The sequence below is a fragment of the Thiomonas sp. OC7 genome, assembly GCF_900634595.1.
GTDB classification, from domain to species: Bacteria; Pseudomonadota; Gammaproteobacteria; order Burkholderiales; family Burkholderiaceae_C; genus Thiomonas; species Thiomonas arsenitoxydans.
Map to the genome: position 1 here is coordinate 1180003 of NZ_LR131953.1, position 56690 is coordinate 1236692.

A 56690-nucleotide genomic window follows, 5' to 3' on the forward strand; every position below is an offset into this window, starting at 1 on the left:
ATGACCGCCTGCATCTGGTCGTGCCCACCGGGGCAGATGCTCGACTTTCCGCTGGCCACGCTGGTGCGCTTCTGCGACAACCACGGCCTGCTGCAGGTCAACAACCGGCCGCAATGGTTCACCGTGCGCGGCGGCGCGCGGCAGTATGTGCAGAAAATGCTCGCCCAACTGCCCGACGCGCGTCTGCGCACTCCCGTGCAGCGGGTGGTGCGGCATGACAACGGAGTTGAACTGCATACGGCGGGCGGCGCCATCTGGTTCGACGAAGTGATCTTCGCCTGCCACAGCGATCAGGCTCTTGCGCTGATCGATTCCCCCAGTCCGGCCGAGCGCGAAGTGCTCGGGGCCATCCGCTACCAACCCAACCGTGCGCTGCTGCACACCGACACCCGGCTGCTGCCAAAGGCGCGCCAGGCCTGGGCCGCGTGGAATTACGAAAGCACGGTGAACGCCCGCACCGAGCAGCCCACCGTCTGCCTGCACTACCTGCTCAACAAGCTGCAGCCCCTGCCCACGCAACGCCCCATCGTGGTGTCGCTCAACCCGCTGCGCGAGCCCGCCGAGCACACCGTGCTGCGCGAGATCAGCTACGCCCATCCGATCTTCGACCAAGCGGCGATCGACGCCCAACGGCGCGTGCCCGAACTGCAAGGCCAGCGGCACAGCTACTTCTGCGGGGCCTGGTGCGGCTACGGCTTTCATGAAGATGGCCTGAAGTCGGGCTACGCCGCGGCGCAAGCCCTGCTGACCCACGTGGACGCGCAGCCCGCCGACCGCGCCCTGGCCGCATGAAAGCCAGCGCCATGTCTACCGCTGCATCGCCCCACCCGCACCAGCCGCTCATCGGCAGCGGCCCGGTACGGCACCGCCGCCTGCGCCCGACAGTGCATGCGTTCAGCTACCGCGCGATGTTTTTGCTGCTGCCCATGCGCAGCTTGGCGCGCGACCCAGCGCTGCTGCCCATTGCCCGCAACCGCTTTGGCGCGATGAGCTTTTTCGATGCCGACCACGGCGACGGCGGCAGCGACAGCCTGGCCTGGTTGCAAAGCCTGCTCGCGGCGCAAGGCATTCTCGACGCCGATGGCGAAATCTGGCTGCAGACCTTTCCGCGCATCTGGGGTTATGTGTTCAAGCCGGTGAGCCTGTGGCTGTGCGAGCGCGCCGACGGCAGCCTGCGGTGCGCCGTGGCCGAGGTGAACAACACCTTCGGTGAACGGCACTGCTACATCCTCACCCCACCGGCGGGCGAGCGCAGCCTGCAATGGGGCGCCGAATATCGCGCCAGCAAGGTGTTCCACGTCTCGCCGTTCTGCACGGTGGAGGGTGGCTACCGCTTCCGATTCATGCGCAGCACGGGCGCGGGCACAGACCGCATGCTTCTGCGCATCGACCATGACGACGCCCAGGGCCCGCTGATCGAAACCAGCATCAGCGGCGTCCTGCAGCCGCTCACCGCTGCCCGCGCCCGCGTGGCCCTGCTGCGTCACCCCATGCACAGCTTCGGCGTCATTGCGCGCATCCACTGGCAAGCCTTCAAGCTCTGGCGCAAGCGCGTGCCGTTTCATTCCAAGCCCCTTCCTCCTGACCATTTCGCGAGCCGATCATGAACGCCAGCGACCGCAGCCTGTCACCGCTCTCTCTCGACCCGACCCTCGCCGCAGGCCAAACCCGCAAGCCGCGCAAACCCCCGCTGGCCGCGCGCGGCGTGCTGCGGCTGCTGGAACGCCTGCAGATCGGCCGCCTCGATTTTCACGGCCCGGATGGCATCTGGCGGCACTTCGGCCAAGACGACAACGGCCCGCATGCTGAGGTCGCGCTGCACGACTGGGCCGTCATGGGCGAAGTACTCAAGCGCGGCGACATCGCCTTTGCCGAAGCCTGGATGCGCCGCGCCTGGGACACACCCGATCTGCCCGCGCTGCTCAAGCTGCTGGTGGCCAACCGCGAGATCATCGCCCGCGCGCTGCATGGCAGCCTGTTGGGCCGGCTGCCCGACCGCATCCGCCATCTTCTGCGCCGCAACAGCCGCGCCGGAAGCCGCGACAACATCCACGCGCATTACGACATCGGCAACGCCTTCTACACGCTCTGGCTCGACCCGAGCATGACCTACTCCAGCGCCCTGTTCAACGGCAACCCCGCGCAGACGCTGGAACAGGCGCAGGCCGCCAAATACGCCCGCGTGCTCGACCAGCTGCAACTTCAGCCGGGCGCGCGGGTGCTGGAAATCGGCTGCGGCTGGGGCGGCTTGGCCGAAGTCGGTGCGCAGCGCGGGCTGCGCCTCGACGGCATCACCCTGTCCACCGAACAGATCGACTACGCCCGCAACCGGCTCGCGGGCCTTTCCCCCGAAGCCCGGCTCGAACTGTGCGACTACCGCGATCTCGACCGCATCGCCCCGCCAGACGGCTACGACGGCATCGCCTCCATCGAAATGTTCGAGGCCGTGGGCGAGGCCTACTGGCCTGGTTTTTTCCGCACCGTGGCGCGCCAACTCAAACCCGGCGCACGCGCCTGCATCCAGACCATCACCATCGCCGACGATCTGTTCGACGACTACCGGCGCGGTACCGACTTCATCCAGCGCTACATCTTCCCCGGAGGCATGCTGCCTTCGCGCCGCGCTTTCATCGCGCAAGCCAAGGCCGCAGGGCTGGAGGTCGTCGAAGAGCTGGCCTTCGGCGCCGACTACGCCCACACCCTGGCGCTATGGCGCGAACGCTTCACCGCCCAGCTCGAAGCGGTGAAGGCCCAGGGTTTCGACGACCGCTTCCTACGGCTGTGGACCTTCTATCTCGCCTACTGCGAGGCGGGTTTCAGCCAGGGCTCAACCGATGTGTGGCAGTTCACCCTGCGCCATGCCCGCGCGCACTGACACCAACTTGCACGGGTTGTCACGCCGTGCGGTGTTGCTGGCCTTGACCGCCTCGGCGCTGCCCCGGCGTGCGTGGGCACAAGCGTCTGCAGGCGTCCCAGGCGAAGTCAGCGCCGCGATTTCGCAGGCCCGGCGCGCGGGCAGCGGCGACTTTCGTTACTTCGGTTTTCTGGTCTATCACGCCACGCTCTGGGTCGGCCCGCAAGGCTTGGGCGCAGAACTGGGCGATACGCCCTTCGCCCTGCAATTGCGATACGCCCGCAGCCTCAAGGGCGCCGACATCGCGGCGCGCTCCGAGGAGGAGATGCGCAAACTCGGTGAAGGCACGCCGCAGCAACGCGCCGCCTGGCTGCAAGCCATGCAACGGCTTTTCCCCGACGTGACCGGCGGCGACACCCTGACCGGCGTGTTCACCCCCGCGGGCGCCCTGCTTGCGCAGACCCGCTTTTACTTCAACGGCGCGTTGCGCGGCGCTGAAAACGGCGTGGCCTTCGCCCGCGCGTTTTTCTCCATCTGGCTGTCGCCGCAAACCCCCGCCCCCGGGCTGCGCCGCGATCTGTTGGCCAATCTGGGCGAACAGTCCACTCGGCCATGAGCGCGCCGCCTGCCGTCTTACCCGCCGCAGCGGCTGCACTCACGCCCGCCGCCGCGCCGCTGCACGCCCTGGCGTTGTTGCGCTACGGCGCACCCAGTCTGGCGTTTGCCTTCGTCGCTCTGCCGCTTTACGTCTATCTGCCGGAGCATTACGTCACGCGTTATGCGGTGCCGCTGGGCTATCTTGGCGCCGTACTGCTGCTCACCCGTTTTACCGACGCGCTGTTCGACCCCTGGCTGGGGCGGCTGGCCGATCATCTGCTGCGGCGCGGATGGGCCAAACCTGCGCTGCTCGCGGCCTGCGCGCTGATGTTCGCGGGGTTTGCCGCATTGTTCGCGCTGCCCGCGCTGCTTCCCTTTGCTGCGGGCGAATGGCGCTTCACCCTGCTGTTCATCGCGGCGCTGCTGCTGACCTATCTGGGGTTCAGCGCCGCGTCCATCGTGCATCAGGCCTGGGGCGCCACCCTGGGCGCCGACGAGGCACAGCTCGCCCGCACCGTGGCCTGGCGCGAAGGGCTGGGCTTGGCCGGGGTACTGCTCGCGGCCGTCGTGCCGCAGCTCGGTGGCGCGACTGCGCTGGTCGCGGTCTTCGCCGTCGCCCTGATCCTCAGCCTGGCGCTGCTGCGGCGCGCGCCTGACCCCGCGCCCCACCATGCCGTCGCCCACGCCAAACTGCATTGGCGCAGCCTGCTGGCGCCGCTGCACAACCGGCGCTTCGTGGCCCTGCTCGCAGTGTTCGTCACCAGCGGCATCGCAGCCGCCATTCCGGCCACGCTGGTGCTGTTTTTCATCCGCGACCGGCTCGATGCGGCGGCGCTGTCAGGCGCGTATCTGTTCGCCTATTTCGCCGCGGCCGGGCTGCTGGTGCCGATCTGGCTGCGCGCGGTGCGGCGCTGGGGCGCGGCGCGCTGCTGGCTGCTGGGCATGGGGCTGGCTGTGGCGGCTTTCGTCTGGGCAGCGCTGCTGCAGCCGGGCGATCGCTGGGGCTATGCGCTGGTGGTGGTGCTGTCGGGCGCGGCGCTCGGGCCCGATCTGGTGATGCCGCCCGCGCTGCTCGCCGGGGTGATCCGCGCGGTCGGGCACGGCAACCGGCTCGAAGGGAGTTACTTCGGCGTGTGGAACTTTGCGACCAAGCTGAACCTCGCACTGGCTGCCGGGCTGGCTTTGCCGCTGCTGGCGCTGTTCGGCTACCGACCGGGCACGCTGGAAACCGGGGTGCTGCCCCCGCTGGTGGTGGCGTACTGCCTGTTGCCGTCTTTGCTCAAGCTCGTGTCTGCCGGGCTGCTTTGGCAATTTTTTGTTCGCGGTCGGTCAGGCCCGGCCGCGTTTGCTTCCTGAATGGAGAGTCTTCCCATGTCGTTCAAATCTGCTTTGCACTCCTGGATGTCGTTTCGTCGCGGCTGGCTGCTGGCCGCGGTGCTGGGCATCAGTCTGCTGTCGGGCTGCGCCAGCGTCACGCCGCTGGCTTATCGGGGTCAGACGCCCACGTTCGATCTCAAGCAGTATTTCAACGGACGGCTCACCGCGGTGGGCATCGTGTTCGACCGCTCGGGCAAGATGACGCGGCGCTTTCATGTGACCATCGACGCCTCCTGGAAGGGCGACGTGGGCACGCTGGACGAACACTTTGTCTACAACGACGGTGCCAAGCAGGAGCGCATCTGGACCATCCGCGAGCTGCCCGAAAAAGATGGCGAGAAGCGCTATATCGGCACCGCGGGCGATGTGATCGGCGAGGCCATCGGCCGCGCGGCGGGCAATGCGCTGAACTGGCACTACACCCTAGCGCTGCCGGTGGATGGCACGGTCTACAACGTGCAGTTCGACGACTGGATGTATCTGATGGACGATCATGTGCTGCTCAACCATTCGGTCATCACCAAGTTCGGCTTCAAGGTGGGCAGCGTGTTCCTGTCGTTCAACAAGCCCTGATGACCATGCCGCTCAACCCGCGCATCACTGGCTGGAAAGAACGGCGCGTCTGGGTGATCGGCGCGTCCACCGGCATCGGCCGCGCCACCGCCTTCGCGCTGCTGCAGCGCGGTGCGCGGGTGGCGGTGTCGGCGCGCAATGCGCAGGCGCTGCAGCAGATCGACGGCGCCCTGCCCCTGCCGCTGGACGTGACCGATGCGCAGGCCCTGCGCGCCGCGATGCAAAGTCTGCAGCACGACTGGGGCGGCCTCGATCTGCTGCTCTACTGCGCCGGCACCTACCGCCCTATGCGTGCCACCGAATTCGATCTGGCCAGCGCCTTGCAGCATGACGATGTGAACTACCGCGGTGCGCTGCACGCCCTCGATGCCGCGCTGCCGGTGTTCAACGCCCAACGCGCGGGCCATATCGCCCTGGTCAGCAGCGTGGCCGGCTTTGGCGGGCTGCCACAGGCGCTGGCCTATGGGCCGACCAAGGCCGCTTTGATCAATCTCGCCGAAACGCTTTACCTCGACCTGCGCCCGCTGGGCATCGGCGTGCATGTCATCAACCCCGGCTTTGTGGAAACGCCACTCACCGCGCAGAACACCTTCGCCATGCCCGCGCTCATCACCCCGGAACAGGCGGCCACCGCCATCCTCGCCGGACTGGAAGCGGGCCGCTTCGATATCCACTTTCCGCGCCGCTTCACCCTGTGGCTCAAGCTGCTGCGGCTGCTGCCGCGCGGGCTGTATTTCCGCATTGTCAGCCGCTTCACCGGGCTCTGAACGCAGCGGCGGGCGCGACCCGCCGCCATGCTCCCGTCTGTATGAAAACACGCATGACCTCAGGGTGAAGACACGTTAGATTCGTGTCTAAAAGCAACGGCCACGCCCCCCATCGCGCGATGGCCCAACCCGAGGAGAACTTGATGGATCGCACCTTGCATCGTCGCGAGTGGCTAACGCTGGCCGCCGCGAGCACCGCGGCTTTGATCGCGCGCCCGGCCTGGGCCGTGGTCGCGGCACAGGCCGAAACCCCGCTGCAAAGCTTCACCGGACCAGGCGCCAATCCGTTCTGGAACAGCGTGGGGCCGTATGTGACCTACCCGCAGAAATCGCCGCTGCTGCGCCTGACCGACCGCCCGATTCAGCTCGAAACCCCGCGCGCCTATTTCCGCAGCGCCATCACGCCCAACGAGGCGTTCTATGTGCGCTATCACTTGCCCGATATTCCCAACGCGATCGACCTCAAGACCTGGCGTCTGGAACTCACCGGCAACTTCAAGCGCCCGCTGCAGTTGAGCTTCGATCAGCTCTTGCGCGAGTTCCGCAGCGTGGATATCGCCGCGGTGAACCAATGCTCGGGCAATTCTCGTAGCTACTTTCAGCCGCGCGTGCCCGGCGGGCAGTGGGGCAACGGCGCGATGGGCAATGCCATGTGGACGGGCGTGCGCCTGCGCGACGTGCTGGCCCGCGCCGGTATCGAAAAGGGCACGGTGCAGATACAGTTCGAAGGTCTCGACCACGGACCGGGCCCCGAGGGCAAAGGATCGCACCGCTTTCTCAAGTCGTGGGACGTCCACGAGCCCATTCTCGACGAGGCCATCATCGCCTACGCCATGAACGGCGAGCCGCTGCCCATGCTCAACGGCTTTCCGGTGCGGCTGGTCATGCCGGGCAAGTTCGCCACTTACTGGACCAAGCACCTCACCCACATCCGCGCGCTCACCACGCCGGACACCAACTTCTGGATGTACCCGGCCTATCAGATTCCGGATACCCCCAACGGCAGCACCACGCCGGAAGCGCTCAAAGCGGGCAAGGTCAAGCTGGTGCCCATCGGTCATGTCAACATGCCCGTGCGCTCCTTCATCATCGACCCGGACGACAGCGCGCCCGTGGTGCACGGCCTGCCCACGGTGATCCGCGGCATCGCCTTCAGCGGCATGGGCGGCATCCGCAAGGTCGAAGTCTCCACCGACGGCGGCCAGACCTGGAAGGCGGCCAAGCTGGGGCGCGATCTCGGGCGCTATTCGTTCCGCGAGTTTGAACTGGCGTGGAAGCCCGAACTACCCGGCTTGCAGACGCTGGCGGTGCGCGCCACCGACACCGGCGGACATGTGCAGCCCGACACCGGGGTGTGGAACCCCGGCGGCTATCTGTGGAACAAGATCGAGCGCCAGCAGGTGCTCGTGCTCGGCGCCTGAACGGGAGAGAAGATCATGCAAAAAACCCTCAACCTGCTCACCCTCGCTGCCGCCGCTGGGCTGGCGCTGTTGACGCTGTCCCTGCCCGCGGCACTGGCCGAAACCCCACGCCCCGGGCTGTTGAGTGCCGGCGACTATGCCGCAGGCCCGCTGGGCTCGGAACTGCAGCCCGCGCGCGTGCAGCCGGGCAACGGTGCGGTGTATCGCGTCGGCAAGTGGCCCACCTACACCGCCGAGCTGGCCGCAGGGCCCGGGCGCGATGCCACGCTGGGCAACTGCAGCATGTGCCACAGCGTGACCTACATCACCCAGCAGCCCCCGCTGCCTGCGGCGACGTGGAAAGCCGAGGTGCACAAGATGATCAAGGCTTTCGGCGCACCCATCCAGGAAGCGACGGCCAAGGAAATCATCACCTACCTGCAGACGCACTACACGCCTGAGACCCGCAAGGAGTGAAAGTGCAGTTGGACTGCGCGTTAGCGCGCGTCGTCAACCGTTCTTGATGCGGCTGACGATGGCGTCGGTAAAGCGCTGGGTATTAGCCCGCCCGCCCAGATCGCCGGTGCGGATGTGGTCCACATTCAGCGTGTCGGAGATCGCCTGGCGCAGGCGGTTGGCCTTGTCGTGCATATCGACATGGTCGAGCATGAGGGCAGCGGCCAGCATCAATGCGATGGGGTTGGCGATGCCCTTGCCCGCGATGTCAGGCGCCGAGCCATGCACCGCCTCGAAAATGGCTGCATCTTCCCCGATGTTGGCGCCGGGCGCCATGCCCAGTCCACCCACCAGCCCTGCGGCCAGATCCGACAGAATGTCGCCGAACAGATTGGTGGTCACCAGGGTGTCGAACTGCCACGGGTTGATCACCAGCTTCATGCAGCAGGCATCGACGATCACGTCGTCGAGCGCGATCTGGTCGGCGTACTTCTCCTTGTGCAGCATATAGGCCGTTTCTAGAAAGATGCCGGTGAGCGCCTTCATGATGTTGGCCTTGTGCACCACCGTGACCTTCTTGCGCCCCAGCGCGATGGCGGTGCGGAAGGTGTAGTCGAGGATGTTGCGCGCGCCCTGCCGCGTGTTCACCCCGGTCGCGATGGCCACGGCGTGCGGGTCGCCGTCGATCGGGATGTAGTGCTCGTAGCCCATATACAGGCCTTCGACGTTCTCACGAAACACCAGCAGATCGATGTTGTCATAGCGCCCGCCGGGAATCAGCGTTTTGGTCGGGCGCATATTGGCGTAGAGCTTGAAGGCCTCACGCAGGCGAACATTGCTGGAGCGATAGCCGCCGCCCGAGGGCGTTTCCAGCGGCCCCTTGAGCGCCAGCCGCGTGGTGCGAATGCTGGCCAGCGTGGCCGCGGGCAGCGGGTCGCCCGCGGTCTTCACCCCGCCCAGGCCCGCCACCTGCGCGTCCCAGTCGAAGGGATCGCCCAGCGCGTCGAGCACGGCCAGGGTGGCCTCCATGATTTCGGGGCCGATGCCGTCTCCGGCGATCAGGGTGGCGGGAATGCTTGGGGTCATCGAAGTCTCCGTTGATGGGGCGCTGATTCAGCAAGCAAGGTGCGTGCCGCAACGCATGATGGCTAGAGCCTGTAAGACCCTAAACTGTAGCGAACGCATTCGACAACTAGGGAGCGAATATGAATTTCCGCAGCGGTCTGGTCATCCTGGTGATCGTGCTCATCGCCATCTTTTCCGCACTGAACTGGAGCGTGCTGATGGCGCCCACCGATCTGTCGCTGGGCTTCACCACGGCGAAGGCGCCGCTGGGGCTGATCATGCTCGGGCTCATCGTGGCGCTGGCGGCGGTGTTCCTGATTTACATCGTGGTGCTGCAGGCCGGGATGATGAGCGATTCACGCCGCGTCGCCAAAGAACTCAAGGCGCAGCGCGAACTGGCTGACAAGGCCGAAGCCTCGCGCTTCGACGAGTTGCGCCAGTTGCACAGCACCGACATGGACAAGCTGATCGCGCGCATCGACCAACTCGACCGCGAATTGCGCAGCGCCATCGAGGCCAATGCCAACGGCCTGAGCGCCGCTCTGGGCGAAATCGACGACCGTCTGCAACGCACGGGCACGCCGCGGTTGATGGGGTGAACACTCCCCCTCCCAACCTCCCCCACTGCGTGGAGGAGGAGTAAAAAGAGGCGCTTTACTCCCTTCTCACTCGTGGGGAGGGTTGAGGTGGGGAGGATGTCGATGCTCCGATCTGCATCACGCTAGGCGCCAGACAGGTTGTGGCGTTACAGGCCTGCACCCGCAGCGCCAGCGCGGCGCGCTGAGCGGGCGACAGGGCGGGTAGATTCAACGTCACCCGCCCTTCCCAGACCACAATGCCCTGAGGTGCGAAGGCCGGACGAAACAGCAGCGGCGGCGGATAGCGCACACCCGGCAACGGCTGGCCGCCGACCAGCACGGTGGCGGCGATCAGATTCGGTTCGGAAGCCGGGTTTGCATTGATGTGAAACCCCGGCGCGATGTGCAGTTGCATCCGATCGCTCGCCAACCATTTCACCTGCACACGGTCTGAGGAACACGCGCCTTGCGGCAGCCCAGCGCAATCTGCAGGCCGGATGTGGGTTGTCTGCGGCAGCGACGCAAACACCGCGCGCCCCGCAGCGCTACCCAGCGTCTGCAGCAGATCGGGCCAATCGAGCGGGCGCGCCTGCACTTGCAGCGCCAGAGGCCGCAGCGCGCGGCGTGCCGCATCAGCCCAATGCGCCTGCCCGGTGCGCTGCGCCAATTCAAGCAGCACGGCAATGGCCGCGCTCTGCCCCGAAGGCCGATGCACATCACCCTGCAAGGGCGTGGGGAAGGGCAAGGCATCGGATGTGGGCGCCGAGCGCAGGCTGCCATCTGGCGCGGCAAACCGCTGCAGCATGGCCGCGGCCAGATCGCTGGCGCGCTGGCTCCAGCGCGCATCGTGCTGCACGCTGGCGAGGGTGAGATAGGCGCGGGCAAGCTCGGCGTAATCGTCGAGAAAACCGGGATTGCCGACGTGCCCGCCCGCCCATTGATGCACCAGCAGACGCTGATACGGGTTCCAGGCGTGCTGCCACTCCCAATCGGCCACGCGCATGGCCGCCTCAGTCAGCGCGCGGTCGTCCAGCACCATGCCCGCCTGAGCCAGCGCGCGGATGGCCATCGCGTTGTCGGCGGTGACGATCTTGTCATCGCGCCGCGGCTGCGGGCGATGGTTGCGCGCGGCCAGCAGGGCGCGGCGCTGAGGCGCGAGTTGTTCCAGCCGCGCGACCCACTGCCCCTGCCGCAGCAGGTGCTCGGCCACGTCGCGCCGCTGGCGCAGCACGCCGGATTCGCTTCCCGGGTGCACGGGCGCCAGCGCATAGAGCGCAAACCACGCCTGCGCCTGCCGCGGGCCGAGCACGGCATCGATCTGGGCCGTCGTCCACAGATCGGTGGCGCCTTCCACCCCGCCGGTCTCGGCGGCGATGGCCGTGGCGAACACGCCTTGTGGCAGGCGCAGATCGCGCAGCAAAAAGCGCGCGGTGCGCTGCGCCGTCCAGCGCAGGTCGGGCAGCCGGGTCTGCGCGTAGGCCCGCGCATAGACCGAGAGCAGTTGGGCGTTGTCCGACAGCATCATCTCGAAATGCGGCACCGACCAGCCGGGATCGACGGCGTAGCGGCGAAAACCGCCGCCGAGCTGATCCATCAACCCGCCCTGCGCCATAGCCTGCAGCGTGAACACCACGGCATGCGTCGCTTTCGGCTCGCCCGTCCCGCCACGCGCCAACAGCCAGGCCAGCAGCGGCGGCTGCGGAAAACGCGCGGCAGAAGTGGCTGAGGCGAAGCCGCCGTCGAGGGCGTCGAAGCGGTGCAGCACCTCGGTCTGCGCGGTCTGCGTCCAGGCCGCAGGGTCGATCGGCGCCGAGGCATCGCCCGCAATGGCCGCAGCTTGCATGGCCTGCGCGATCTGCGCGGCGATGCGCTTGACCTCGGCCGGATGCTGCGTCCAGTTCTTGTGCAAGGTCGCGAGCAGGGTGGGAAAGCCCTCCTGCTGCGCCGTGGCCTTGGGCGGGAAGTAGCTGCCGATGTAGAACGGCTGCAGATCGGGGGTGAGGAAAACGTTGTTCGGCCAGCCGCTGTCGCGCGTCATGAGTTGCCGCGCCAGCATGTAGATGTGGTCGATGTCGGGCCGCTGTTCGCGGTCGACCAGCACGTTGACGAACCAGCGGTTCATCAACGCGGCGATCTGCGGGTTGCGGTAAAGCTCGCGCTGCGCCACATGGCACCAGTAGCAGGCGGAGTAACCGATGGACAGATAGATGGGCTTGTTCTCGCGCCTCGCCTTGTCCAGCGCCTGCGGCCCCCACGGGTACCAGTCCACCGGGTCATGGGCGTGTTCCAGCAGATAGGGATCGTGCGAATCCGCGAGATGATTGGTGCGCGGCGACGCCGCCTGCGCGGTCACGCCCCCGGCGAAAAGGAAGCAAAGCGCCGCGCCGCGCAACCACGCGATCCAGCCCATGCGGCCCGATGGATGATGCTGCGACACCATCGCGTTCAGCCTGCCATAAGGGGTGGCAGTCGCAGCGCTACAGCCTGCTCGCGTGCGGCCTGCACCGCCTGCGCAATCGCCGTGGCCTTGCCGCCGGATTGCGTCACTTGCTGCGCAATTGCCCCCGCGTCCACGCCCTGCGCCGCATCCAGTGCAGCCAGCAGGCGCGCGCGTTGCGGATACGGTTGCTGCGGAAAATCGCCGCCGCGTCCGCGATGATCGGCTTCGCAGGCCAGCAGCGCCTGCGCGAATCGCTCCGGTCGCCGCAAGGCGTCGCAGCGCTGCAGCAGACGCAGTGTGGCCTCGGCGCCAAAGCCCAGACAGCGGTGAATATTGCCGTGCTCGGCGGCCACCACGGCGGCCAGCTCGGCGCAGTCGGTCGGCACGCGCAGTCTTCGCGCCACTTCGGCCGCCAGCGCCACGCTGCGCTGCTCGTGTCCGATATGGCGCGGCAAGACATCGACAGGTGTCGTGCCCTTGCCCAGATCGTGCATCAGACAGGCCCAGCGCACTACCAGCGGGGCGTCGAGTGCGACCGCCGCCTGCAACACCAGCATGACGTGCACCCCGGTGTCGATCTCGGGGTGATAGTCAGCCCGCTGCGGCACGCCCCACAACCGGTCTAGCTCTGGCAGCAGCCGCGCCAGCGCGCCACATTCGCGCAGCACGGCGAACAGGCGCTGCGGCTGCGGCTCCATCAGGCCGCGCGCCAGTTCCTGCCACACCCGCTCGGGCACCAGCGCGTCCACCTCGCCCGCATGCACCATGTGGCGCATCAAGTCCATGGTTTCGGGGGCGACGGAAAAATCGTCGAAGCGCGCCGCGAACCGCGCCAGCCGCAGAATGCGCACCGGGTCTTCCGCAAACGCCGCCGAGACATGCCGCAACACCCGCGCCTGCAGATCGCGCCAGCCGCCGTAGGGGTCGATAAGCGTGCCATCCGCCGCGCGCGCCATGGCGTTGATGGTGAGGTCGCGGCGCAACAAATCTTCCTCCAGCGTGACCTCGGGCGCCGCCTGCACGACAAATCCCCGATAGCCCGGCGCCGTCTTGCGCTCGGTGCGCGCCAGGGCGTATTCCTCGTGGGTTTGCGGATGAAGAAACACCGGAAAGTCGCGCCCCACCGGCAGAAACCCAGCATCGATCATCTGCTGCGGCGTGGCCCCCACTACCACCCAGTCGCGGTCCCCATGCGGACGCCCGAGCAAGGCATCACGAACCGCACCGCCGACGACATAGGCCTGACCTGGGGGATGGGCAAGAGAAGAGGACATACGGTCAAATTGTCCAACTTTCATACAGCCACTTTTCCAGTACTCGAAAAAATAACGGTTACGCCAAATCCACCGCGGCGTCCCGCGGCGACGCTGCTTCGCTTAGACTTTACAAAGTCGCAAACAACGACAAACAGCGATATGAGCCCGGTCATCGAAATTCGTATTGAATAGTGACCGTTCCTCTTCATTTTTCTGCAGGAACATCACGGCATATGGGGCAAGAAACACAAGCGCGAGTTGCCGACTCCTGGTGCGAGGACATTGCACAGTGGGCGGAGCATTTGCCGCTGATGGCCGCTTGTTTCGATGCGCACAGCCACTTGTTGTATTGCAATACGGCGTATGCGAACTGGCTGGGCAAGACCCCGACGGAACTGCTGGGCAAGTCGCTGGATGCCTTGGTTCCGCATGAAACGCTGGTCACCATCACGCAACACATTGCCGCCGTGCTGCGCGGCGAGATCGCGCAATACGAACGCCAGGGGCATCACGCAGGACGCCAGGCGAAAAGATGGCTGCGGGTGCGGCTGGTGCCTTTTCCGCCCGATGAACAAGGCGCGGTACTCGGCTATTTCTGCTTCATGCAGGACACCACCCGACTGCATGCCAGCGACACCTCGCTCGACCTGCTGCGCACCAGTCCGGGACTGACGGTCTGGGAACTCGATCTGCAGACCGGGCAATTGCACGCCGAGCAGAACTGGCTCGACGAGGCGCACCGGCATGAGCCCAAGACCTTCACCATTCCGGAATGGATGGGCCATGTGGCGCCAGCCGATCTGCCCGCGCTGGAACAGGCGATTGCGCGCATCAGTGCCCCCGATGGTTTTGTGCAGACGGTCGAGACCCGCTTCATCCGCGTGGACGGCAGCACAGTGACCACCATGAACCACGGCATGGTGCGCGAGCGCGGGCCCGATGGCGTCGCCACGCGCATCTTCGGCCTGACCTGGGATATCACCGAGTTGCGGCAAACGCAGACCCGGCTGCAGCGCAGCGAGAGCCGCTTTCGCATGCTGGCGGAGTTGTCGAGCGAGTGGTTCTGGGAGTCCGACCCCAACGATGTCCTGATCTACATCACCCGCAGCTCGCGTCGCGCTAGCGAGTCTCCGCTGGCAACGCTCAATCTGGTGGGGCACAACCTCAATTCGCTCTATCCGGGGCAGGAGTTTTCGCCGGAATGGGCGCAACTGCGCTTTCTCATGGAAGAACATGAAGAGGTGCGCGATCTCATCGTGCCATTCCGCCTCGGGCCGGATCAGGCCTTGCTGTGGTGGCGTATCGACGCCTCGCCGATGATCGACCATCTCGGTCTGTTTCAGGGTTACCGCGGCGTGGTGCGCGACGTCACCAAGGCGCACCAAGCCGAAGAAAAACTCGAACTCGCCGCCTATCGCGATACGCTCACCGGCCTGGCCAACCGCACCCTGTTCGAAAAGCATGTGGAAGACGCTATTGCCGTCACCCCGCCGGGACAGAGCTTCGCGGTGCTCTTCATCGACCTCGACCGTTTCAAGCTGATCAACGACGCGCTGGGCCACGCCGTCGGCGACAAGGTCCTGGTGGAAACCGCGCAGCGCCTGGTGCAGCTCGCCCGGCCCAACAACACCGCCGCGCGCTTTGGCGGCGACGAATTCCTCATCCTGGCCCGCGACGCGCATGACGCCGCGCAGGCCCTGCGCATGGCCATGCTGGTGCAGCAGTCGCTCGGCGAGCCCATGCACCATGCCGAGCGCACCCTGCAGACCACCGCGAGCATCGGGGTAGCGGTGTTCCCGCAGCACGGCCGCACCACGGCCGAACTGCTGGGCCGCGCGGATGCGGCGATGCATGAGTCCAAGATGCTGGGGCGCAATCGCGTCGAGTCATTCTCGGTGGCGTTGCAGTCGCGCATCGAACGCCGCTCGCAACTGGAAGAAGAGCTGCGCGCAGCCATTGCCAACCGGCGCTTCGAGGTGCATTTCCAGCCCATTTGGTCACGCAAGCAAAACGTGCTGCTGCACGACGACTCCGCCACGCTGGAGATCCTGCGCGGCGCCTACGAGATCGCTGGGGTCGAGGCCCTGGCGCGTTGGACGCGCGGCAACGGCGAGCGCGTGCAGCCCGACGAGTTCATCACCATCTTGGCCGACTGCGGCCTGCTCGACAGCTTCGGCCCGGTGATGATGTCCGTCGCACTGGAAGGCTTCGCGCGCCTGCGCAAGGAACAAGGCTTCACCGGCACCATGGCCTACAACGTGTCGCCGCGACAACTGCATGTGAACGCCTGCGTGTCCTGCATCTTCGACATGGCGGCCAGTTTCGACGTACCACGCGACAAACTGGTACTCGAACTCACCGAAAACGTGGAAATCGAGCACAACCCCGACCTGCTCGCGGTGTTCGAGCAATTCCGCCAGATGGGCGTGCAGCTCTCGCTCGACGACTTCGGCGTGGGCTATTCCAACCTCGGCTATCTCACCCGCCTGCCGGTGTCGCAGATCAAGATCGACCGCGCCATTGCCTCGGGCGTGAGCACAGACCGCTTCAAAGCCGCCATCGCCCGCGCCACCCTCACCATGGCCAAGACCCTCAACCTGGAAGCGGTGGCCGAGGGCGTGGAAACCGTCGCCGACCTGCTGTGGATGGAGCGCGCGGGCTGCCCGATGATTCAGGGCTGGGTATTCTCCCGCGCCCTCAATCTGCAGCAGACCCTGAACCTGCTGCGCGACCTGCGCACCCAGCAAACCCACTGACGCCCGCCACACCCAGGACAGGAACACGCCGCCGCCCCAAGGCGACGGCTGCCCCCTCGGGGGGCAGCGCAGGCGAAGCCTGAGCGTGGGGGCAACACACCGCCGCCGCAGGGCCGCCCCAAGGCGGCGGCGGCCCCCTCGGGGGGCAGCGCAGGCGAAGCCGAAGCGTGGGGGCTCCTACTCCGGCCGCAGCTCCCGCCGCAGAATCTTGCCGACCGGCGTCTTGGGCAGTTCGCCGCGGAACTCGATGAACTTGGGCCGCTTGTAGCCGGTGAGTTGCTCATGCAGGAAGTCGCGCAGTTGCGCTTCAGTCAGCGCCGGATCTTTTTTCACCACGAACAGCTTGACCGCCTCGCCGGAATTCGCGTCAGGCACGCCTACCGCGGCGGCTTCGAGCACGCCGGGATGCATCACCGCCACGCCCTCGACTTCGTTGGGATAGACGTTGAAGCCCGACACCAGAATCATGTCCTTCTTGCGGTCGATGATTTTCACGAAGCCCCGCGCATCGATCTCGCCGATATCGCCGGTGCGTAAAAAGCCGTCGGCGGTAAAGGTGCTGGCGGATTCTTCCGGGCGGTTCCAGTAGCCGCGCATCACCTGCGGCCCGCGCAGGGCAATTTCTCCGGGCAGGCCGGGCGCCACTTCGCGGCCGTTGTCGTCCACCAGTTGCAACTCGGTGGACGGAATCGGCATACCGATGGTGCCGCTGTAGCGGTCGGTATCGGTGGGGTTGCAGATGGCCGAGGGCGAGGTTTCAGACAGGCCGTAGCCCTCGCAAATGGGGCAGCCGGTGCGCTCCAGCCAGCGCTTGGCCACGGCCTCCTGCACCGCCATGCCGCCGCCCAGGCACATTTTCAACGCCTTCCAGTTCACCGTGTCGAAGTCCGGGTGGTTGAGCAGGCCGTTGAACAGCGTGTTCACCGCCGGGAAAGAGTGCACCTCGTACTTCGCCAGTTCCTTGAGCGTGGCCGGCAGGTCGCGCGGGTTGGGGATGAGAATCATCATGCCGCCCTCGTGGGCGCTGAGCATCATGATCACGGTGAAGGCGAAGATGTGATAGAGCGGCAGCGCGCAAATGGTGTTGAGTTGCTTTCCAGCAGGCAGCTTGCCCAGCGCCGGGGCATACCAGGCGGCGGACTGCACGATGTTGGCGACGATGTTGCGGTGGGTGAGCGTGGCGCCCTTGGCCACACCGGTGGTGCCTCCGGTGTATTGCAGCAGGGCCACGTCTTCCGCCCCCACCTGCGGCGGACTGAAGGTCAGGCCAGACCCTTGACCGAGCGCCGCCTTCCAGGCCACATGGCCCGGCAGCGACCAGCGCGGCACCAGCCGCTTTTTGTGTCGCACTACATAGTTGACGATGGCGCCCAGCGGAAAACCCAGGGTTTCGCCCATATTCGCCACGATCACCTGTCGCACCGCGGTGCGGTCGATGACCTGCTGCAGGGTATGGGCGAAGTTTTCGAGGATGACGATGGCCACCGCCCCGCTGTCCTTGAGCTGGTGTTCGAGTTCGCGCGGGGTGTAGAGCGGGTTGACGTTGACCACCACCAGCCCGGCGCGCAGCACCGCGGCGACCGCCACCGGATATTGCGGCACATTGGGCATCATGATCGCCACGCGGTCGCCCTTGTTCAGCCCCAGCGATTGCAGATAAGCCGCCAACGCCGTGCTTTGCGCCTCCCACTGCGCGTAAGTCGTCTTGTGCCCCATGAAGGCGTAGGCGGGGCGCTCGGCGTAGGCCTTGAAGCTGCGCCCCAGCAGCGCTCCAACATTGGAAAAAATGTCCGGGTCGATGTCCGCAGGCACGCCTGCGGGATAGTTCGCCAGCCAGATCCGCTCCATGAACTGTCTCCTGCTTTGTTTTGAATGCAGCGCAACGGAAAAAAGCACGCCCGTTCGATTTCCAGAACATAGCCGATTCGGGGCGATTCGGCTAGGGTGTGTTCACGGTTTCGCTTCAGCGGCTGCAGCGCTTTCCTCGGCCGCCGCCGCGCCCAGTCGGCTGCGCAGGGCGGCGATGCGCGCCATTGCGGCGTCCTTGTTGCTGGTCTTGGGCTGCCCGGTCTGCATTTCCCCGATGAAGCGGCTGGGGCTGCGTCCCGCTGCGCCGCGCCCCTGCTTGCGCTTCTGGCACCAGCTCAGCACCAGGGTCTGGCGCGCGCGGGTCACGCCCACATACATCAGGCGGCGTTCCTCTTCCTGGCTGGCATCGGTCAGCGGCCGGTCGTCGGTGAAAAACGGCAGCAGACCTTCCTCGCAACCGGCCAGCACCACATGCGGCCACTCCAGCCCCTTGGCGGCGTGCAGGGTGCACAGGGTCACGGCGTCGCGCTGGTCGCCGCGTTCCTGCAACTGGGTGATGAGCGAAATGGTCTGGGCGATCTGCGTGAGGCCGACCTTGTCTTCTTCGGCCTTGCGCTCGATCCAGCCGCAAAAGTCGTCCACGTTCTTCCAGCGCTGCTCGGCCTCGCGCGGGTTGTCGCTGTGCTCTTCCAGCCAGGCGCGAAAGCCGATGGTCTCGAGCATCTCGCGCAGCAACTCGCCCGCCGGTGCGGTGCGGGCGCGCCATTCGATGTCGTGCAGCAGACGGCCAAACTCGCGCAGATGATCGGCAGGGCGCGCGCCCACCGCGGCAGGCATGGAGTCGCGGAACAGCGCCTCGAACATCGACACTTTCCATTGCCCGGCGAAGGTGCTCAGCGCCGCCAGGGTTTGCGGCCCGATGCCCCGGCGCGGCGTGGTAACGGCGCGCAGAAAGGCGGGATCGTCGTCGGGATTGGCCAGCAGCCGCAGATAGGCGCAGACGTCCTTGATCTCGGCCCGGTCGAAAAAGCTCTGCCCGCCGCTGACCACATAGGGAATGTTGGCGCGGCGCAGCGCCTGCTCCAGCGGACGCGACTGGTGATTGGCACGGTAGAGCACGGCGATGTGCGCCAGTTCGGCATTGCGCCCGCTGCGCAGCGCCTGGATGCGCGCGGCCACCATCTGCGCCTCTTCGTCTTCATTCTGCGCGGCGCGCACCTCCACCGCCTCGCCCTCGCCATGCTCGCTCCACAGGCTCTTGGGATAGAGCTTGGGGTTGCTCTGGATGATGGCGTTGGCCGCGCGCAGAATGGCGTTGGTCGAGCGATAGTTCTGCTCCAGCTTGATGACTTCGAGCGTGGGCCAGTCGGTCTGCAAGCGGCGCAGATTGTCCAGCGTGGCGCCGCGCCAGCCATAGATGCTCTGGTCGTCGTCACCCACTGCGGTAAATCGCCCTTTGTCGCCCACCAGCAGACGCAGCAGGTCGTACTGCGCGGCGTTGGTGTCCTGGTATTCGTCCACCAGCAGATAGCGCAGCTTGTTCTGCCAGTGCTCGCGCACGTCGGCGTGCTGCTGCAACAGGGTGACGGGCAGCCAGATCAGGTCGTCGAAATCGACCGCCTGATAGGCCTGCAGCATGTCGGCATAACGCGCGTACACCTTGGCGGCCACGCGCTCGTCGTCGTTCTCGGCCACGCGCGCCGCCGCTTCGGGCGTGAGCATGGCGTTTTTCCACAAGCTGATGGTCCACTGCCAGCGCCGCGCCTGAGCGTTGTCGGTGGTGGCGCCGGCATCGCGCAGCAGGCCGGTGACGTCGTCGGCGGCGAGGATGGAGAACTTGGGCTTCAACCCCAGCGCCTGCCCGCTTTCGCGCAACATGCGCACGCCCAAAGCGTGGAAGGTGGAGATGGCGAGCTTGCTGGCCACGCCGCGCTTGTCCACCAGCTGCGCCGCACGCTCGCGCATTTCGGCTGCCGCCTTGTTAGTGAAGGTGATGGCCGCGATCTGATCGGGCTCAAGCCCAGCGCGCAGCAGCCGCCCGATCTTGTGCGTAATGACCCGTGTCTTGCCGCTGCCCGCCCCGGCGATGACGAGGCAAGGCCCGGAAAGATGGGCGACGGCACGTTCCTGGGCAGCGTTGAGCATGAGGCAGTTGAAGACGCAAAGCGGTGGAGTCTAGCCGCTCATGGAGCCGCTCATCGAGCCGCGACGACTGCTGCGGCCACTTCCTCAAACGGCCTACTCGGGTTTGCTTCGGTAGGGTTCATCCGCAGGCAGAAAAACATGCTCGGCGCGTGCCTCCTCGGCCCACTTGGCCACCGCCGGATGGGCGGCGACATCCTGCACATAACGCCAGGCCCAGTCCGGCAGCGTGGGTCGGTAGGTGACAAAACGCATGCAGACCGGGGCGTAGAACGCATCGACCAGGCCGAATGCGCCGAAGAGGAAGGGGCCGCCGCTGGTCTGCAGCGCGCCTTGCCACATGCGCAGGATCTGGTCGACGTCGCGCTGCACGGCCGTATTCCAGCCCCGCCCCGGCAGATCGGCCTCGATGTTCATCGCCATGTGCTCGCGCAAGGCGCCAAAGCCGCTGTGCATGCTGGCGCACAGGCAGCGAGCCAGCGCCCGATCGGCCACGTCGCGCGGCCAGAGTGCGAGCTCCGGAAAACGCTCGGCCAGGTATTCGCCGATGGCCAGCGAGTCCCAGATGCGCAGATCGCCGTCTTCGAGCACCGGCACCTTCGCCACGGGCGAGAGGGGCGACAACTGCGCGGCAAACTCGGGCGTGTCGAGCCAGTGCTGGCGTTCTTCGAAGGGAATGCCAAACGCGGTCATCGCCACCCAGGGGCGCATGGACCAGGACGAATAATTTTTGTTGCCGATGTGCAGGATGAACATGACGGGCCTTGCGCGGGAGATAAAGGCCGCCATTGTCCCGCCCGGCCCCGCGCTTTCCAAACCGTTTTTTCGCATGGCCGCCATGCGGCCGGCGCATGGTGGATGCCCTTGGAAAATCAGCGCCCCGCAGTCGCACGCATCGGCCCGTATTCCGACTCCTGATACTTCGGGTCGAGATAGGTGGGGGCGATGGCCTCCAAAGACTCGGGGTGCGGCACGCCGAGCTCCGGCGCGAAGCCGGGCAGGGCCCCGCTGCACACGCTGTCGACCTTCATCGAGTCGAGGTTGTCACGGCTCATCACCGGCTCGCCCGGAGCGAGTTCCATCATCAGCGCCTGCAGCCGTCCCAGCGCGTCGGGCAGGGGGATGATGCTGCGCCCTCTGCCGCCGCCCACCCGCGCCCACTGGCCGGAAAGCCGCACCAGTTCGGCCAGGGTGTAGGTGCCCGGGCCACAAAGTTCGTAAGTCTGGCCGAGGGTTTCACGCGCCTGCGGGCCCACGAGGCTGCTGGCAAACGCCGTGACCACGTCGCCGACGTACACCGGGGCAAAACGGGTTTTCGCCCCGGCCAGCGGCACGACCGGAAACACCCGCTGCAGCTTGGCGAAGGTATTGAGAAAGTTGTCTTCGGGGCCGAACACCACCGAGGGCCGAAAAATAGTGAGGTCGATCCCGGCTCGCGCCTTGAGCGCCGCCTCGCCGTCGCCCTTGGAGCGCAGATACATCGACGGCCCGTTGGAATCGGCCCCGAGCGCGCTCATGTGCACCACGCGGCGCACGCCTTGCTGCGCGCAGGCGGCGGCGATGCGGCGCGGCAGATCGACATGCGCGCGGGCGAAGTCGGCCCCGTAGGGCTGGCCGCGCCTGCCTTGCAGAATGCCCACGAGGTTGACCACGGCGTCGCGTCCGGCCACCAGTTTGGCCAGCTTGGCGTCATCATGCACATCGATCTCGACCACATCGACCAGCGGCAGTTGCACCAGATGACGGGCGCGCTGACGGCGGCGGGTGGGTACGGTGACGAAATGATTGGCCAGCGACAGGGCGTTGACCAGGCGGCTGCCAATGAAACCGCTGCCGCCGATGACGAGAATGTTCTGCTGCTGCATGAGAGTTCCTGAAAGATCGCGACAGGGCAAAGTGTGCCAGAACCCCGCCGTAAGGGGAATGCGCCGCATCAAGCCCCGGCACCCCGTGTTGCCGCTCAAGGAAACGTGGGGGGCGCTCAGTGCGGACTGCTCAGTGCGGATTGCATCAGGGCCGATTGCCTTGATTGCTCGCCAGCATGGCGTCGGGCGAGCCCACATCGCCCAGTCTGGCCTTGAGCGACTGCGGCTTGCCGCTGAGGATGGCGGCGTACACCGTGGCGTTGGCCAGTACGCGCTTGACGTAATCGCGGGTTTCGGGAATGGGAATGTTCTCGGCGAAGATGGCGCCGGGCAGCAGCGGCTGATCGGGCAGCCCCATATTGCGCCAGCGCAGCGGCCGCCCCGGCCCGGCGTTGTAGCCCGCGGCGGCCAGCGCCTCGGAGCCATCGAACTGCTGCAGCAGCCCGCCGAGGTAGGCGCTGCCGAGTTGCACATTCACCCCCACGTCGGCGATCTGGTCGTGGCTGTAATCGGTCAGGCCGATTTTGCGCGCCACCAGTTTGGCGGTGGCCGGCATGAGTTGCATCAGCCCCGAAGCGCCCACCCACGATTTGATGTTGGCGATAAAGCGCGACTCCTGCCGGATCAGGCCGTAGAGAAATGCCTCGTTCACGTTTTCGGCCGCAGAGGCTTTGCCGATGGCCTCACGGTAAGGCATGGCGTAGCGCTGGGCGATGTCCACCCCGCCCGTCACCCGTTCGCTGGTGTTGATACAGCGATCCCAGAGCTGCTGCTGGCAGGCCAGTTCGGCTGCGCCCTGCATTTGCTGGTTGTCGAGCCCGCGTAGCGAAAAATTCCATTCGCGCACCGCCTCGTTGCGCAGGTCGATGCTGAACAAGGCCAGCGAGCGCTGCAGCCCCGGCCGCGCCGCCTGCTGCGCAACGACCGACAAAGGCGCCGGGGGCAGGGAAGCCGGCAGGCTGACCTTCATGCCCAGCGCGTCGGTAGCGAGCTGGCCGTAAAAATCCCAGGGATTCGCCACCTCGGCCAGCAGCGCGCGGCCCTCGATCGGGTGGCCGAGTTTTTCGAGCGCGCGGGCGTGCCAGTAGCGCCACGACAGGTCTTTGTCGCCCTGATCGATCAGCGTGCGCGTGGCGCTGCGCACCAGCGGCCAGTCTTGCGCGCGCAGCGCGGCGCGCACCTGCCATTCGAGCACCGTGGTCGAAGGCACGAAGGCCGGATCGGCCTGGCCCATGCGGGCATACCAGCGGGCGGCTTCGGGCTGCAGACCCAGCGCGGCCGACAGACCGATGCGTCCCCAGATCTGAGCCCGGTCTCGCGCGGGCAGCGCGGAGAAATTATCTTGCAGCAGGCGTGCGGCCTGCCCTGGATCTTGCCGCGCCATGCTCAGCAGCGCCAGCACCAGATATTGCCGCTGATCGGCGTTGGCGATCGCCGCAGACGGCCCTCGCCGCACCACATCGAGCAGGTAGCGCACCGAGTTGGCATCGGTCTGCGCCAGAATGCGCCAGCTACCCGTCGGCAGAAAAGGCGCAAGCAGATCGCGCGCCTGCTTGGCGCGGCCGTCTTCGTAAAACCGGCGCATACGCTGCCACAGCATTTCGCGCGGCATGGCGCCGTCTTGCAGCAGCGCGCTGGCCGCACTATTGCAGCCCACGCCGCCATAGCGCTGATCCATCCACAACTTGAACACCTGCGCCGTCACGTCGGCATGCTGGGTGACGAACTGGCTTTGCAGGTCGTAGCACTGCACCTGCGGGTCGTCGCGCATGATGAAGTGCGGATAGACGCGGTTGAAATCGGTCCAGTCTTCGCGCTTGCCCAGCTCTAACAACCAGTCGTTGCGCAGACGGTCGAGCACATAGGTGTGCGGATAGGCGCGGGCGAAGGCGTCGAAATCGGCCTGCGTGGCTTCGGAGAGCGTGGGCTTGATCGCCCAGTAGGCCACCCAGGGTTCGAGCAGCGTGCCCTTGAGTTGCAGCAGGGCGTCGAGCGCGGGCTGCGGGTCGCCACGCTGCGAGGCCTTTTGCGCGGCCAGCAGCAACTGCGCCTGATCGACCGGAATGACGGGCATGGCCGGCATGACCACCGGCGCCGCACTCACGCTGGCCTGCACCGCGGGTGCCGCCACACTGGCGGCGATGGGCGCGGACTGCGCCATCGCCAGCGGCGTGAGCACGCTCAAACCCAGCCCGCCAAAACAACGCGCGAAGCGGCGCAAAATAAGCGGCAACAACCGATTCATTCTCATAGGACGTCAGCTTACCGTGAACCCGCCCCTGTACGACCCATTGTCCCCAGAGACTGATCAGCATTTGCGCCCCAATCTGCGGCGCGAACTGATCGCCAAACGCCAGGCGCTGCCCGACCTGGAACGCCGCGATGCCGAGTTGGCCGAGCGCCTGCAGCAGGTACTCGACGCGCTGGAGCCCGAAACCCTCGGCGCCTACTGCGCCACCCGCGGCGAGTTCGACCCCTTGCCTGCCGTCACCCAATGGCTGGCGGCGCACCCCGAATGCACCCTCGCCCTGCCCCGCGTCAAAGAAGCAACCAAGGAAATGACCTTCTTCGCTTGGGCGCCGGGCGAGCCACTGCGCTCCGGCCCTTACGGCATCGCCGAACCCACGGGCGAGGCCGTACTCAGCCCCACCACCCTGCTCGTCCCCTGCGTGGGCTTCGCCGACGTCGGGCTGCGTCTGGGCTATGGCGGCGGCTATTACGACCGCTACCTGGCCGGGCGCGAAGAGGTTTACACCGTGGGCCTGAGCTATGCCTGCTGCGAGCTGCACCAGCTCGACATGCAGCCGCACGACCAGCTCATGGACCTGGTGCTGACCGAAGACGGCCTGTACGGCCTGGACGCGCTCTCGCTCACCCTTGTCGATTGAAGCCCAACGCCCCGCCTCTGCTCGATCCCGCAGATCTTGCCACGAACGCCGAGGGCCAGGCGCTCAGCCCACGCTACGGCGATGTCTACGCCAGCCGCGCCGGCGCGCTGGGGCAGGCGCGGGGCGTTTACCTGCAGGGCTGCGGCCTGCTCGACACCCCGTCCCGCTGGGCGGGCCGCGAGCAGTTCACTGTGCTGGAAACCGGCTTCGGCCTCGGGGTGAACTTTCTCGCCACCTGGGCGGCGTGGCGCGCCGACCCGCAGCGCTGCGCCCGGCTCGACTACGTCAGCCTGGAACTACACCCGGTACGCGCCGCCGATCTGCTGCGCCACGCCCCGCCCGAATTGCAGCCGCTCGCCGTGGAGCTGGCCGCGCAATGGCCGTCGCCCGTGCGCGGTCTGCACCGCATCGTGCTCGACGAAGGCCGAGTCAGTTTGCTGCTGGCCTTTGGCGATGCCGCCGAACTCGCGCCCAAACTCAAACTGGCCGCCGACGCGCTCTACCTCGACGGCTTCACGCCCGCGCGCAACCCCGCCATGTGGACGCCCGAACTCTTCCGCGCCATCGCCCGCCTGAGCAAGCCCGGCGCCCGGGCGGCCAGCTACACCGTGGCGCATGCGGTGCAAAAGGGGCTGAGCCAGGCCGGCTTCGAGGTCGAACTGCCCCCGGGCTGGGGCGGCAAGCGGCAGCGCCTGCAAGCCACCTTCAACCCCCTCTGGAAGCGCACCCGCCACACCCTGCCCGCACCCTGGCCTGCAGCGCTGCCGCGGCATGCCGTAGTCATCGGCGCCGGTTTGAGCGGCGCCGCCTGCGCTCATGCCTTGGCGCAGCGCGGCTGGACGGTCGAAGTCCTCGAATCCGCCCCACGCCCCGCAGGCGGCGGCTCGGCCATGCCCGCAGGTCTGGCACATCTGCAGCCCTCGGCAGACGACAACCTGCTCTCGCGCCTCACCCGCGCCGGCATGGCCGCATTGCGCCGCGCGCTGCCGCCCGAACCAGCGCCCCCAGGGCCGGGCTGCGCCCAGCCCGCCCCCCGAGGGGGGCAAGAAAACTTGGGACGGCCCGGCGTTTTCTTGAGACACGATCTCGCGCAATTCGGTCCGGCCACCCTCACCCCCGCCGACGCCGCCGACGAAAAGCGCATGCAAGACTGGCGCTCAAGCGTGCACCTGCCCGCCGAAATGGCGCAATGGACCGAAGCCGGCTGGCAAGTGGACAGCGCGGTGCTCGCCAATCAGGCCCTGTGCGCGGCTTGGCTCGACTCCCCGCGCATCACCCTGCGCCGCAACACCCAGGCCGCCCGGCTCCAACGCGACGGCAGCGTCTGGCGCGTGCTCGACGCCGCCGGGCAAGAGCTGGCCCACGCGCCGCAGATCGTGCTCGCCAGCGCCCTGCAAACCCCGGCGCTGCTGGCCGCCAGCGGGCTGATCCCCAGCCCCGACTGGCTGCCCCTGCACCCCTTGCGCGGCCAGGCGCAGGCGCTGCCCGCCCGCCTCTGGCCCGCGCTGCAAGGGCTTGCGCAGCCGTGGATGGGCAGCGGTTATGTGCTGCGCCTGCCGCGCGCGGCGGCGCGCCAGCTTCAACAGCCTGGCGAGGAAGACTGGCTGCTGATCGGCGCCACCTTCGAAACCGAAGACCAGCCTCTCACCCCCGAACAAGCCTGGGCGCACAACCGCGCGGGCCTGAGCGCGCTCACCGCCTCGCCGCCCCTGCCCGAACACACTGCCGCGCTGCGCCACTTTGTCGGCACGCGCGCAGCCAGCGCCGACCGTCTGCCCTACTGCGGCCCCATCGCCGATCTCGCGCCGCTGCTGGCCAACCCCCTGCACGCCGCCGGCAAACAATTGCACGAACTCCCCCGCCTGCCGGGCGTGGCCGTGTGCGCGGGGATGGGCTCGCGCGGCCTCACCCTCGCCCCGCTGCTGGCCGAAACCCTGCTGGCCCAGATCGAAGGCACGCCGCTGCCCCTCGAAACCGACCTAGCCGACAGCATCGACCCCGCCCGCACGGCCTTGCGGCGCCTGCGACACGCACAAACGTAGCCGCCTGATTGAGCCAGAGCCCCCTCGTGGCGCCCCGGATGGACAACGCCCCGGTGCGTTTGTAAAGTGCGACAAAACACTTTCTCCACTCCCGGGAGGCTTTCATGCTGGGTGAATTCGTCAGTGCCGAGCAGTACGCCCGCCTGCTGCAACGCGGGCAACAAGACAGCGAAGGCTGGCTGCAGTTCGACCCGGCGCAAATGCAAAGCCACTACAACCGCCACCCTTTTCTGCTGCAGCATCGGCTGAACCAGCACCCGATGTTCGATATCGAACCTTTGTTCGATTTGGCCCGCCGCCATCCGGCCAACAAGGTGTTGTTCCGCCGCGGCGACATTGCGCCGGATGCCGACTTCGAAGCCTCTTTTGTCCGCACGGATACGGAGCTGACGCTCGACCATTTGCTGACGCACTTCGAGCCCTTGCACGGCTATATCTGCATCAGCAACCCCGAGCAGGATGCGATTTACCGGCCGCAGATCGAGAGCTTGCTGGCGGAGATCACCGCGCACACGCACCCGCTCGACCCGCACATCACCTGGTACTCGACCTATGTGTTCATCTCGGCGCAAGGCGCCGTCACGCCGTATCACATGGATCGGGAGATGAATTTTCTGCTGCAGATTCGCGGCGAAAAAACCGCCGATCTATGGAGCCAGACCGACCCGCTCATCATGAGCCCGGCGCAGAAAGACCGGCTGCTGGCCTACGAGGGCACGCGGCCGCCCTACAAACCGGAGTTCGAGCAGCGCGCCCTGCACTTCTCGCTGCGACCCGGCCTGGGTTTGCATCACCCTTTCATCGCGCCGCATCGGGTGTGGACGCATTCCAACCTGTCCGTCTCGCTGGCCTTCACCTTCCGCACCCGGCAGTCCGACCGCCACACCGCCGCGCATCAATTCAATGCCCGCCTGCGCCGCATTGGCCTGCAAAACCCCAAACCCGTGGGTGAAAGCGCCTGGGTGGACGGCGCCAAGGCCGCTTCCTTGCACGCCCTGCAGCGCCTGCGCCACCCGCTGCAGCGCGCCGAACATTGACGCAAGACTGCGCCCCTGCATGTCCTCTCAGCCGCCGATCTCGATGGCCCGCCACGCCTCGAACTGCTGCTGCAGCCAGTGCAGCATGGCTGCCACTTCCGGGCGCTGCTGCGCGCCGGAACGCACCGCCAGGTAGTAGCCGTAGCCGGCATCGACCCGTCGGCCCACCGGGGCGATCAGCGTGCCCGCGGCCAGCAGATCGCGGATGAGGCCGATCTGCCCCATCGCCACGCCCTGCCCGGCCACCGCGGCCTGAATGACCTGATAGGTGTAGTTGAACCGCAGCCAGCGCTGCGGCTCAGGTTGCGGCAAGCCCAGCCCCGCGTACCAGCCGCCCCACGACAGCGCCTGCAGATTGGCGCGGGCGATGGGCGGCGCGCTGTGGATGCGCACATCGTCGATCCACACGCAGCGGGGCAGATCGTCCAGAGCGCCGGGCGCGCGGCCGGTCTGCGCCAGCGCGGGGCTGCACACCGGAGTGATTTGTTCGCCGAACAGAAACGTGGTGTGCGGCGCGCGGGCCAAGGGGTTGTCGTCGCGCAGGCGGCGGATGGCGATGTCCAGCCCGCCGACTTCCAGATCGCTGAGGTTGTCGAAGGTCTCGACGGCGATGTCGATGTCGGGATGGGCGCTCTGAAACTCGCCAAGCCGGGGAATGAGCCACTGGCTGGCGAGCGAGGCAAAGGTGGTGATCTGCACCCGTGGCCGCCCCTGGCTGGCGCGCAGCCCCTCCACCGCGGCGTCGAGTTGCTGCAGCGCCTGCCGCACCACCACCGCGAACTGCTCGCCAGCGGGTGACAGGCGCACGCGCGGCCCCTCGCGCACGAACAGCGGCACGCCGACGCTGGCTTCCAGGGTCTGGATCTGGCGGCTGAGCGCGGACTGCGTCAGCGCCAGGGCATCGGCCGCGGCGGTAAAGCTGCCCAGCCGCGCCGCCGCCTCGAAGCCGCGCAGATTGCCCGCATCGACCTGGCGGCTGCGCGGCATCAGCACGGCCGAAGCGGCCGCTTGGGGTTGCGCGCCATCATCCATTTTTCGCATGATGAACCTTCCGTATTTGCGCTTTTTACAACCCGATCGGCCGCCTAGACTTCAATCAACCTGAAGGCCGAGAGTAAATCGAAGACTATTTTCCGCTCCCCGCCTTCATGCTTTTTTGACATGCTATCGCGACAAGCCAACGGGAGGTCATCATGCCGCAGACCGAAGTGTCCATCCAGCGCGACTGGATCGAGTTGCAGCCCGGCGATTCGCTGACGCTGCGCAACGCCGCAGGGCAAATCGTGCGGCTGCAATCGGCACAGCCGCTGGCGTCACGGCCCGGCCCGGTGCGCGTCTGGCTCACCGAAGAAGGCCAGCCGGACGACGTGTTTCTGCACGCTGGAGACGGCTACACGGTACGCGGCTCAGGTCGGGTGGTGCTCACCGTGTGGTGCGGAACAGCGCGGCTGCGCTTGGGCGACTGCACCGAGGCCGCGAGGTGTGATCAGGCAGCCAGACCAAGTTCGCGCTCCATCCAGTCAGCCAGCGCGTGGGCCACGGCGTGCGGCGCTTCGGCCATGAGGTTGTGACCGCATTCGAGCATCACCGTGCGCTGGCGCGGCAACGCCGCGCGCAGGTCTTCGGCTTGGGCGGGCGGCGTCATGCGGTCATGCTCGCCGAGCAGAAACAGGGTCGGCCCGCCCCATGAGTGCGCCGCCGCTTCGCCCGCCGAATAACCGTCGCAGGCGGTGAGGTCGGAGGCCAGCAGGCTGCCCTCGGCCCAATGGGCCTGCTGCCGCAGCAACAGCTCGCGGTAGGCCTGCGGCGACTGAAAACCCGGCGCGGGGGTGAGCGGCTCAGCCTGGGCGTAAGACCACTTCACCACGTTGTCGATGGCCTCTTGCGGCGCCTCCTCGGCCTGCGCCAGCAACTTGCGCGACACCCGCATGGGCCAGGAAATGCCCAGCAGCGCCAGCCCTCTGAGCTGACCGGGACGCTGGCCCGCGGCATGCAGCGCCACCAGCGAACCCATGCTGTGACCGGCCAGCACCACCGGGCCGATCTGACGGGCGTCGAGCTGCGACCAGACCCAGTCGGCCATGCTCTCGATGCGGGCCAGCGGCGGCGCGGGCGTGGCGCCGTGCGCGGGAAACTCCAGCGCCAGGCAATGCCAGCCCCGCGCCGTCAACCAGTCGGTCTGCGCCGCCCACACGCTGGCGTCGCCGCCCGCGCCGTGCAGCAATACGAGGGGAATGGAGGAGGGATGATGGGCGGACATGGCGTTTGGTTCAAAAATGGGCTGAGCAAGCGCAAGACCTGCGGGAATGACCTCTGGTCTGTACGCAATGGACTGACTATATTTCACCTACTGAAAAAACAGAGGAGAACGCCATGAAAGTCAGCGACATTCTGCGGGTGAAAGGTCATGTGCTGTTCACCATAGCGCCCGAGGCCCGCCTGCTGCAGGCGGTGCAGACCATGGCCCAGCATGACATCGGCTCGCTGGTGGTCATGGCGCACGGCAAGCTCGTCGGACTGCTCACTTTTTCGGAAGTGATGGCCGCGGTCGCCGAGGGCGAAGGCGTGCTGGGCGATCACATCGTGGCCGAACGCATGGACACGCACTACGAAGTCTGCGGCCCCGAAACCACGCTGGACACCCTGCGCCGCACCATGCTGGAGGCCGGCGTGCGCTACATCCCGGTGATGCAGGACGATGCGCTGCTGGGCGTGATTTCCTTTCACGACGTAGCCCAGGCCGTGGTGCGCGAGCAAGATTTCGAGAACCAGATGCTCAAGGCCTACATCCGCGACTGGCCGGAAGACGAAGGCCAGCCCGAAACGGCCGGGGCGCCCATGTCGGCCTCGACTCCGGCGCGAAGCTGAACCCCGGTCTATGGGCGGGTAGCATTCAGGGGCGGCGCCCGCTCGCGCCGCGCTGAATCCGCCCCCATGCCCACCCTGCTCTATCTCCACGGCTTTCGTTCGTCGCCGCAATCGGCCAAGGCGCGCGCCACAGCGCAGCGCGTTGAGCAAATCAATCAGCAGCGCACCCGCCAAGGTCAGCCGCCGCTGCGCTGGCTTTGCCCGCAACTGCCGCCCTCGCCGCGCGAGGCGATGACGCTGTGCCACGACTTGCTGGGCAAGGTGCGCGGCGACGATCTCTGTCTCATCGGCAGTTCGCTCGGCGGGTTTTACGCCACGTATCTGGCGCACAGCCTGCAGGCCCGCGCGGCGCTGCTCAACCCGGCGGTCGATCCGGCGCGCGATCTGCGCGGGCAGATCGGCACGCTGACGGCCTGGCACGACCCGGCGCTGCAATTCAACTTCACCGCGCAGCATGTGGACGAACTCCACGCGCTGGAAGTGGGCGATCTGCGCGCCCCCGTCCCCGATCCGCAACGTTACCTGGTCATCATTGCGCAGGGCGACGAGGTGCTGGACTGGCGCGAGGCGGCCGAACGCTATCGCGGCGCGAAGTGCAGCGTGCTGCCCGGAGGCGATCATGCGCTGTCGGATTACGCGCAGCAGCATCTCGACCCGGTTCTGCGGTGGTGCCTCAACCCCGCTTCAAACGACTTTTAAAGGACTCTCCTCATGCGACTTCAAGACCATATCGCCCTCATCACCGGCGCGGCGCAAGGCATCGGCCTGGCCACGGCGCGCAAATTCGCCGCCGAAGGCGCGCACCTGGTGCTATGCGACCGCAACCCAGCCACCCTCGCCCCCGTGGCCGAAGAACTGCGCAGCAGCGGCGCCCAGGTTCTGGCGCAGGCGCTCGACGTGTCCGACCGCGCCGCGTTTACCGCGCTGGTCGATGCCGCCATCGCCCAGTTCGGGAAAATCGACACCCTGGTGAACAACGCGGGCATCACCCGCGATGCGCGGCTGGTGAAAATGACCGACGAGCAGTTCGACGCCGTGATCGACGTGAACCTGCGCGCGGTGTTCCGCTGCACCCAGATCGTCGCGCCGCACATGATCGAGCGCGGCCGCGGCGCCATTCTCAGCGCGTCCAGCGTGGTGGGGCTGTACGGCAACTTCGGCCAGACCAATTACGCCGCGACCAAGGCCGGCATCATCGCCATGACCAAGACCTGGGCGCGCGAACTCGGCCCGAAGGGCGTGCGGGTGAATGCGGTGGCGCCCGGCTTCATCCAGACGCCCATGCTCGCCACCATTCCCGACAAGGTCATGGAGCAAATGGCCGAGCGCGTGCCGCTACGCCGCCTGGGAAAGGCGGAAGAAATCGCCAGCGTCTATGCCTTTCTCGCCAGTAGCGAAGCCTCATACATCAGCGGCGCGGTCATCGAGGTTGACGGCGGTATGACCCTATGAGAGGTGAGCCCCCACGCTCACTGCGTTCGCTGCCCCCCGAGGGGGCGGCGCAGCCCTTCGGGCGGCCGGGCGGGCTGCGGTGAGCCCCCACGCTCACTGCGTTCGCTGCCCCCCGAGGGGGCGGCGCAGCCCTTCGGGCGGCCGGGCGGGCTGCGGTGGGCCCCCACGCTCACTGCGTTCGCTGCCCCCCGAGGGGGCGGCGCAGCCCTTCGGGCGGCCGGGCGGGCTGCGCGCTTTAGTTCGTTTGACGGAGACTCCGATTGAGTAATGTGCTGTTCGAAGATGGTGGCAAGTTCCACGCCGGTCGCATCATGAGCGAGGCCGAGGCCAGTCTGCAGGTCGAGCTCGATTCGGGCAAGCGGCAGAAAATCAAGGCGGCGCAGGCGCTGGTGCGCTTCGACAAACCGGCGCCTGCCGAACTCATGGACTGGGCGCAGGCGCAGCAGGAAGGCATCGACCTCGATCTGCTGTGGGAATTCGCCCCGGAAGACGAATTCCATTTCGATCAGGTCGCGGCCGACTACTACGGCGGCACGCCGGGCGCCGGGCAGCGCGCGGCCATTCTGCTGCGGCTGTTCGGCGCGCCGCATTACTTCCAGCGGCGCGGGCGCGGCGGCCAGTTCCGCAAGGCACCCTCGCAGCAGGTGCAGGCCGCGCTCGCGGCTATCGCCCGCAAGGAAGAGCAGCTCCGCCAGATCGACGCCTTCGCCGCCGAATTGGCCGCGGGTCGCTGCCCGCAGCCCATCGCGGAAAAGCTCTATCAAATCCTGTTCAAGCCCGACAAAAACAGCCCGGAGTTCAAGGCCGTGGCGCTGGCGGTCAAGCAGACCGGGCATGGCGCGCTCACCCTGTTGCGCGACGCCGGGGCCATCGCCTCGCCGTGGGCGTTTCACATGCAGCGCTTTTTGCTGGAACGCTTTCCCAAGGGCACGGCCTTCCCGGCGCTGCCGATGCCGTCGTTCAACGAAGCGCTGCCACTGGCCGCCGCTCCGGCGTTCAGCATCGACGACTCGGCGACCACCGAGATCGACGATGCGTTTTCGCTGCAGTGGCTGGACGATGGCCGGGCGCGGTTGGGCATCCACATCGCCGCCCCGGCGCTTGCGCTGGTCCGCGATTCCGACTGGGAGCAGGTCGCGCGCAACCGCCTGTCCACCGTATATATGCCGGGCGACAAGATCACCATGCTGCCCGACGCCCTGGTGCAGACCTTCACGCTGCAATCCGGGCGCGACTGCCCCGCGCTGTCGCTCTACTGCACCGTCGGCAGCGATCTGCAGGCCGCCGAATTCGAAACCCGCGTGGAGCAGGTGCGCATGGCCAGCAATCTGCGCCACGACCAGCTCGACGCCTTGGTCACCGAAGAAGCCCTCGCGGCCGATCCGGCAACGCAAAGCTACCCCCACGCCAAAGAGCTGGCGTGGCTGTGGACGTTCGCGCAGCAACTCAAGCGCGGCCGAGAACAGGTGCGCGGCAAACCCGAACGCGTCGGCGGGGTGGACTACACCTTCCGCATCGACGGCCTGGAACAAGGCGCCGAAGCCGCCACGGTGCGCATCGAACCGCGCCGACGCGGCGCGCCGCTGGACACCATCGTCGCCGAGCTGATGATTCTGGCCAACGCCACCTGGGGCGGCTGGCTCGCCGAGCTGGGCATGCCCGGCATCTACCGCAGCCAGAGCGGCTTTGGCGCCAATCTGCGCACCCGCATGGGCCTCAAACCCGCGCCGCATCAGGGGCTGGGCGTGGCGCAATATGCGTGGTGCACCTCGCCGTTGCGGCGCTATGTCGATCTGCTCAACCAGGGCCAGCTTATCGCCTGTGCCCGCTTCGGCAAGACCGCGCTGCTGCAGGCGCCGTTCAAGCCGCGCGACCCGCTGCTGTACGCCATCGTCGAATCGTTCGAAGACACCTACAAGGCTTACTCCACCCACCAGTCGGCGCTGGAACGCTACTGGACGCTGCGCTATCTGGCCCAGCAAGGGCTCGACACGTTTGAGGCCAGCGTGCTGCGCGAAGGCGCGGTGCGCGTGGACGGCCTGCCGCTGGTGTTCACCGCCGTGGGCGCGCAAGACCTGCCGCGCAACACGCGGGTGCAGGTGCAGATCACCGGCACCGATCTCATCACCCTGGAGGTGTTTGGCCGCGTGCTCAGCCAGCTCGACGCCCCGCAGCAAGCCGCGGCCACGGACACCGAAGTCAGCGCTGAAGTCAGCGAGGAGGACGACGAAGAGGGCGACGAAGCCGTCGCCCTGGCCGCGCCCATCAGCGTGGCGGTCGATACCGATGAGCCCGACGCCGAATCGGCCACCCCCGCCGCGCAGCAGGCTTCGTAAAATCGCCGCTGCCCGATCCGCCGCTGCCCGATCTGCCCTGCCCCTCCGTGCCCCCCCTCCGCCTACGCTCCCTCACCCCGTTGCACTGGGCTCTGATCGCCTCGGTCGGGGTGCATCTCGCGCTGCTGAGCCTGCGCTTTGCAGCGCCCGAAACCTTCAACCGCATGTTCGACAACGCGCCGCTCGACGTGGTGCTGGTGAACCAGCGCACCGACGACGCCCCGGCCAAACCGCAAGCCATCGCCCAGGCCAACCTCGACGGCGGCGGCGACGCCAACAAGGGCCTGGCCACCACGCCGCTGCCGTTCACCGCCGATGTCTCGCACGGCGACGCGGCGGTCAACCAGCAGCGCAGCCTCTCGGCGCTGGAGCAAAAGCAGCAGCAGTTGCTCACCCAGGTGCGGCAGCAGATCGTGCAACTAGCGCAGACCGTGCGTCAGGAAAACGATCCGGCGAAACAACAGGCGCTGGAACAGAAACGGCGGCAGTTGCTCGATATGCTGGGCGCCATCGAGCGGCAGATTCAGCAGCAGAACGCCAAGCCGCGCCGCCGCTTCATCGGCCCGTCCACCCGTGAAGCCGCCTACGCGCTGTATTACGACAAGCTGCGCACCAAGATCGAAACCCTGGGCACGCGCGAGTTTCCGCAAAGCGGGGGCAACAAGCTGTACGGCAGCCTCATCATGTCCATCACCATCGACGCCAGTGGCCGGGTGGTCTCCACCGAAATCGTCCAAAGCTCGGGCAACCCCACGCTCGACCGACAGGCGCGCGCCATTGTCGAGGCCGCGCAGCCCTATGGCCGGTTCACCGAGGGCATGCTCAGGCAGGCCGATCAAATCGTGGTGATCTCGCGTTTCCGCTTCACCCGCACGCAGGGCCTGGAGACCGCGGTGCAGGCCCCGCAAAGCCCGGCGCAAGCCACACCCTGACGGCAGACGCCTCCATGACTTCGCTCCCGCTCTACGCCGTGTTCGGCAATCCCATCGCGCACAGCCGCTCGCCGCGCATTCACGCCTTGTTCGCCGAGCAAACCGGCGTGGCGCTGCGCTATGAGGCGCGGCTCGCCCCGGTGGATGGCTTCGAAGCCGCGCTCGACGCCTTCTATGCCGAAGGCGGCCGGGGCGCCAACATCACGGTGCCGTTCAAATTCGACGCTTGGCGTCTGTGCGTCCGCCGCAGCCCGGCGGCGCAACTGGCGCAGGCGGTCAACACCCTCGGCTGGGACGAAGGCGGTCTGTGGGGCGACAACACCGATGGCATCGGCCTGGTGCGCGATCTGGCCCGCGTGTTGGCCGCCAATACCCACCGCCCGCTGCAGGGGCAGCGCGTGCTGCTGCTCGGCGCCGGTGGTGCGGCCAGCGGCGTACTCGGGCCGCTGATCGCTGCAGGCGCACGCGCCATCGCCCTATGGAACCGCAGTGCCGACAAGGCCCAAGCCCTGGCCGCACGCCACAGCGCCCTGGCCGCGCAGCACGGCGCCGATCTGCAAGTGGTGCTCGAGCCGCCGACGCACTGGGCCGATGGCGTCATCAACGCCACCGCCGCCAGTCTCGACGGCCGCGCGCTCGATCTGCCGGACGGCGTGCTGCGCCCCGCGCAGTGGGCCTACGACATGATGTACGGCGCGCACGACACCCCCTTTGTCGCGCAGGCCCACGCCGCGGGCGCCAGCGCCTGGGACGGGCTGGGCATGCTGGTGGAACAAGCCGCGCAGAGCTACACCCTGTGGCACGGCGAAGCGCCGGCCACCGCCCCGGTGCTGGCCACGCTGCGCGCCGAACTCGCCGCCGCCCGCCAACACTCAGCATGAAACGAGACAGACCCGCGCCGCTGTGGCGCCGCCTGCTGTGGCTATTCGTGCTTTCCGGCCTAGTGCTGCAAGGCTATTTCGCCCTGCGCATCGCGCTGTGGACAGTCATTCCGCCGTCCAGTACCACCTTCATGCGCGCGGCCCAACTGCGCATCCTCAAAAGCGGCGACACCGTGCCCTGGAAGCACGACTGGGCGCCTTACGACGCCATCAGCCCTTACCTCAAACGCGCCGTTGTCGCCTCGGAAGATGCAACCTTTCTCACCAACGACGGCGTGGACTGGGACGCCATTCGAAACGCCTGGGATCGCAACCACAGTCGCCGCTTCGAGCGCAGCGGAAGAGTCGTCGGCGGCTCTACCATCACCCAGCAGCTCGCCAAAAACCTGTTTCTCTCGCCCGAGCGCGACTATCTGCGCAAAGGCCAGGAGCTGATCATCACCTTCATGCTCGAAGGCATTCTGGGCAAGCGCCGCATTCTGGAGATCTACCTCAACAGCGTGGAATGGGGCAACGGCATCTACGGCGCCGAAGCCGCCGCGCAAACCTACTTTCACACCAGCGCCGCCCGCCTCAGCCCGGCGCAGGCCGCAAGGCTGGCCGTCATGCTGCCCGCCCCGCGCATTTATCAAAAGCGCCTGTACTCGCCGTACATGAACGGCCGCACCGCAGTAATCGCCGCGCGGCTGTGGGATGTTCAAGTGCCGCGCTAAGCGCCAATCAACCCTTGCTCATGTCCGCAAACGCACCGTCGGCCGCCTGCAACGTGGCCTCGATCACCGCATCATCGTGCGCCGCGGAGACGAAACCCGCTTCGTACATGCTCGGCGCCAGATACACGCCGCGGTCGAGCATGGCGTGGAAAAAGCGTTTGAATACCTCAACTTCGGCTGTGGCCATATCGGGATAGTTGCGCGGCAGCTCGGCGGCAAAATAAAAGCCGAACATGCCCCCTTGCGAATCGGTGCGGAAAGTCACGCCGTGCCGTGCAGCGGCGGCGTCCAGGCCGCGCATGAGTTTTTGGGTCGCCGCGCTCAGGCGCTCGTAAAACCCCGGCTGCTGGATCAGGCGCAGTTGTGCCATGCCGGCAGCCACCGCCACCGGATTGCCCGACAGCGTGCCCGCCTGGTACACCGCGCCCAGCGGCGAGAGCTTGTGCATCACGTCGGCGCGGCCGCCGAAGGCCGCCAGCGGCATGCCGCCGCCAATCACCTTGCCCATCACCACCAGATCGGGGCGAATGCCGTACACCTGTTGCGCGCCGCCCAGCGCCACGCGAAAACCGGTCATCACCTCGTCCCACACCAGCAACGCGCCGTGCTCGGTGCAGAGCTCGCGCAGGCGCTGATGCCAGGCCGAAGTGCCCCGGATGAAATTCATATTACCCGCGATGGGTTCCACCATCACGCAGGCGATTTTGTGTCCCTGCCGGGCAAACAATTCCTCGATCTGGGCGATGTTGTTGAACTCCAGCACCAGCGTGTGCTTGGCCAGATCGGCAGGCACCCCGGCGGAGCTGGGATTGCCGAAGGTCAGCAAGCCCGAACCGGCCTTGACCAGCAGACTGTCGGCATGGCCGTGGTAGCAGCCTTCGAACTTGACAATGGCGTCGCGTCCGGTAAAGCCGCGCGCCAGGCGGATGGCGCTCATGCCGGCTTCGGTGCCGCTGGACACCAGGCGCACCATTTCGACCGCGGGCATGAGCTTGCAAATGGCTTCAGCCATGTGGATTTCGTCGGCCGTGGGCGCGCCGAAACTCAGCGAGCGGGTGGCGGCGCGCTGCACCGCCTCGACGACCTCCGGATGAGCGTGCCCGGCGATCATCGGCCCCCAGGAACCGATGTAGTCGATGTAGCGCGTGCCTTCGGCGTCGATCATGTAGGGGCCTTCGGCGCGGTCGATGAAGCGCGGCACGCCGCCGACCTGGCGAAATGCGCGCACCGGCGAGTTGACCCCGCCGGGAATGGTGCGCTGGGCGCGATCGAACAGTTGCTGATTCGTGATGGACATGAGGCTCTTTCTTGAACGGACATCGCCCCGGCTAGCAGGGCGATGAGAAAAAACGGGATAGGGGTTGTTTGACTGGCGCCCGGGCCGCGGAATGCCAAACGTGCCCGAGGCCCCCGAGGTCACTGCAAGGTCGGCGTGCCCGGCTCGCTCGGCGTATCGTCTTCCTCCTCGGTGGGCTGCGCCCAGAAGAAGCGGTCGGGCACCACCTGACCCATGCCGGGGCGGTAGCCGAAATCGAGGCAATGATCGAGGTATTCGATGGCCTCATGCACCGCCTGGTCGAGCTTGGCGCCATTGGCGAGTATCGCGGTGAGCACCGCCGACAAGGTATCGCCCGCGCCGGTGAACCCGGCCTCGAACAGCTCGAAACTCTCGCGCAGCAACACCCGCCGCGGGCTCATCAGCACGTTCTCCACCCTGCCCTCGCTGGCCACGATACCGGTCACCAGCAGATATTGCACGCCGAGTTGCTGCGACTTTTGCATCAGCGCATCGAGCGTGGGCGGCGCTTCGCCGTCCCACTCCGGCAGCAACAACTGGGTGAGCGCGCTCTGGTTGCCGGTGAGCACGCGGGTTTGCGGCAGGATGAGATCCTGCATCGCCTTGATGTAATCGTCGGTCTGCGACTCGTCGAGCACGTGGAAATTGCTGGCATAGGTGACCAGCGGCACCTGGCTGTAGTCAGCCAGCAGTTCGGCCACGGCATTGACCACGTCGACGCTGCCGAGAAAGCCGACCTTCCAGGCCGAGATCTCGACGTCTTCGAGCACGGCCCGCGCCTGTTCCACCACGGCGTCGGCCTCGATCTCGATGGTGTCGAAAATCTCTGCGGTATCGCGTACCCAGAGCGCGGTCGTGACCGGCAGGGGATGGCAGCCCACGGCCGAGCACGACGCCAGATCGGCCGCGAGCCCGGCGCTGCCGCTGGGGTCAGCCGCGTTGAAGAACATCACGGCGGGGGGGGATTCTGTGGATTCGGTCATCATGCTGGCATGGTAGTGCGACTGCAGGTCGGCGCAAGCCTGGGCCCGCACCGATCTTGCCATGATCTTGACCAAGCGCTTCTTGATCCTCCGCAGCGGCGCCTGCCCTGTAGGTCAAAATGCAACAGCGCGCCATAGAATCGTTGAATCTTCTCCTCTACCCCGATACGCTGTGGACAAACAAGAACTTTGCAGTTGGATGTGCCTGATCTGTGGCTTCATTTACTCAGAAGCCGAGGGCCATCCAGAGAGCGGCATTGCACCGGGTACGCGTTGGGCCGATGTGCCGATGAACTGGACCTGCCCCGAGTGCGGTGCGCGCAAAGAAGATTTCGAAATGGTGCCGGTCTAGACGGCGCCATTTTTTGAGAAGGTGCCGGTTTAATCGGGAACGGCAAGTCACCGCAGCTGTTTACAGCGTTTTTCCTTTTCCCCTTTTGCAAAGGATGTGCATGGTTGCGCCTACCAGCCCATTCAAAGTGTTGGTCATCGATGACAGCAACACCATCCGCCGCAGCGCCGAGATTTTTCTCAAGCAGGCCGGCTATGAGGTGCTGCTCGCCGAAGACGGCTTTGACGCCTTGTCCAAGGTCAACGACCACGAGCCCGACCTGATTTTCTGCGACATTCTGATGCCCCGGCTCGACGGCTATCAGACCGTGGCCATCATCCGTCGCAGCGGCAAGTTTTCCCATATCCCCATGGTCATGCTCTCCAGCAAGGACGGCGTGTTCGACAAGGCGCGCGGCCGCATGGTCGGCGCGCAAGACTATCTGACCAAGCCCTTCACCAAAGATCAACTGCTCGACGCGGTCAAGCGGCACCTGAACGCCAACCAGCCTGCTGCTGCGACCGGCTCCTGATCGCGCTTCTCGCTCTTCTTTTCATCCGCCATGCCCGTACACAATATTCTCATCGTTGACGATTCCAAGACCGAGCTGTATTTCCTCTCCGACCTGCTCACCAAGCACGGCTTTGCGGTGAACACGGCGGAAAACGGCGAGCAGGCGCTGGCCATGCTCGCGGCCGTGAAGCCCGATCTGATTCTGATGGATGTGGTGATGCCCGGCCAGAACGGCTTTCAGCTCACGCGACAGATCACGCGCGACCCGGCTTACTCCGGCATACCCGTCATCATGTGCACCAGCAAGAAGCTCGAAACCGACAAGGTCTGGGCCATGCGTCAAGGCGCGTCCGACTATGTCATCAAGCCGGTGAACGCCACCGAGTTGCTCGACAAGATCCGCGCCATCGCCTGAAGCTCACACTCGTCCGCACCTCTTCGGCTTCCACCCAACGTTTCCGCCCATGTCCAGAGCCTCGCTGCGCGAATTTCAGACCCATCTCGCTCAACGCCTGACGGCCGCGCAAAGCGGGCAAGCCCCTTCGCGCTGGCTGGCCGTGCTGGCGGGGCAGTGGCGCTTTTTGCTGCCCCTGGAGTTCTCGGGCGAGATTTCGCCCATGCAGCACTGCGCTCCGCTGCCGCACGCCCTGCCCTGGTTCCTGGGCCTGGTCAGTCTGCGGGGCCAGGTCTGCGGCGTGGTGCATCTGGGCCGGTTCATGGGCGAAGACGCCGCTGCACTGACGCCGCAGGCCCGACTCATCCAGTTCGCCCCGGCGCTCGACATCAACACCGCCCTGCTGGTCGATCAACTGGTCGGGCTGCGCAACCCCGATCAACTCCAGAAAGTTCTCGGCGTTCAAGAGGAGGGGCCTGGTGAAGGGGCGCCCCCCTGGCTGAGAACCACATATCGCGATGCCGAGCAGAACCTCTGGCATGAAGTCGACCTGCTGGCTCTGGCCGAAAACGAACAATTCCTGAGCGTCACCTGAAAATTCGATCGACGCGCGATTTTGCTGAATTTGCTGAATTTCCTTTCACTGCGCTGTACCTGTTTTTAGTCAACCGTCATCTGCCGGTTTGCATCCTCAACTTCATCACGTTTTACGGAGCGGTCATGTCCTTACTCTCGTCCCTTTTCGGAACGAAAAACAACGAATCGTCAAGCGACACCGAAATCGCGCCGACGGCGCTCGGCCGGGGTGGACAGGAAACCCTGCAGATCGATTCCAGCATCGGAGATCCGACCAGCGCCCTGCATCAAGCCCAGGGCAACCGCCCGCTGATTCTGCGGCTGCCGATGATCAGCCGCATGATGCTGGCCCAGCAACAGCGCTTTTTCGGCGTGCTGCTCATCATCTCGCTGGTGCTGCTCGGTCTGACCCTGATTGTGGTGCTGCGTGGAACGTCCGACTCGGCGCGGCAGCTTGAAGCCTCCGGCGCGGCGCTGACCCAGTCACAGCGCCTGGCGCGTTCGATGAACGCGGCGCTGCTGGGCAATAAAGACGCTTTCGCCACCGTGCGTTCCAGCGCCGAGGCCCTGAAATCGGAAGTCGCCGTCCTGCAGCAAACCAGCGTGCCCGCTGGCGGTCAGTCGCTGCTCGACAAGGTTGGCCCGGAAACCGAGACCAGCGTGAAAAACGCCGAGCTGCTCGCCAAGCAGGAAGGCGTACTGACGACGACTGCCCAGCAGCTCACCGACATCAACCGCCAGACCGATGCCCTGCTCGACAGCGCCCAGACGCTGACCTCGCTGCTGCTGCAGCAAAAAGCGTCAGCGAGCAATATCAACGCCGCCAGCCAGCTCACCATGCTGACCCAGCGCATCGACAAATCGGCCAACGCTTTTCTGTCGTTGCAAGGCGTGCGGCCCGAGGCCGTGTTCACCCTCGGCAAGGATCTGACCACTTTCAATGCGCTGAGCAAGGGACTGCTGGACGGCAATGCCGACCTGCAACTCACCGCCCTGGCCGATCCGCAATCGCGCCAACAGTTGCAAAGCCTGATCCAGACCTACGCCAAGACCGAAGCCTCTGCCCGTACCCTGCTGGCCAACCTGCCCAGCCTGGCCTCGGCGCGTGAGGCGCAAAACGCGGTGCTCGCCTCATCCGGCCAGCTCTACGACAACCTCAATCAGCTGCAAAGCCTGTATTCCTCGCGCACCGGCGTGAGCTGGCCGGCGATTTTGTTCCTCGCCCTGCTGGGGCTGCTGGCCATCATCGCCGCCACCGACCTGATCTACATCATGCTCAACGAGGCGCGCCAACGTGCCACGCTGGTGGAACTGCAGCGTCGGCAAACCGAGCGTCAAGAGCTTGAAGCCCGGCGCACCAACGAGTCGAATCAGGCCGCTATTTTGCGGTTGATGAACGAACTGCAAACCGTGGCCGAGGGCGACCTCACCCAGCAGGCCACCGTGACCGAAGACATCACCGGCGCCATCGCCGACTCGGTGAACTACACCGTGGAAGAGCTGCGCACCCTGGTGGGACAGGTGCAGCAAACGGCCGACCAGGTGGGCGAAGGCGCCTCTCAGGCGCAAACCACTTCCGACCGCCTGATGCGCAGCGCCGACGAGCAGCTCAACAAAATTCGTGAAACCGGTCAGTCGGTGCTCGACATGGCGCAGCGCATCAACCAGGTGTCGGTTCAGGCGCAGCAATCGGCCGAGGTGGCGAACCAGTCGCTGCAGGCCGCCGAGCAGGGGCAGCGCGCCGTGCGCAACTCCATCGACGGCATGAACAGCATCCGCGAGCAGATTCAAGACACCTCCAAGCGCATCAAGCGGCTGGGTGAATCGTCGCAGGAGATCGGCGAAATCACCGAGCTGATTTCCGACATTACCGAACAGACCAACGTACTGGCCTTGAACGCCGCCATTCAGGCCGCGTCAGCGGGTGAAGCGGGCCGCGGCTTCTCGGTGGTGGCCGAGGAAGTGCAGCGCCTGGCCGAGCGCTCGGCCGAGTCGGCCAAGCAGATTGCCGCGCTGGTGCGCACCATTCAGACCGACACCCAAGACGCCGTGGCCGCCATGGAAAAGAGCACCCAGGGCGTGGTCGAAGGGGCCAAGCTGGCCGATAACGCCGGCGCTGCGCTGGCCCAGATCGACGCGGTGTCGCGCCAGCTTGCCGAGCTGATTACGCAGATTTCGCAACAGACCCAGATCGAAGCCAGTTCCGCCAACAAGGTGGCCGACAACATCCAGACCATTTTCACCGTGACCGAGCAGACCTCCGAAGGCACGCGCTCCACCGCCTCGCTGGTGCGCGACCTCGCGCGTGTCGCCGACGATCTGCGCCAGTCCGTCTCGCGGTTCAAGATCAACTGACCCGCCTTCCTCGCATGCATTCCAACGTCCGTCCCTCGCGTTTTCCGGCATGAACACAGTCTCCGCTTCGCATCCCGCCGTGGCACCCGCCCCTGAGACGGACATGGGGCCTCTGGCCTGGCTGCTCGATCAGATCAGCGACAACCTCCAGTCCGCCCGCACCGCGCTCAAGCGCGCCGCCCAGCAGCAGGACGACGGCGTGCTCGGTTCGGTCCAGGCCGAAAAAACGGGTCTGCGCACCGCTCGCACCCAGGTGCACCAGGCCGCAGGCGCCATCGAACTGCTGGGTTTTTTTGGCGCGGCGCGCCTGATGCAGGCCGCCGAGAACGCGCTCGATCAACTCATCGACCATCCGGAAAAACTCGACAACACCGCGCTGCAGCGTTTCGAGGCCGGCTTCAACGCCCTGGTCGATTTTCTCGAATCCCAGCGTGCCGGCAAAAATGAACCGGCGCTCAAGCTCTATCCGCAGTACCGCGACCTGATGGAACTGGCGCAGGCCGAGCGCATCCACCCGGCCGACCTGTGGGACTACGACTGGACCTGGCCGGACGCCCCGCCCGTCACCGACGCCGCGGGCGCCCCTGCCCCCATGCTGACGCCGGATGATCGCGCCCAGTTCGAAATGGGCTTGCTGCAGGTGCTGCGCGGTCAGCAGACCGCCTCCGCCATGCAGACGCTCGACGCCGTCGCGCGTCGGGCGCAGGCCAGCAGCGCGGGGCCGACGGCCAGCCTGTGGTGGCTCGCGCGCGGTTTGTTCGAAGCCATCGGCAGCGGCCTGCTCACACCCGATCTCGACATCAAACGGCTGCTCAACCGCCTCAACCTGCAATTGCGTAGCCAGTTGCAAGGGCAAAGCCCCGCCCCCCAAAGGCTGGGTCACGACCTCACCTTCTTTTGCGCCCAGTCGCTGCACGGCAATGGCGACGTCACCGCGCAGTCCCTTCCGGTGCTGCGAGCCATTGACAACCGGCTGCACCTCGCTGCCGCGCCGTTTGCCGATTACCACCAAAGCCATTTCGGCCTGATCGACCCCGCCCTGGTGCAGCAAGTCCGCAAGCGCGTGCAAACCCTGCGCGACGCCTGGAGCGCTCTGGCCGGTCACGCGCAGACGCATCTCGATCCCGCACGCATGGCTCGCCTGGTCGATCTCACCCAGGCGCTGGAACAACCTCTGCATGCGCTCACGCCGGGCAGCGAAGCGCTGCCGCAATCGCTCGCGGGCCTGTTCAAGAAAATCAGCGCGCGCAGCGACTTTCTCACCCCCGAGCGCGCGCTCGATGTCGCCACCGCCATTCTGTTTCTCGAAATCACCTTTGCCCACTTCCGTCCCGAAGAACAGCGATTTCTGGAGCGCTCACAAATCCTCGCGCGGCGCCTCGACCAGAGCGCCAACGGCCAAAGGCCAGACCCGCTGGCCGGCTGGATGGAAGACCTGTTCCGCCAGGCCTCCGAGTCGCAGACCATGGGCAGCGTGGTGCAAGAACTGCGCGCCGACATGAGCACCGTCGAGAAACTGCTCGACGCCTATTTCCGCGACCCGTCGCACAAGCCCGATCTGGCACAGGTGCCACGCCTGCTGTCGCAGATGCGCGGCGTGTTCTCGGTGCTCGGCGTCGATGTCGCCAGCCAGGCGCTGAGCTACCTGCGCACCGAAATCGACAGTCTCGTGGCCGACGATGTGCCGACCGACAACCAGCGCTTCGATGCCCTGGCCAGCAATATCGGCGTGCTCGGTTTTCTGGTCGACATGCTGTCCTACCAACCCGAGCTGGCCAAAACCCTGTTCGTGTTCGACAACGACAAAAAAGAGCTGCGCGCCGTCGTTCCCTCCACCCAGCGCACCGCTCCGCCCACCCTGCAACAAGACGTCGAGCACGCGGCGCAGCAACTCAAGGACGACATCGCCCAGGGCCTGCCGCCCGAGCAGGCGCAGCAACGCCTGGCGCAGTTGCACGCCGAAGCCGCCCTGGCCGGGGTACCCGATCTTCCGGCGCAGGTGCTGAGCGTGCCGAGCGAAGGTGTGAGCGAACTGCCGAGTGAACCTCACACGCCCCAGGAAATAGACGCCGCCCCCGCGCAAGAGGCGTCCGCAACCCCGGCCGAGCCGACTGTCACACCTGAATCCGCCCAGGAGGCGACTCCGCCTGCCGAGCCCGAAGACGATGCCGAAGACGAACTGATCGACATCTTCCTGGAGGAAGCCCGGGAGGTCATCGCAAGCGGTCACGAACAACTGCAGCAGCTGCACGCCAACCTCGACGACGAAGGCGCGCTCACCAGCCTGCGCCGCGCTTTTCATACCCTCAAAGGCAGCTCGCGCATGGTCGGTCTGCGCGACTATGGCGAAGCCGCCTGGGCGCTCGAACAAGTGTTCAACCGCCAAATCGCCGATCAGCACCGGGCCTCGCCGCCCTTGCTCAACCTGGCCGCGCACGCGCTCACCGAGCTTGGCGAATGGACGGCAGCGATCCAGCAAGGCCAGGCCGAGGCGTTCAGCAGCGAGCCCCTGCGCCGTGCCGCCGAGGCCTATGCAGCAGGCGAATCCGCCGAACCCGCGTTGCCCACCCTGCACGACGCACCTAACGAACCCTCAATGGCCGCCGAACCCGCCGCCGTTGAAGCGGAATCGCCCAGCGAACCAGCAGCACCCGAACTAGCAGCGCCCGAACCAGAGGCCCTGCACGAACCCACCGACTTCAATGCGCTGTTCGAAGGCATCGACCTCGAACTTCCCCATCACACCCAGGCGCCCGAGCCGATGCCTTCGGCTGAGATGTCCGCGGTCGAGGCGCCCCCGGCCGAGATGCCTTCAAGCGATGCGCCCGCTGTCGAACTGCCCCAGGTCGAAGAAGCCGACATGGCTGAATTCGAGGCGGCCGTCTCTGCGCAGCACGCTGCCCCGGCCGACACCGCCGCTGACACCGACATCGCACCAGTGCCGCCCGAAAATAGCGACGAAGGCGAACCCGGCTACCGCCAGATCGGCGAGTTGCGCATTCCCACCCCGCTCTACAACATTTACCTGGCCGAAGCCGACGAACTCTCGCGCCATCTGTACAGCGACATTCACGACTGGCTGACCGATCCCGCCCAGGCGCTCGGCGATGCGGCCGTCATTTCGGCGCACAAGCTCGCGGGCAGTTCGGCCACCGTCGGCCTGCGCAGTGTGGCCGATCTCGCCAGCCAGACCGAGCATGCGCTCGACGCCCTGCGCGACCTGCCCGCGCACGCCGCGCGACCGGTCGATCTCGACGCCTTGGCACAGGCGGCCAGCGACATCAAACAACTGCTGCACCAGTTTGCCGCGGGCTTCCTCAAGCCCGTGCAAGCCGAGCTGCTCACCCGGCTCGAAGCCCTGCAGGAAGCTGCGCTGGCCCAGAATGCCCAGCCGAGCGCCGAGTCGGTAACCGAGTTGACCCACACGGCCGAACCGGCTGTCCAGCCTGAACAAATCGCCGCTCCAGAGCTTGCGCCCGCAACGCTCGAGCCCGCCTCGGCCGAAGCCTCGCAGCCGCAGGTCAGCGCAACACAATCTGCCGCGTCTGCCGACCAGTTGGTCGACACTATCGATCCCGACCTGTTCCCAATTTTCGAGGAAGAGGCCAACGAACTGCTGCCCGCCCTGGCCGCCAGCCTGCGCCAGTGGGAACAACATCCGCAAGACACCGCGCCAGCCGCTCAAGCCATGCGGGCGCTGCACACGCTCAAAGGCAGTGCGCGCATGGCTGGCGCCATGCAACTCGGCGACCTGGCGCACAGCCTCGAATCCGACATTGACACCCTGACGGCCAATACGCCAGTCAGCGAAGCCGATCTGGCCGAGCTGCTGAGCCGTTTCGACCATCTCAACACCCGCTTCGACCGCCTGTGCAGCGCGGCGCAGCGCGGCGAAAGCCAGCTGGCCGACCTGCCGGCGGCCACCGTTTCCGAGGTGTTCACCCCAAGCGCCGAGCCCGACAGCGCTGCGTCGGCCCAGCCGCTGCCTGCGGTAGCCGTCAACACAGCTGCCACGCCTGCCGCGGCCGAGCCGGTCAACCGCGTCCTCGCGCCGCGTATCGCTGCACAGGCTGTGCGCGTGCGCGCCGGGCTGCTCGACCGTCTGGTCAATCAGGCGGGCGAAATCACCATTTCGCGCGCCCGGCTGGAAAACGAGTTCGGCGCCATCCGCGCTTCGGTGGGCGATCTGAGCGACAACCTCGACCGTCTACGCCAGCAGGTGCGCGAAATCGAAATTCAGGCCGAGGCGCAGATGAGCGCGCAGGTGCAGGCCGCGCGCGACGAAAACCGCGATTTCGACCCGCTCGAATTCGACCGCTTCACCCGCGCGCAGGAACTCACCCGCATGATGGCCGAGTCGGTCAACGACATCGCCATGGTGCAGGGCACGCTCAGCCGCCTGCTGCGCGAAGTCGACGACGACATGACCCGCCAGGCGCGCCAGACCCGCGAGCTGCAGCGCGATCTGCTGCGCACCCGCATGGTCGAGTTCGACAGCCTGTCCGAGCGGCTTTACCGCACCGTGCGTCAGGCGGCCAAAGACCTGAACAAAGCGGTGCGCCTGGAAATCATCGGCGGCGCCATCGAACTCGACCGCGGCGTGCTCGAGCGCGTTTCCAGCAGCTTCGACCACTTGCTGCGCAACGCCGTGGCGCACGGCATCGAGACTGCGGAAGAACGCAAGGCGGCGGGCAAGCCCGAAGTCGGCACCCTCACCCTGAGCCTGCGGCAAGACGGCAACGAAGTCGTCATCACCCTGGCCGACGACGGGCGCGGTCTCAACTATGCCGCCATCCGCGCCAAGGCCGAACGCCTCGGCCTGCTCGCCCCAGGGCAGAACGTCTCCGAGGCAGAACTGACGCAACTGGTCTTCCGCCCGAACTTCAGCAGCGCCGAGAGCACCACCGCAGTGGCTGGCCGCGGCGTGGGGCTCGACGTGGTGCGCACCGAAGTCAACGCCCTGGGCGGCCGCGTGCTGCTCGACAACCAGCCGGGCTCCGGCGCTCGCTTCACCCTGCTGCTGCCACTGACCACCGCCATCACCCATGTGGTCTTGCTGCGCACCGGCGCTGCCGTGTATGCCGTGCCCGCCAATCTGGTGGACATCGTGCTGCGCTTCAAGCCCGAGCAGATCGCCAACGCCGCGCGCACCCTGAGCATCGAGTATGCCAACGATACCCTGCCCTTCTACTGGCTGGGCGCCCTGCTCGGGCAATCGGGCGGCAGCAGTGAGCCGTTCGGTAAAAGCGTGCCCGTGGTCGTGATTCGAAGCGCCACGCAGCGTGTGGCCATTCAGGTCGATGAAGTCGTGGGCAACCGCGAAGTGGTGGTGAAAAATCTGGGGCCGCAGCTCTCGCGCGTGCCGGGTCTGGCCGGGATTTCCGTGCTGCCCAACGGGGACGCCGCGCTGATCTACAACCCGGTGGCGCTCGCCGCGGTTTATGGCGCTGATGCCTCGGCCCGCATGCAGGCTGTGCCGCAGACGCCCGTGGCCCCGAGTGCAGACGCCGCTCCCGCCGCTGTCTCCACCTCGGTTTCAACCTCCGAGCCCAGCGAGACGCCGATCGATGCGTCCGGGCTCACTCCCGGGCTGCCTCCCACGGGCGACGCGGCGCAGGCCGCGAAGAGCGGCAATCCGCTGATCATGGTGGTGGACGACTCCATCACCGTGCGCCGCGTCACGCAGCGCTTCCTGCAGCGCAACGGTTATCTGGTGCAACTCGCCAAAGACGGCCTCGACGCCCTAGAGCAATTGCAGCAGATCAGCACCCTGCCCAATGTGATTCTGCTCGACATCGAAATGCCGCGCATGGACGGCTTCGACCTCACCCGCAACATCCGCGCCGACTCACGGCTGCAGAAGCTGCCCATCATCATGATCACCTCGCGCATTGCCGACAAGCATCGCAACTACGCCGCGCAACTTGGGGTGAATCACTATCTCGGCAAGCCCTATTCCGAGACCGAGCTGCTCGAACTGATTCGCACCTTTACCCAGTCGGCAGTGAATCACTGAGCCTTTACCACCGCGTAGCGCTCCAGCGTTTCGGCCCGCGCCAGATCGTGCCTCACGATCGGCGCGGGGTAGGTGCTGCCCAACCGCACCCCGGCCGCCTGCAGCAGCGCTGCGGGCGCCTTCCACGGCGCGTGAATGTCCTTGGACGCAAGCTGCGCCAGCTCGGGCACATAGCGGCGGATGAAATCCCCGCCCGCATCGAATTTCTCGCTTTGCGCCACCGGGTTGAAAATGCGGAAGTACGGCTGCGCATCGCAGCCGCTGCTCGCCGCCCACTGCCAGCCGCCGTTGTTCGCCGCCAGGTCGAAATCGTTGAGATGGTCGGCAAAGTAGCGCTCGCCCCAGCGCCAGTCGATACCCAGGTCTTTGGTCAAAAAACTCGCTACCACCATGCGCAGGCGGTTGTGCATATAGCCGGTCTGGTTGATCTGGCGCATGGCCGCGTCCACCAGCGGATAGCCGGTGCGGCCCTCGCACCAGGCGGCGAACTGCGCCGGGTCGTTGCGCCACTGAATGCGGTCGTAAACCGGCTTGAAAGCCGCATTCACCACATGCGGATGGTGGAACAGAATCTGAAAATAAAAGTCGCGCCACACCAGCTCGGACAGCCAGACCCGGGCCCCCTCGCTGCCCGCCTGCTGCCGCGCCCACGCCAGCGCGACCAGTTCGCGCACTGAGACCGTGCCGAAGCGCAGATGCACCGAGAGATAGCTCGGCCCCTTGCGCGCCGGAAAATCGCGCGCCTGATCGTAATCATCGATACGACGACTGAAGTCATCCACCAGCGCCGCCGCGCCAGACGCGCCCAGCGGCAGTTTCAGCGCGTGCAAATTCGACGGCGCAAAACCCAGCTCGGACAAGGTGGGCAACGGTTGCCGCAACGCCGCTGGCAGAGCGGCCAGCCGGGCGGAGGTCACTGCGCTATCGACGGGCTGCTGCGGCTGTGCGGCGTACCGCGCCAGCCAGGCGGTGCGGTAGGGCGTAAAGACCGAGTACGGCTTGTCCTGCGCCGTCAACACCTCGTCGCGCTCGAAAATCATGTGCTCTTTGACGGTGCGCAGCGCCCGCCCGTCTTGCCGCAAGGCGCGCTCGACGGCCGCATCGCGCGCGAGGGCTTCGGGCTCATCGTCGCGCCCGCAGAACACCGCCTGCGCGCCCAACTCGGCAGCCAGCGCGGCAATCGCCTCGCGCGCGCTGGCGTGGCGCACGATCAGCGCTGCGTCGTGTTCGCGCAAAGCGGCGTCGATCTCCGCCACCGCCGCCAGGATGAACTCCACCCGCCGATCCGCCTGCAGCCCGCGCTGCAACAGCGGATCGAGAATGTCTCGGTCGAACACAAACGCCAGCGCCACCTTGTCGCAGGCGCGCAGGGCGGCGTGCAGCGCCGCGTTGTCGTGCAGTCGCAAATCGCGCCGCAGCCAGACCAGACCTAGCGGCAGTTTTTCCACGGCAGAGCTGGCGGGACGGTCGGCAATGGAAGTCGGCATGTGCAGAGGGTTCGGGAAAAAATGGAGATTAACCATAACCCAGCAGCGCAAAATCTGCGGCCCGGCGCGATAAACTCCACCCCATGAACCCTCGCCCCGACGCCTCCAATCTGAGCAACCAGTTTTTGATCGCCATGCCGGGCATGGCCGACGAGAACTTTGCCGGTACCGTGGTGTACGTCTGCGAGCACTCGGCGCGCGGCGCGCTCGGCTTGATCATCAACCGCCCGTCGGACATTACCGTCAAGGAATTGTTCGAGCGCGTGGGGCTGGACACGGCCAGTCTGCCCTCCGCTCAGCCCGTGTTGCAAGGCGGCCCGGTGCAGACCGAGCGCGGCTTCGTGCTGCACGAAACCACCGATACGGCCTACGCCTCCAGCCTCGACATTCCCGGTGGCCTGCAAATGACCACCTCCAAGGACGTGCTCGAACACATGGCCGCCGGCGACGGGCCGACGCGCAGCCTCATCACCCTGGGCTACTCTGGCTGGAGCGCCGGGCAGCTCGAAGAAGAACTCGGCCAGAACGGCTGGCTTACCGTCGAGGCCGACCCCATCGTGTTGTTCGACACCCCGGTGGAGGCCCGCTTCAACGCGGCCATGGCGCTGCTGGGCTTCAACCCGGCCATGTTGTCGCAAACCGCAGGACATGCCTGAGGCCATGCAGCCCGTCGCGGGCCGTGAGATCACGGTTCTGGGTTTCGACTGGGGCGCCAAGCGCATCGGCACGGCGGTAGGCAACAGCCTCACCCGCAGCGCCACGGCGCTGCGCAGCCTGCGCGCCGATCGCAACGACCTCAAGTTCGACGCCATCGCCGCGCTCATTCGTGAGTGGCAACCGCAGCAGCTCGTGGTCGGTCTGCCCTTGCACCCCGACGGCGCCGCGCACGACAATACCGCCCACGCCCAGCGCTTCGCCCGCCAGCTTGAAGGCCGCTTCGGGCTGCCGGTGGCGCTGGTCGATGAACGCTACACCTCGGTCGCCGCCGAAGACGACGGCGCCAAAGATGTGGACAGCGCCGCCGCCCAGCTCATCGTCGAACAATACCTGCAGCAACGCTGACCATGCCTTCCTCTCCTGCTTCCCCAATCGCCGCCCCTCCAGACGCCGAGGCGCTCTACGCCCAATTGCTCGCGCAAGTTCGCAGCACTGTCGCGGCGCAGGCCGAGCCGCCCTTGCTCATCGGCATCTATTCCGGCGGCGCCTGGCTGGCGCAGCGGCTGCACGCCGACCTGCAACTGGCGCAACCCTACGGCGTGGTGTCTTCGACCTTTCACCGCGACGACTTCGCCACCCGCGGCCTGCACCCCAGCGCCAACCGCACCGCGCTGCCCGTGCCCATCGCCGATCAGGCGGTGCTGCTCATCGACGACGTGCTGCACACCGGCCGCACCATCCGCGCCGCGATGAACGAGCTGTTCGACTTCGGCCGTCCGGCGCGCATCGATTTGGCGGTGCTGGTCGATCGCGGCGGCCGCGAGCTGCCCATCTGCCCGCAAATCGCCGCCAGCACCCTGCTCGATCTGCCCGACGAGGTCTCGCTGGCGCTGCTGCGCGATGAGGACGTGTCGGAGGGCATCCGCTTTCGTTTCGATCTGGTGAGCAAATAAACCGAGTTGGTGAACATGAACCGCGCCCACAACCCCCAACTCAACAAAAACGGCGAGCTGCGCCACCTGCTCACCCCCGAAGGCTTGCCGCGCGACGTGCTCACGCACATCCTCGACACCGCGCAGGGCTTTGTCAGCTTCGGCAGCCGCGAAGTGAAAAAAGTGCCGCTGCTGCGCGGCAAGAGCGTGTTCAACTTGTTCTTCGAGAACAGCACCCGCACTCGCACCACCTTCGAGATCGCGGCGCAACGCCTGTCGGCCGACGTGTTCAATCTCGACATCCAGCGCTCCAGCACGAGCAAGGGCGAGAGCCTGCTCGACACCATCGCCAACCTCGAAGCGATGGATGCCGATGTGTTCGTCGTGCGCCATTCCGACAGCGGCGCGCCCTTTCTCATCGCCCAGCACACGCCCCCGCATGTGCACATCGTCAACGCCGGCGATGGCCGTCATGCCCACCCCACCCAGGGCCTGCTGGACATGTACACCATCCGTCATTTCAAGGGCGACTTCAGCAACCTCACCGTGGCCATCGTCGGCGACATCGTGCATTCGCGCGTGGCACGCTCGGCCATTCACGCGCTCACCACGCTGGGCGCTGCCGAGGTGCGCGCCGTCGGCCCCAAGACCCTGGCGCCCGACAATCTGCGCGACATGGGCGTGCGCGTCTGCCACGACATGGCCGAGGGCATTCGCGGCGCCGACGTCATCATGATGCTGCGGCTGCAAAACGAGCGCATGTCGGGCGCGCTGCTGCCGTCCGCGCATGAATTCAACATGACCTACGGCCTCACGCCCGAGCGCCTGGCACTGGCCAAGCCCGATGTCATCGTGATGCATCCCGGCCCCATCAATCGCGGCGTCGAGATCGACAGCAGCGTGGCTGATGGGCCGCGCAGCGTCATCCTCGACCAAGTGCGCTTCGGCATCGCTGTGCGCATGGCCGTGCTGTCCATCGTCGCCTCCACCGAAAGCCCCGCATGAGCACCACGCAACTTCTGATCCGCGGCGGCCGCCTCATCGACCCGCTGCGCAGGCTCGATGCCGAGGGCGATGTCGCCATCTCCGGCGAGCGCATCGTCGCCGTGGGCAAAGCGCCCGAAGGCTTCACCCCCGAGCAGACGCTCGACGCGCGCGGCCTGCTCGTCCTGCCCGGTCTCATCGACCTGTGCGCCCGCCTGGGCGAACCCGGCTATGAGCACGAGGGCATGCTGGAAACCGAGCTGCGCGCCGCGCTGGCCGGCGGCGTCACCCGCGTGGTGTGCTCGCCCGACACCGACCCCGTGCTCGACGAACCCAGCCTGGTGGAAATGCTGCGCTGGCGCGCCCGGCGCATCAAAAGCGCCCGCGTCTATCCGCTGGGCGCGCTCACCAAAGGCCTCAAAGGCGAGAGCTTGAGCGAAATGGCCGAACTCACCCGGGCGAGCTGCATCGGCTTCTCTCAAGCCGACACGCCGATGACCGACACCAAGGTGCTCTACAGCGCCATGCAATACGCCAGCACCTTCGGCTACAAGGTCTGGCTGCGTGCGCAAGACGCCTCGCTCAGCCGCGGCGGCATCGCCGCCAGCGGCGCCTATGCGCAGCGCCTGGGCCTGAGCGGCGTGCCCGCCATGGCCGAAACCGTGGCGCTGCACACCTTGTTCGAGCTGATGCGCGCCACCGGCTGCGCGGTGCATGTGAGCAAGCTCTCCAGCGCCGCAGGCGTTGCGCTGGTCCGCCAGGCCAAGGCCGAAGGGCTGCCGCTGACCTGCGACGTGTCGATCAACAATCTCATGCTCACCGATCTGGACATCGGCTACTTCGACGCCCGCGCCCGGCTCGACCCGCCGCTGCGCCAGAGCCGAGACCGCGACGCCCTGCGCGCCGCCTTGGCCGATGGCACCATCGACGCGCTGTGCTCCGACCACACCCCCATCAGCGCCGACGACAAAACCCAGACCTTCGCCGACGCCGCGCCCGGCGCCACCGGGCTGGAGCTGCTGCTGTCCACCGCACTGCAATTCGCCGCCGACAGCGGCCTGCCGCTGGTCAAGGCGCTGGGCTGTGTGGGCCACCGCGCCGCGCAGGCCGCCGGTCTGCCCCCGGCCACGCTGGAAGCCGGCGCTGCGGCCGAGCTCATCCTCGTCGATCCGCAGGCCCGCTGGCGCGCCCTGCCTGACGCCCTGCAAAGCCAGAGCCGCCACACCCCCCTGGCCGAACAGGAACTGCCCGGCCGCACCCGGCACGCCGTGATCGACGGCCGCGTGGTGTGGAGCGCGCAGCCCGTCGCCACTCCTGCATGAACCCGGCGCCGCAGCCCGCCGAAAACCCTCCGGCGCTGCTCTGCGAGCCGCCCGCCCAAACCCCCGCGCCGGTGTTGCGCCGCGTCGGCGCGCCGGTGCGTTTCGCCACCCGGCTGACCCGGCTCAGCGCCCACGCCCTGCGCGGCCAGCGCATCGTGCGTCAACTGTTTCCCCAGCTCGACGCGGCTGGAAAACAGCAACAAATCCGCGACTGGTCGGCCGAGCTGCTGCGGCTTAGCGGCATTGCGCTACAGGTCAACGGCGCGCCGCAGCAGACCCCGTCTCTCGTGGCTGCCAACCATGTGTCGTGGATCGACATCTTCGCCATCAACGCCGTGCAGCCCGTGCGCTTCGTCTCCAAATCCGAGACGGCGCAATGGCCCCTCATCGGCCCCTTGGTGCGCGGCGTGGGCTCGCTGTTCATCGAGCGCGAGCGCGCGCAAGACGTGGTGCGCGTCATCCACCAGATGGCGCAATGCCTGCAAGACGGCGACCATGTCGGCGTCTTTCCCGAAGGCACCACCGGCTACGGCCACGATCTGCTGCCGTTTCATGCCAATCTGTTCCAGGCCGCCTGCTCATCAGACTGCCCCGCTGCGGTGCAACCCGTGCTGCTGTTCTACGCCGACCAGCGCAGCGGCCGCTTCAGCCGCGCTGCCTCGTATGTGGGCGATGAAACCATGGTCGGCAGCCTGTGGCGCATGAGCGCCGCCGCCCCCCTGCGCGTGGAAGTCAACTACCTGTCCCCGCAGCGCGCGCCCACCCGCCGCGCCCTGGCCCAGCAGACCCGCGAGGCCATCGCCGAGCACCTCCACCAGCGCCTGCGCGACAGCCGCTGAACCCTGCGCGCCTACAATTCGGGCGCACACCTCGCCGTAGTTCAATGGATAGAACAGCTGCCTCCTAAGCGGCAAATACAGGTTCGATTCCTGTCGGCGGGACCAATTTGGCTGCCCATAAAAAGAAGAACCAATGCATACCCCGCTCGACGACGACGTGTATCGTCTATGGGACGACTTGGCCGACCACGGCACGCAGGATATGCAGGCAGCGTTGGCACTCTGTCTGAGAACCCTGTGCGATTGGACTGGCTCACAAAACGGGTACTGGATGGGCCTTATGCGCCTTCCCCACAAGGCCCAGCGCCCTGATTTGCTCAAGGGGTGGCGAATTGGCGCATCTGTGGAAATGCTGCGCACCGAATTCACAACCCCAGAGCGTATCCAGCACGGCACGCCGATCATGCAGACGCCAACTGCCGACGCAGCCGCGCAAATGATTGTCGCCACCTCTGGAACGTTTCGCAGCTTCAGCATGTGCACCGGGATGTTCGACCCGACGGCGCATGAGCAGACCCAGCACTACTCCCTTTTCGATCACCAGCCCAACATTTCCACCCGGACGTGGATCGTCTCGCCAGTCAATGCCCACGCTGAGTCGGCATTCATGTTCGACACCTGTATCAACGGAAAAATTTTTGACGCAGCCCACATGCAGCAGGCAGTAGAGGCGCTGCGCGGCATCAAGTGGTTCCATTGGCAGTTACTCTGCGGGCATGGTCTGGGCTTGTGCGCCGAACCCCTTTCTCCTGCCGAACAGCGGCTGGTTCCGGAGTTGCTCAATGGCGACCGAGAGAAGGTCATCGCCAACCACCTTGGCCTGACCGAAGCGACACTGCACCAATATGCGACGAGCATCTATCGCAAGTTCGGCGTGCATGGACGTACCGAATTCATGTCACTCTGGCTACGAGGAGCCG

48 protein-coding genes and 1 tRNA gene (2 of these 49 only partly in view) are annotated in these 56690 nt (G+C 66.5%); 36 read left to right on the plus strand and 13 right to left on the minus strand.

The genetic code is table 11. From position 1 onward, the window contains the following. From BIO17B3_RS05680 to BIO17B3_RS05720, 9 genes are all read left to right on the plus strand, one after another. Positions 1–792 carry the 3' portion of an NAD(P)/FAD-dependent oxidoreductase gene (locus BIO17B3_RS05680; RefSeq protein WP_156053368.1) on the plus strand. It extends 513 nt beyond the left edge of the window, so 792 of the gene's 1305 nt are visible here — the last part of the coding sequence; the start codon falls outside the window, past its left edge; its stop codon occupies positions 790–792. Beyond that, entirely contained in the window at positions 789–1607 is an 819-nt protein-coding gene (locus BIO17B3_RS05685; RefSeq protein ID WP_156053369.1) for a DUF1365 domain-containing protein, read from the plus strand. Before BIO17B3_RS05680 ends, BIO17B3_RS05685 begins: the two co-directional genes overlap by 4 nt. Continuing rightward, positions 1604–2875, plus strand: coding sequence for a cyclopropane-fatty-acyl-phospholipid synthase family protein (locus BIO17B3_RS05690; protein ID WP_156053370.1), 1272 nt, complete (start codon positions 1604–1606; stop codon positions 2873–2875). Before BIO17B3_RS05685 ends, BIO17B3_RS05690 begins: the two co-directional genes overlap by 4 nt. Then, positions 2859–3470 carry a chalcone isomerase family protein gene (locus BIO17B3_RS05695; protein ID WP_156053371.1) on the plus strand — a complete coding sequence of 204 codons (612 nt, stop codon included), beginning with the start codon at positions 2859–2861 and terminating at the stop codon, positions 3468–3470. Before BIO17B3_RS05690 ends, BIO17B3_RS05695 begins: the two co-directional genes overlap by 17 nt. Then, complete coding sequence (locus BIO17B3_RS05700; protein ID WP_156053372.1) at positions 3467–4807, plus strand: MFS transporter; 1341 nt, start codon at positions 3467–3469, stop codon at positions 4805–4807. The genes BIO17B3_RS05695 and BIO17B3_RS05700 overlap by 4 nt, the downstream gene beginning before the upstream one ends. A gap of 15 nt (positions 4808–4822) precedes the next feature. Beyond that, a complete protein-coding gene (locus BIO17B3_RS05705; RefSeq protein ID WP_197737900.1) occupies positions 4823–5401 on the plus strand; it encodes a DUF3833 domain-containing protein in 579 nt (192 codons plus the stop codon). Then, a complete protein-coding gene (locus BIO17B3_RS05710) occupies positions 5401–6168 on the plus strand; it encodes an SDR family oxidoreductase (RefSeq protein WP_156053373.1) in 768 nt (255 codons plus the stop codon). The genes BIO17B3_RS05705 and BIO17B3_RS05710 overlap by 1 nt, the downstream gene beginning before the upstream one ends. Before the next feature lie 143 nt (positions 6169–6311). Further along, a complete protein-coding gene (locus BIO17B3_RS05715; RefSeq protein ID WP_156053374.1) occupies positions 6312–7589 on the plus strand; it encodes a molybdopterin-dependent oxidoreductase in 1278 nt (425 codons plus the stop codon). Positions 7590–7604: 15 nt separating this feature from the next. Further along, positions 7605–8045 carry a sulfide dehydrogenase gene (locus BIO17B3_RS05720; protein WP_156053375.1) on the plus strand — a complete coding sequence of 147 codons (441 nt, stop codon included), beginning with the start codon at positions 7605–7607 and terminating at the stop codon, positions 8043–8045. Between the two features lie 33 nt (positions 8046–8078). Here BIO17B3_RS05720 and BIO17B3_RS05725 read toward each other — a convergent pair whose 3' ends face one another. Then, complete coding sequence (locus BIO17B3_RS05725) at positions 8079–9110, minus strand: isocitrate/isopropylmalate dehydrogenase family protein (protein WP_156053376.1); 1032 nt, start codon at positions 9108–9110, stop codon at positions 8079–8081. A gap of 119 nt (positions 9111–9229) precedes the next feature. On the opposite strand from BIO17B3_RS05725, the gene BIO17B3_RS05730 reads away from it, so the two are divergent. Further along, positions 9230–9688: a LapA family protein gene (locus BIO17B3_RS05730; protein WP_156053377.1), complete on the plus strand. Its 459-nt coding sequence runs from the start codon at positions 9230–9232 to the stop codon at positions 9686–9688. A 55-nt stretch (positions 9689–9743) separates the two neighbouring features. Here BIO17B3_RS05730 and BIO17B3_RS05735 read toward each other — a convergent pair whose 3' ends face one another. Together BIO17B3_RS05735 and BIO17B3_RS05740 are read right to left on the minus strand one after the other, a co-directional pair. Then, positions 9744–12107: a thioredoxin domain-containing protein gene (locus tag BIO17B3_RS05735; RefSeq protein ID WP_156053378.1), complete on the minus strand. Its 2364-nt coding sequence runs from the start codon at positions 12105–12107 to the stop codon at positions 9744–9746. 5 nt (positions 12108–12112) lie between these two features. Next, positions 12113–13381: a multifunctional CCA addition/repair protein gene (locus BIO17B3_RS05740; protein ID WP_156053379.1), complete on the minus strand. Its 1269-nt coding sequence runs from the start codon at positions 13379–13381 to the stop codon at positions 12113–12115. Positions 13382–13596: 215 nt separating this feature from the next. Here BIO17B3_RS05740 and BIO17B3_RS05745 point away from each other — a divergent pair, with 215 nt between their 5' ends. Continuing rightward, the gene (locus BIO17B3_RS05745) at positions 13597–16119 is read left to right on the plus strand and encodes an EAL domain-containing protein (RefSeq protein ID WP_156053380.1); all 2523 of its coding nucleotides are present in this window, start codon (positions 13597–13599) and stop codon (positions 16117–16119) included. Positions 16120–16296: 177 nt separating this feature from the next. On the opposite strand, the gene BIO17B3_RS05750 is transcribed toward BIO17B3_RS05745, so the two are convergent. The 5 genes from BIO17B3_RS05750 to BIO17B3_RS05770 all read right to left on the minus strand — a co-directional run bounded on the left by BIO17B3_RS05750 (position 16297) and on the right by BIO17B3_RS05770 (position 24180). Further along, the gene (locus BIO17B3_RS05750) at positions 16297–17967 is read right to left on the minus strand and encodes a long-chain-fatty-acid--CoA ligase (RefSeq protein ID WP_156053381.1); all 1671 of its coding nucleotides are present in this window, start codon (positions 17965–17967) and stop codon (positions 16297–16299) included. A 102-nt stretch (positions 17968–18069) separates the two neighbouring features. Further along, complete coding sequence (locus tag BIO17B3_RS05755) at positions 18070–20073, minus strand: ATP-dependent helicase (protein ID WP_156053382.1); 2004 nt, start codon at positions 20071–20073, stop codon at positions 18070–18072. Positions 20074–20166: 93 nt separating this feature from the next. Further along, positions 20167–20826 (minus strand): glutathione S-transferase family protein, encoded by a 660-nt coding sequence (locus BIO17B3_RS05760; RefSeq protein ID WP_156053383.1) that lies wholly within the window; start codon positions 20824–20826, stop codon positions 20167–20169. 116 nt (positions 20827–20942) lie between these two features. Continuing rightward, entirely contained in the window at positions 20943–21935 is a 993-nt protein-coding gene (locus BIO17B3_RS05765; RefSeq protein ID WP_156053384.1) for a complex I NDUFA9 subunit family protein, read from the minus strand. Positions 21936–22080: 145 nt separating this feature from the next. Beyond that, on the minus strand, positions 22081–24180 hold the full coding sequence (locus tag BIO17B3_RS05770) for a lytic transglycosylase domain-containing protein (protein ID WP_232054194.1): 2100 nt from the start codon (positions 24178–24180) through the stop codon (positions 22081–22083). A gap of 46 nt (positions 24181–24226) precedes the next feature. Between BIO17B3_RS05770 and BIO17B3_RS05775 the strand changes: the two genes are divergently transcribed. From BIO17B3_RS05775 to BIO17B3_RS05785, 3 genes are all read left to right on the plus strand, one after another. Beyond that, complete coding sequence (locus BIO17B3_RS05775) at positions 24227–24823, plus strand: 5-formyltetrahydrofolate cyclo-ligase (protein ID WP_232054195.1); 597 nt, start codon at positions 24227–24229, stop codon at positions 24821–24823. After that, entirely contained in the window at positions 24820–26865 is a 2046-nt protein-coding gene (mnmC, locus tag BIO17B3_RS05780; RefSeq protein WP_156053386.1) for an FAD-dependent 5-carboxymethylaminomethyl-2-thiouridine(34) oxidoreductase MnmC, read from the plus strand. Before BIO17B3_RS05775 ends, mnmC begins: the two co-directional genes overlap by 4 nt. Before the next feature lie 104 nt (positions 26866–26969). Next, positions 26970–27902 (plus strand): transcription factor jumonji JmjC domain-containing protein, encoded by a 933-nt coding sequence (locus tag BIO17B3_RS05785; protein WP_156053387.1) that lies wholly within the window; start codon positions 26970–26972, stop codon positions 27900–27902. A gap of 27 nt (positions 27903–27929) precedes the next feature. Here the strand turns inward: BIO17B3_RS05785 and BIO17B3_RS05790 are convergent, their stop codons facing one another. After that, positions 27930–28943, minus strand: coding sequence for a LysR substrate-binding domain-containing protein (locus tag BIO17B3_RS05790; protein ID WP_156053388.1), 1014 nt, complete (start codon positions 28941–28943; stop codon positions 27930–27932). Positions 28944–29095: 152 nt separating this feature from the next. On the opposite strand from BIO17B3_RS05790, the gene BIO17B3_RS05795 reads away from it, so the two are divergent. Beyond that, positions 29096–29473: a DUF2917 domain-containing protein gene (locus tag BIO17B3_RS05795; protein ID WP_156053389.1), complete on the plus strand. Its 378-nt coding sequence runs from the start codon at positions 29096–29098 to the stop codon at positions 29471–29473. Here the strand turns inward: BIO17B3_RS05795 and BIO17B3_RS05800 are convergent. Beyond that, positions 29389–30162, minus strand: coding sequence for an alpha/beta fold hydrolase (locus tag BIO17B3_RS05800; protein ID WP_156053390.1), 774 nt, complete (start codon positions 30160–30162; stop codon positions 29389–29391). The genes BIO17B3_RS05795 and BIO17B3_RS05800 overlap by 85 nt on opposite strands. A 113-nt stretch (positions 30163–30275) precedes the next feature. Here BIO17B3_RS05800 and BIO17B3_RS05805 point away from each other — a divergent pair, with 113 nt between their 5' ends. The 7 genes from BIO17B3_RS05805 to mtgA all read left to right on the plus strand — a co-directional run bounded on the left by BIO17B3_RS05805 (position 30276) and on the right by mtgA (position 37084). After that, positions 30276–30770 (plus strand): CBS domain-containing protein, encoded by a 495-nt coding sequence (locus BIO17B3_RS05805; RefSeq protein ID WP_156053391.1) that lies wholly within the window; start codon positions 30276–30278, stop codon positions 30768–30770. A gap of 66 nt (positions 30771–30836) precedes the next feature. Continuing rightward, positions 30837–31469, plus strand: a complete 633-nt coding sequence (locus BIO17B3_RS05810) for a YqiA/YcfP family alpha/beta fold hydrolase (RefSeq protein ID WP_156053392.1) — start codon at positions 30837–30839, stop codon at positions 31467–31469. 12 nt (positions 31470–31481) lie between these two features. Then, positions 31482–32222 (plus strand): 3-oxoacyl-ACP reductase FabG, encoded by a 741-nt coding sequence (fabG, locus tag BIO17B3_RS05815; RefSeq protein ID WP_156053393.1) that lies wholly within the window; start codon positions 31482–31484, stop codon positions 32220–32222. Between the two features lie 260 nt (positions 32223–32482). Continuing rightward, positions 32483–34558: a ribonuclease catalytic domain-containing protein gene (locus BIO17B3_RS05820; protein WP_156053394.1), complete on the plus strand. Its 2076-nt coding sequence runs from the start codon at positions 32483–32485 to the stop codon at positions 34556–34558. Positions 34559–34605: 47 nt separating this feature from the next. After that, positions 34606–35490 (plus strand): energy transducer TonB, encoded by an 885-nt coding sequence (locus BIO17B3_RS05825; RefSeq protein ID WP_156053395.1) that lies wholly within the window; start codon positions 34606–34608, stop codon positions 35488–35490. Between the two features lie 14 nt (positions 35491–35504). Continuing rightward, positions 35505–36371, plus strand: coding sequence for a shikimate dehydrogenase (gene aroE / locus BIO17B3_RS05830; RefSeq protein WP_156053396.1), 867 nt, complete (start codon positions 35505–35507; stop codon positions 36369–36371). After that, positions 36368–37084, plus strand: a complete 717-nt coding sequence (gene mtgA / locus BIO17B3_RS05835; RefSeq protein ID WP_156053397.1) for a monofunctional biosynthetic peptidoglycan transglycosylase — start codon at positions 36368–36370, stop codon at positions 37082–37084. Before aroE ends, mtgA begins: the two co-directional genes overlap by 4 nt. 7 nt (positions 37085–37091) lie before the next feature. On the opposite strand, the gene hemL is transcribed toward mtgA, so the two are convergent. Together hemL and BIO17B3_RS05845 are read right to left on the minus strand one after the other, a co-directional pair. Next, on the minus strand, positions 37092–38381 hold the full coding sequence (gene hemL / locus BIO17B3_RS05840; RefSeq protein ID WP_156053398.1) for a glutamate-1-semialdehyde 2,1-aminomutase: 1290 nt from the start codon (positions 38379–38381) through the stop codon (positions 37092–37094). Between the two features lie 119 nt (positions 38382–38500). Next, the gene (locus tag BIO17B3_RS05845) at positions 38501–39367 is read right to left on the minus strand and encodes a hydroxymethylpyrimidine/phosphomethylpyrimidine kinase (RefSeq protein WP_232054196.1); all 867 of its coding nucleotides are present in this window, start codon (positions 39365–39367) and stop codon (positions 38501–38503) included. 196 nt (positions 39368–39563) lie between these two features. Between BIO17B3_RS05845 and BIO17B3_RS05850 the strand changes: the two genes are divergently transcribed. From BIO17B3_RS05850 to BIO17B3_RS05875, 6 genes are all read left to right on the plus strand, one after another. After that, positions 39564–39716: a rubredoxin gene (locus BIO17B3_RS05850; protein ID WP_013106818.1), complete on the plus strand. Its 153-nt coding sequence runs from the start codon at positions 39564–39566 to the stop codon at positions 39714–39716. Positions 39717–39816: 100 nt separating this feature from the next. Continuing rightward, complete coding sequence (locus BIO17B3_RS05855) at positions 39817–40227, plus strand: response regulator (RefSeq protein ID WP_156053399.1); 411 nt, start codon at positions 39817–39819, stop codon at positions 40225–40227. A 30-nt stretch (positions 40228–40257) separates the two neighbouring features. Next, positions 40258–40623 carry a response regulator transcription factor gene (locus tag BIO17B3_RS05860; RefSeq protein ID WP_013106820.1) on the plus strand — a complete coding sequence of 122 codons (366 nt, stop codon included), beginning with the start codon at positions 40258–40260 and terminating at the stop codon, positions 40621–40623. 49 nt (positions 40624–40672) lie between these two features. Then, positions 40673–41197, plus strand: a complete 525-nt coding sequence (locus BIO17B3_RS05865; RefSeq protein WP_156053400.1) for a chemotaxis protein CheW — start codon at positions 40673–40675, stop codon at positions 41195–41197. A gap of 125 nt (positions 41198–41322) precedes the next feature. Then, positions 41323–43533, plus strand: a complete 2211-nt coding sequence (locus tag BIO17B3_RS05870; protein WP_156053401.1) for a methyl-accepting chemotaxis protein — start codon at positions 41323–41325, stop codon at positions 43531–43533. A 49-nt stretch (positions 43534–43582) separates the two neighbouring features. Continuing rightward, the gene (locus BIO17B3_RS05875) at positions 43583–49549 is read left to right on the plus strand and encodes an Hpt domain-containing protein (protein ID WP_156053402.1); all 5967 of its coding nucleotides are present in this window, start codon (positions 43583–43585) and stop codon (positions 49547–49549) included. Here BIO17B3_RS05875 and BIO17B3_RS05880 read toward each other — a convergent pair. Next, positions 49543–51036, minus strand: coding sequence for a deoxyribodipyrimidine photo-lyase (locus BIO17B3_RS05880; protein ID WP_156053403.1), 1494 nt, complete (start codon positions 51034–51036; stop codon positions 49543–49545). The genes BIO17B3_RS05875 and BIO17B3_RS05880 overlap by 7 nt on opposite strands. A gap of 83 nt (positions 51037–51119) precedes the next feature. On the opposite strand from BIO17B3_RS05880, the gene BIO17B3_RS05885 reads away from it, so the two are divergent. The 8 genes from BIO17B3_RS05885 to BIO17B3_RS05920 all read left to right on the plus strand — a co-directional run. Beyond that, complete coding sequence (locus BIO17B3_RS05885; RefSeq protein ID WP_156053404.1) at positions 51120–51692, plus strand: YqgE/AlgH family protein; 573 nt, start codon at positions 51120–51122, stop codon at positions 51690–51692. Continuing rightward, complete coding sequence (ruvX, locus tag BIO17B3_RS05890) at positions 51685–52098, plus strand: Holliday junction resolvase RuvX (RefSeq protein WP_156053405.1); 414 nt, start codon at positions 51685–51687, stop codon at positions 52096–52098. The genes BIO17B3_RS05885 and ruvX overlap by 8 nt, the downstream gene beginning before the upstream one ends. 2 nt (positions 52099–52100) lie before the next feature. Then, on the plus strand, positions 52101–52646 hold the full coding sequence (pyrR, locus tag BIO17B3_RS05895) for a bifunctional pyr operon transcriptional regulator/uracil phosphoribosyltransferase PyrR (RefSeq protein WP_156053406.1): 546 nt from the start codon (positions 52101–52103) through the stop codon (positions 52644–52646). Between the two features lie 15 nt (positions 52647–52661). Continuing rightward, the gene (locus tag BIO17B3_RS05900; protein ID WP_156053407.1) at positions 52662–53630 is read left to right on the plus strand and encodes an aspartate carbamoyltransferase catalytic subunit; all 969 of its coding nucleotides are present in this window, start codon (positions 52662–52664) and stop codon (positions 53628–53630) included. After that, the gene (locus BIO17B3_RS05905; protein ID WP_156053408.1) at positions 53627–54931 is read left to right on the plus strand and encodes a dihydroorotase; all 1305 of its coding nucleotides are present in this window, start codon (positions 53627–53629) and stop codon (positions 54929–54931) included. The genes BIO17B3_RS05900 and BIO17B3_RS05905 overlap by 4 nt, the downstream gene beginning before the upstream one ends. Next, positions 54928–55770 (plus strand): 1-acyl-sn-glycerol-3-phosphate acyltransferase, encoded by an 843-nt coding sequence (locus tag BIO17B3_RS05910; protein ID WP_156053409.1) that lies wholly within the window; start codon positions 54928–54930, stop codon positions 55768–55770. The genes BIO17B3_RS05905 and BIO17B3_RS05910 overlap by 4 nt, the downstream gene beginning before the upstream one ends. A 30-nt stretch (positions 55771–55800) precedes the next feature. Continuing rightward, positions 55801–55875 (plus strand) — tRNA-Arg (locus BIO17B3_RS05915). A gap of 28 nt (positions 55876–55903) precedes the next feature. Then, on the plus strand, positions 55904–56690 hold the 5' portion of the coding sequence (locus tag BIO17B3_RS05920) for a helix-turn-helix transcriptional regulator (RefSeq protein WP_156053410.1). The gene runs 41 nt beyond the window's last position; the window shows 787 of its 828 coding nt (coding positions 1–787); its start codon is at positions 55904–55906; its stop codon lies off the right edge, out of view.

Excerpts from the sequence above, each read along its gene's own strand:
- BIO17B3_RS05685 (WP_156053369.1), top strand. The coding sequence starts at position 789 with ATGAAAGCCAGCGCCATGTCTACCGCTGCATCGCCCCACCCGCACCAG.
- BIO17B3_RS05690 (WP_156053370.1), top strand. The coding sequence starts at position 1,604 with ATGAACGCCAGCGACCGCAGCCTGTCACCGCTCTCTCTCGACCCGACC.
- BIO17B3_RS05695 (WP_156053371.1), top strand. The coding sequence starts at position 2,859 with ATGCCCGCGCGCACTGACACCAACTTGCACGGGTTGTCACGCCGTGCG.
- BIO17B3_RS05700 (WP_156053372.1), top strand. The coding sequence starts at position 3,467 with ATGAGCGCGCCGCCTGCCGTCTTACCCGCCGCAGCGGCTGCACTCACG.
- BIO17B3_RS05705 (WP_197737900.1), top strand. The coding sequence starts at position 4,823 with ATGTCGTTCAAATCTGCTTTGCACTCCTGGATGTCGTTTCGTCGCGGC.
- BIO17B3_RS05710 (WP_156053373.1), top strand. The coding sequence starts at position 5,401 with ATGACCATGCCGCTCAACCCGCGCATCACTGGCTGGAAAGAACGGCGC.
- BIO17B3_RS05715 (WP_156053374.1), top strand. The coding sequence starts at position 6,312 with ATGGATCGCACCTTGCATCGTCGCGAGTGGCTAACGCTGGCCGCCGCG.
- BIO17B3_RS05720 (WP_156053375.1), top strand. The coding sequence starts at position 7,605 with ATGCAAAAAACCCTCAACCTGCTCACCCTCGCTGCCGCCGCTGGGCTG.
- BIO17B3_RS05725 (WP_156053376.1), bottom strand. The coding sequence starts at position 9,110 with ATGACCCCAAGCATTCCCGCCACCCTGATCGCCGGAGACGGCATCGGC.
- BIO17B3_RS05730 (WP_156053377.1), top strand. The coding sequence starts at position 9,230 with ATGAATTTCCGCAGCGGTCTGGTCATCCTGGTGATCGTGCTCATCGCC.
- BIO17B3_RS05735 (WP_156053378.1), bottom strand. The coding sequence starts at position 12,107 with ATGGTGTCGCAGCATCATCCATCGGGCCGCATGGGCTGGATCGCGTGG.
- BIO17B3_RS05740 (WP_156053379.1), bottom strand. The coding sequence starts at position 13,381 with ATGTCCTCTTCTCTTGCCCATCCCCCAGGTCAGGCCTATGTCGTCGGC.
- BIO17B3_RS05745 (WP_156053380.1), top strand. The coding sequence starts at position 13,597 with ATGGGGCAAGAAACACAAGCGCGAGTTGCCGACTCCTGGTGCGAGGAC.
- BIO17B3_RS05750 (WP_156053381.1), bottom strand. The coding sequence starts at position 17,967 with ATGGAGCGGATCTGGCTGGCGAACTATCCCGCAGGCGTGCCTGCGGAC.
- BIO17B3_RS05755 (WP_156053382.1), bottom strand. The coding sequence starts at position 20,073 with ATGCTCAACGCTGCCCAGGAACGTGCCGTCGCCCATCTTTCCGGGCCT.
- BIO17B3_RS05760 (WP_156053383.1), bottom strand. The coding sequence starts at position 20,826 with ATGTTCATCCTGCACATCGGCAACAAAAATTATTCGTCCTGGTCCATG.
- BIO17B3_RS05765 (WP_156053384.1), bottom strand. The coding sequence starts at position 21,935 with ATGCAGCAGCAGAACATTCTCGTCATCGGCGGCAGCGGTTTCATTGGC.
- BIO17B3_RS05770 (WP_232054194.1), bottom strand. The coding sequence starts at position 24,180 with ATGAATCGGTTGTTGCCGCTTATTTTGCGCCGCTTCGCGCGTTGTTTT.
- BIO17B3_RS05785 (WP_156053387.1), top strand. The coding sequence starts at position 26,970 with ATGCTGGGTGAATTCGTCAGTGCCGAGCAGTACGCCCGCCTGCTGCAA.
- BIO17B3_RS05790 (WP_156053388.1), bottom strand. The coding sequence starts at position 28,943 with ATGCGAAAAATGGATGATGGCGCGCAACCCCAAGCGGCCGCTTCGGCC.
- BIO17B3_RS05795 (WP_156053389.1), top strand. The coding sequence starts at position 29,096 with ATGCCGCAGACCGAAGTGTCCATCCAGCGCGACTGGATCGAGTTGCAG.
- BIO17B3_RS05800 (WP_156053390.1), bottom strand. The coding sequence starts at position 30,162 with ATGTCCGCCCATCATCCCTCCTCCATTCCCCTCGTATTGCTGCACGGC.
- BIO17B3_RS05805 (WP_156053391.1), top strand. The coding sequence starts at position 30,276 with ATGAAAGTCAGCGACATTCTGCGGGTGAAAGGTCATGTGCTGTTCACC.
- BIO17B3_RS05810 (WP_156053392.1), top strand. The coding sequence starts at position 30,837 with ATGCCCACCCTGCTCTATCTCCACGGCTTTCGTTCGTCGCCGCAATCG.
- fabG (WP_156053393.1), top strand. The coding sequence starts at position 31,482 with ATGCGACTTCAAGACCATATCGCCCTCATCACCGGCGCGGCGCAAGGC.
- aroE (WP_156053396.1), top strand. The coding sequence starts at position 35,505 with ATGACTTCGCTCCCGCTCTACGCCGTGTTCGGCAATCCCATCGCGCAC.
- mtgA (WP_156053397.1), top strand. The coding sequence starts at position 36,368 with ATGAAACGAGACAGACCCGCGCCGCTGTGGCGCCGCCTGCTGTGGCTA.
- hemL (WP_156053398.1), bottom strand. The coding sequence starts at position 38,381 with ATGTCCATCACGAATCAGCAACTGTTCGATCGCGCCCAGCGCACCATT.
- BIO17B3_RS05845 (WP_232054196.1), bottom strand. The coding sequence starts at position 39,367 with ATGATGACCGAATCCACAGAATCCCCCCCCGCCGTGATGTTCTTCAAC.
- BIO17B3_RS05850 (WP_013106818.1), top strand. The coding sequence starts at position 39,564 with ATGTGCCTGATCTGTGGCTTCATTTACTCAGAAGCCGAGGGCCATCCA.
- BIO17B3_RS05855 (WP_156053399.1), top strand. The coding sequence starts at position 39,817 with ATGGTTGCGCCTACCAGCCCATTCAAAGTGTTGGTCATCGATGACAGC.
- BIO17B3_RS05860 (WP_013106820.1), top strand. The coding sequence starts at position 40,258 with ATGCCCGTACACAATATTCTCATCGTTGACGATTCCAAGACCGAGCTG.
- BIO17B3_RS05865 (WP_156053400.1), top strand. The coding sequence starts at position 40,673 with ATGTCCAGAGCCTCGCTGCGCGAATTTCAGACCCATCTCGCTCAACGC.
- BIO17B3_RS05870 (WP_156053401.1), top strand. The coding sequence starts at position 41,323 with ATGTCCTTACTCTCGTCCCTTTTCGGAACGAAAAACAACGAATCGTCA.
- BIO17B3_RS05875 (WP_156053402.1), top strand. The coding sequence starts at position 43,583 with ATGAACACAGTCTCCGCTTCGCATCCCGCCGTGGCACCCGCCCCTGAG.
- BIO17B3_RS05880 (WP_156053403.1), bottom strand. The coding sequence starts at position 51,036 with ATGCCGACTTCCATTGCCGACCGTCCCGCCAGCTCTGCCGTGGAAAAA.
- BIO17B3_RS05885 (WP_156053404.1), top strand. The coding sequence starts at position 51,120 with ATGAACCCTCGCCCCGACGCCTCCAATCTGAGCAACCAGTTTTTGATC.
- ruvX (WP_156053405.1), top strand. The coding sequence starts at position 51,685 with ATGCCTGAGGCCATGCAGCCCGTCGCGGGCCGTGAGATCACGGTTCTG.
- pyrR (WP_156053406.1), top strand. The coding sequence starts at position 52,101 with ATGCCTTCCTCTCCTGCTTCCCCAATCGCCGCCCCTCCAGACGCCGAG.
- BIO17B3_RS05900 (WP_156053407.1), top strand. The coding sequence starts at position 52,662 with ATGAACCGCGCCCACAACCCCCAACTCAACAAAAACGGCGAGCTGCGC.
- BIO17B3_RS05905 (WP_156053408.1), top strand. The coding sequence starts at position 53,627 with ATGAGCACCACGCAACTTCTGATCCGCGGCGGCCGCCTCATCGACCCG.
- BIO17B3_RS05910 (WP_156053409.1), top strand. The coding sequence starts at position 54,928 with ATGAACCCGGCGCCGCAGCCCGCCGAAAACCCTCCGGCGCTGCTCTGC.